The organism is Carboxylicivirga marina (assembly GCF_016612505.1).
Classification (GTDB): domain Bacteria; phylum Bacteroidota; class Bacteroidia; order Bacteroidales; family Marinilabiliaceae; genus Carboxylicivirga; species Carboxylicivirga marina.
Window position 1 is genome coordinate 1 of sequence record NZ_JAENRR010000043.1, and the last position, 43885, is coordinate 43885.

41 protein-coding genes and 1 riboswitch are annotated in these 43885 nt (G+C 37.7%); of the genes, 27 read left to right on the forward strand and 14 right to left on the reverse strand.

The features are described 5' to 3' along the window. Positions 1-127: 127 nt before the first annotated feature. Positions 128-817, reverse strand: a complete 690-nt coding sequence (locus JIV24_RS15835) for a DUF6261 family protein (RefSeq protein ID WP_200466039.1) — start codon at positions 815-817, stop codon at positions 128-130. Between the two features lie 482 nt (positions 818-1299). On the opposite strand from JIV24_RS15835, the gene rocD reads away from it, so the two are divergent. Continuing rightward, a complete protein-coding gene (gene rocD / locus JIV24_RS15840; protein WP_289048452.1) occupies positions 1300-2526 on the forward strand; it encodes an ornithine--oxo-acid transaminase in 1227 nt (408 codons plus the stop codon). A 52-nt stretch (positions 2527-2578) separates the two neighbouring features. Here rocD and JIV24_RS15845 read toward each other — a convergent pair whose 3' ends face one another. After that, positions 2579-2995 carry a DsrE family protein gene (locus tag JIV24_RS15845; RefSeq protein WP_234445851.1) on the reverse strand — a complete coding sequence of 139 codons (417 nt, stop codon included), beginning with the start codon at positions 2993-2995 and terminating at the stop codon, positions 2579-2581. Positions 2996-3052: 57 nt separating this feature from the next. Between JIV24_RS15845 and JIV24_RS15850 the strand changes: the two genes are divergently transcribed. The 3 genes from JIV24_RS15850 to JIV24_RS15860 all read left to right on the forward strand — a co-directional run bounded on the left by JIV24_RS15850 (position 3053) and on the right by JIV24_RS15860 (position 5986). Beyond that, positions 3053-3565 carry a hypothetical protein gene (locus JIV24_RS15850; protein WP_200466040.1) on the forward strand — a complete coding sequence of 171 codons (513 nt, stop codon included), beginning with the start codon at positions 3053-3055 and terminating at the stop codon, positions 3563-3565. Then, positions 3550-3954, forward strand: a complete 405-nt coding sequence (locus tag JIV24_RS15855; protein WP_200466041.1) for a hypothetical protein — start codon at positions 3550-3552, stop codon at positions 3952-3954. The genes JIV24_RS15850 and JIV24_RS15855 overlap by 16 nt, the downstream gene beginning before the upstream one ends. Positions 3955-4042: 88 nt before the next feature. Continuing rightward, the gene (locus JIV24_RS15860; RefSeq protein ID WP_200466042.1) at positions 4043-5986 is read left to right on the forward strand and encodes an LTA synthase family protein; all 1944 of its coding nucleotides are present in this window, start codon (positions 4043-4045) and stop codon (positions 5984-5986) included. A gap of 54 nt (positions 5987-6040) precedes the next feature. On the opposite strand, the gene JIV24_RS15865 is transcribed toward JIV24_RS15860, so the two are convergent. Continuing rightward, positions 6041-6631, reverse strand: a complete 591-nt coding sequence (locus JIV24_RS15865) for a hypothetical protein (RefSeq protein WP_200466043.1) — start codon at positions 6629-6631, stop codon at positions 6041-6043. A 207-nt stretch (positions 6632-6838) separates the two neighbouring features. Beyond that, a complete protein-coding gene (gene argS / locus JIV24_RS15870; protein WP_200466044.1) occupies positions 6839-8632 on the reverse strand; it encodes an arginine--tRNA ligase in 1794 nt (597 codons plus the stop codon). Between the two features lie 222 nt (positions 8633-8854). Here argS and JIV24_RS15875 point away from each other — a divergent pair, with 222 nt between their 5' ends. Continuing rightward, positions 8855-10882, forward strand: coding sequence for a sensor histidine kinase (locus JIV24_RS15875; protein WP_200466045.1), 2028 nt, complete (start codon positions 8855-8857; stop codon positions 10880-10882). On the opposite strand, the gene JIV24_RS22810 is transcribed toward JIV24_RS15875, so the two are convergent. Further along, on the reverse strand, positions 10877-11518 hold the full coding sequence (locus JIV24_RS22810; protein WP_200466046.1) for an energy transducer TonB: 642 nt from the start codon (positions 11516-11518) through the stop codon (positions 10877-10879). The genes JIV24_RS15875 and JIV24_RS22810 overlap by 6 nt on opposite strands. A gap of 184 nt (positions 11519-11702) precedes the next feature. Here JIV24_RS22810 and JIV24_RS15885 point away from each other — a divergent pair, with 184 nt between their 5' ends. The 5 genes from JIV24_RS15885 (at position 11703) to JIV24_RS15905 (ending at position 16594) form a co-directional block, all read left to right on the forward strand. After that, positions 11703-12389, forward strand: coding sequence for a phospholipase D-like domain-containing protein (locus JIV24_RS15885; protein WP_200466047.1), 687 nt, complete (start codon positions 11703-11705; stop codon positions 12387-12389). A 320-nt stretch (positions 12390-12709) separates the two neighbouring features. Then, positions 12710-13267, forward strand: a complete 558-nt coding sequence (locus JIV24_RS15890) for a DUF1599 domain-containing protein (protein WP_289048454.1) — start codon at positions 12710-12712, stop codon at positions 13265-13267. Positions 13268-13279: 12 nt separating this feature from the next. Next, positions 13280-14488 (forward strand): BT_3928 family protein, encoded by a 1209-nt coding sequence (locus tag JIV24_RS15895; protein ID WP_200466048.1) that lies wholly within the window; start codon positions 13280-13282, stop codon positions 14486-14488. Positions 14489-14504: 16 nt separating this feature from the next. Next, positions 14505-15260, forward strand: a complete 756-nt coding sequence (gene tpiA, locus JIV24_RS15900; protein WP_200466049.1) for a triose-phosphate isomerase — start codon at positions 14505-14507, stop codon at positions 15258-15260. 167 nt (positions 15261-15427) lie between these two features. After that, positions 15428-16594, forward strand: coding sequence for a DUF418 domain-containing protein (locus tag JIV24_RS15905; RefSeq protein WP_200466050.1), 1167 nt, complete (start codon positions 15428-15430; stop codon positions 16592-16594). Between the two features lie 225 nt (positions 16595-16819). Here the strand turns inward: JIV24_RS15905 and JIV24_RS15910 are convergent, their stop codons facing one another. From JIV24_RS15910 to JIV24_RS15920, 3 genes are all read right to left on the reverse strand, one after another. Continuing rightward, positions 16820-18706 carry a monovalent cation:proton antiporter-2 (CPA2) family protein gene (locus JIV24_RS15910; protein WP_200466051.1) on the reverse strand — a complete coding sequence of 629 codons (1887 nt, stop codon included), beginning with the start codon at positions 18704-18706 and terminating at the stop codon, positions 16820-16822. Positions 18707-18770: 64 nt separating this feature from the next. Beyond that, on the reverse strand, positions 18771-19301 hold the full coding sequence (locus tag JIV24_RS15915; RefSeq protein WP_200466052.1) for an NAD(P)H-dependent oxidoreductase: 531 nt from the start codon (positions 19299-19301) through the stop codon (positions 18771-18773). Between the two features lie 82 nt (positions 19302-19383). Next, complete coding sequence (locus tag JIV24_RS15920; protein WP_200466053.1) at positions 19384-20127, reverse strand: superoxide dismutase; 744 nt, start codon at positions 20125-20127, stop codon at positions 19384-19386. A gap of 165 nt (positions 20128-20292) precedes the next feature. On the opposite strand from JIV24_RS15920, the gene JIV24_RS15925 reads away from it, so the two are divergent. From JIV24_RS15925 to JIV24_RS15950, 6 genes are all read left to right on the forward strand, one after another. After that, a complete protein-coding gene (locus JIV24_RS15925; RefSeq protein ID WP_200466054.1) occupies positions 20293-21843 on the forward strand; it encodes a tetratricopeptide repeat protein in 1551 nt (516 codons plus the stop codon). Positions 21844-21919: 76 nt separating this feature from the next. Next, entirely contained in the window at positions 21920-22687 is a 768-nt protein-coding gene (locus JIV24_RS15930) for a 3'-5' exonuclease (protein ID WP_200466055.1), read from the forward strand. Between the two features lie 6 nt (positions 22688-22693). Further along, the gene (locus JIV24_RS15935; RefSeq protein WP_200466056.1) at positions 22694-23305 is read left to right on the forward strand and encodes a fumarylacetoacetate hydrolase family protein; all 612 of its coding nucleotides are present in this window, start codon (positions 22694-22696) and stop codon (positions 23303-23305) included. 335 nt (positions 23306-23640) lie between these two features. After that, on the forward strand, positions 23641-24219 hold the full coding sequence (locus JIV24_RS15940) for a LemA family protein (protein WP_200466057.1): 579 nt from the start codon (positions 23641-23643) through the stop codon (positions 24217-24219). Positions 24220-24260: 41 nt separating this feature from the next. Continuing rightward, entirely contained in the window at positions 24261-24698 is a 438-nt protein-coding gene (locus JIV24_RS15945; protein ID WP_200466058.1) for a TPM domain-containing protein, read from the forward strand. 11 nt (positions 24699-24709) lie between these two features. After that, positions 24710-25507: a TPM domain-containing protein gene (locus JIV24_RS15950; RefSeq protein WP_200466059.1), complete on the forward strand. Its 798-nt coding sequence runs from the start codon at positions 24710-24712 to the stop codon at positions 25505-25507. Positions 25508-25643: 136 nt separating this feature from the next. Here JIV24_RS15950 and JIV24_RS15955 read toward each other — a convergent pair whose 3' ends face one another. The 3 genes from JIV24_RS15955 to JIV24_RS15965 all read right to left on the reverse strand — a co-directional run bounded on the left by JIV24_RS15955 (position 25644) and on the right by JIV24_RS15965 (position 28616). Beyond that, the gene (locus JIV24_RS15955) at positions 25644-26453 is read right to left on the reverse strand and encodes an SDR family oxidoreductase (RefSeq protein ID WP_200466060.1); all 810 of its coding nucleotides are present in this window, start codon (positions 26451-26453) and stop codon (positions 25644-25646) included. A 225-nt stretch (positions 26454-26678) separates the two neighbouring features. Further along, positions 26679-27185, reverse strand: a complete 507-nt coding sequence (locus tag JIV24_RS15960) for a TrmH family RNA methyltransferase (protein WP_200466061.1) — start codon at positions 27183-27185, stop codon at positions 26679-26681. Beyond that, a complete protein-coding gene (locus JIV24_RS15965) occupies positions 27186-28616 on the reverse strand; it encodes a CCA tRNA nucleotidyltransferase (protein WP_200466062.1) in 1431 nt (476 codons plus the stop codon). A gap of 153 nt (positions 28617-28769) precedes the next feature. Here JIV24_RS15965 and trxA (JIV24_RS15970) point away from each other — a divergent pair, with 153 nt between their 5' ends. From trxA (JIV24_RS15970) to JIV24_RS16015, 10 genes are all read left to right on the forward strand, one after another. Further along, complete coding sequence (gene trxA, locus JIV24_RS15970) at positions 28770-29129, forward strand: thioredoxin (RefSeq protein ID WP_200466063.1); 360 nt, start codon at positions 28770-28772, stop codon at positions 29127-29129. Positions 29130-29227: 98 nt separating this feature from the next. Next, positions 29228-29695, forward strand: coding sequence for a thioredoxin (gene trxA, locus JIV24_RS15975; protein ID WP_200466064.1), 468 nt, complete (start codon positions 29228-29230; stop codon positions 29693-29695). A gap of 90 nt (positions 29696-29785) precedes the next feature. Next, positions 29786-29881: riboswitch (TPP riboswitch) on the forward strand. A gap of 29 nt (positions 29882-29910) precedes the next feature. Next, complete coding sequence (thiS, locus tag JIV24_RS15980) at positions 29911-30114, forward strand: sulfur carrier protein ThiS (protein WP_200466065.1); 204 nt, start codon at positions 29911-29913, stop codon at positions 30112-30114. Positions 30115-30131: 17 nt separating this feature from the next. Next, the gene (gene thiC / locus JIV24_RS15985) at positions 30132-31949 is read left to right on the forward strand and encodes a phosphomethylpyrimidine synthase ThiC (RefSeq protein WP_200466066.1); all 1818 of its coding nucleotides are present in this window, start codon (positions 30132-30134) and stop codon (positions 31947-31949) included. Between the two features lie 41 nt (positions 31950-31990). Continuing rightward, positions 31991-32599 (forward strand): thiamine phosphate synthase, encoded by a 609-nt coding sequence (locus tag JIV24_RS15990; protein ID WP_200466067.1) that lies wholly within the window; start codon positions 31991-31993, stop codon positions 32597-32599. Between the two features lie 4 nt (positions 32600-32603). Then, positions 32604-33362, forward strand: a complete 759-nt coding sequence (locus JIV24_RS15995) for a hydroxymethylpyrimidine/phosphomethylpyrimidine kinase (protein WP_200466068.1) — start codon at positions 32604-32606, stop codon at positions 33360-33362. A 10-nt stretch (positions 33363-33372) separates the two neighbouring features. Next, complete coding sequence (locus JIV24_RS16000) at positions 33373-34038, forward strand: thiamine phosphate synthase (RefSeq protein WP_200466069.1); 666 nt, start codon at positions 33373-33375, stop codon at positions 34036-34038. A gap of 80 nt (positions 34039-34118) precedes the next feature. Beyond that, positions 34119-34892 carry a thiazole synthase gene (locus tag JIV24_RS16005; protein WP_200466070.1) on the forward strand — a complete coding sequence of 258 codons (774 nt, stop codon included), beginning with the start codon at positions 34119-34121 and terminating at the stop codon, positions 34890-34892. 212 nt (positions 34893-35104) lie between these two features. Beyond that, positions 35105-36217, forward strand: a complete 1113-nt coding sequence (thiH, locus tag JIV24_RS16010; RefSeq protein WP_200466071.1) for a 2-iminoacetate synthase ThiH — start codon at positions 35105-35107, stop codon at positions 36215-36217. Positions 36218-36698: 481 nt separating this feature from the next. Beyond that, positions 36699-39152 (forward strand): TonB-dependent receptor, encoded by a 2454-nt coding sequence (locus JIV24_RS16015; protein WP_234445852.1) that lies wholly within the window; start codon positions 36699-36701, stop codon positions 39150-39152. Positions 39153-39222: 70 nt separating this feature from the next. Here JIV24_RS16015 and JIV24_RS16020 read toward each other — a convergent pair whose 3' ends face one another. Continuing rightward, positions 39223-41058 (reverse strand): B12-binding domain-containing radical SAM protein, encoded by a 1836-nt coding sequence (locus JIV24_RS16020; protein WP_200466072.1) that lies wholly within the window; start codon positions 41056-41058, stop codon positions 39223-39225. A gap of 757 nt (positions 41059-41815) precedes the next feature. Here JIV24_RS16020 and JIV24_RS16025 point away from each other — a divergent pair. Further along, positions 41816-42043: a hypothetical protein gene (locus JIV24_RS16025; protein WP_200466073.1), complete on the forward strand. Its 228-nt coding sequence runs from the start codon at positions 41816-41818 to the stop codon at positions 42041-42043. A 22-nt stretch (positions 42044-42065) separates the two neighbouring features. Here JIV24_RS16025 and JIV24_RS16030 read toward each other — a convergent pair whose 3' ends face one another. Next, positions 42066-42494: a hypothetical protein gene (locus tag JIV24_RS16030; RefSeq protein ID WP_200466074.1), complete on the reverse strand. Its 429-nt coding sequence runs from the start codon at positions 42492-42494 to the stop codon at positions 42066-42068. Between the two features lie 367 nt (positions 42495-42861). After that, entirely contained in the window at positions 42862-43167 is a 306-nt protein-coding gene (locus JIV24_RS16035; protein WP_200466075.1) for a hypothetical protein, read from the reverse strand. Positions 43168-43885: the final 718 nt, after the last annotated feature.

Genomic DNA, 43885 nt, shown 5'->3' on the forward strand with positions numbered 1-43885 from the left:
TAGGTGTAATTTTATTCACACTCTCGTGAAAAAATTATGATTTTGAAAAAGCGCTTTGGAGAACCTGAGTTGTCACTAAAATTTAGCCTTATTGTGGTGTTTGGGCCACATACTTTTTAGTACACCACTATTTACTGGCCCTCGATACGGCTTCTATAACACTATTTAAATTAGTGGCCAGCTCCTGCGCTTCTGGCGTAGGTGCAATCAGCAAATTGGCATTTATAATACTGGTTAAAGCCATGAGCGATTCTATAGCCATGCTAGCTGCATCTGATGTTTGAACACTCTCTTTTTTATCCGCTTCAGCAATGTTTTTCTCAATGTACAATTGTTCAAAATCGTTACGACAGCTAATTAAATAACTTACATACACATCGATGCTAAGTCGAGCTATTGCTGCTTTGTACTTGTCCTTACTCAGTTCACTGTCCAGGGCTTTTAACTTAGCCATCTGCCTTACGTAACCAAGCTCCTGAACATTTTGAATATGTTCATGCATCACATCATAAAGCAGATTGGTAGCTTCGCGCTCTTCAGCAATGTGGCTGTAGCGATAGGCCTTCGTCAGTGCTTTAATCATCTTAAAAGCATCATCACACTTATTATCCAACTCTTTTAGCTTATGGGTATACTCACTTTTTTGAGTGCGCGATAAGCTGGCATCCAATACATTCATATTATCGCTACACTTAGCGGCAACTGTAGTCAGTCCAAGACTTTCGCTCAGCTCAGGTGTTAAAAGGCTCATACAACGACTGACAAGCGTCAATGTTTGTGTTGGATTAAAATACGAACGTTTAATTTCGTTAATCATAATTATTCGGATTAGTTGTCCGGTACGGACGGTTAATAATAAATTTTAGTTTGGTATTGGTATTTACAGCACATCAGAACAAATACATCAGAACACTGACATAGTACTGCATTACCTTATTATTTGTGGGAAGATAGACGCTGATTATCTATCATTGAATAGAATTGGTGTCATGATTATTGGGTTAAGTGGTTTGTTTATAAAAGCGTTAGCTAATATATAATAATCAACCTTTTATAAATATGACTTTTATCACGACAATGAATACTAGTAGCATTAATTGTGTAAATACAACTCAATTTATAATGAATAATCACTCTGGTCTCTTCACACGCACCATGCATCACATATCTTTTGAAATATCGTTTCCACCCTAATGAATGACAAAACTCAGCTTAATAGAGCTTTATTTTCTCATTAATTCTCCTATTTTTGCTAGCATACCAAATAAATGATAATAATAACCAATTAAAATCTGTATTATGACCAATAAGAAGATGACACCTGCAGATTACATTGCACGTGAAGACAAGTACGGAGCACATAATTACCACCCACTACCAGTAGTTCTTGAAAAAGGAGAAGGAATTTACGTTTGGGATGTTGAAGGAAAGAAGTATTTCGATTTCCTTTCAGCTTATTCAGCCGTTAACCAAGGACACTGTCACCCACGTATTATTAATGCACTTACCGAGCAAGCAAAAGAATTAACTTTGACTTCTCGTGCTTTCTACAGCAGTGTATTAGGAGAGTTTGAAGAGTACATGACCAAATATTTTGGTTTTGACAAGGTATTACCGATGAATACAGGTGCCGAAGCAGATGAAACAGCTTTGAAACTTTGTCGTCGTTGGGGATATGATGTAAAAGGAATTCCTGAAAACGAGGCTAAAATAATTGTTTGTGCTGAGAATTTCCACGGACGTACCATTACTATCATCTCAATGTCTACTGATCCTGATTCATATAAAGGATTTGGACCATTTACACCTGGTTTTGTAACGGTACCTTACAATGATTTAGATGCTTTAGCCAAAGAGCTTGAAGATCCGAATGTAGCTGGTTTCCTTGTTGAGCCAATCCAGGGTGAAGCTGGTGTTTATGTACCAGATGCCGGATATTTAAAGAAAGCACATGCCTTGTGTAAAGAAAAGAATGTGCTTTTTATTGCTGACGAAGTACAAACAGGTATTGCACGTACAGGTAAGTTGTTAGCTTGCGACCACGAAGATGTTAAACCAGACATTCTAATTCTTGGAAAAGCCATTTCAGGTGGTGTATTCCCTGTATCGGCGGTATTAGCTAACGACGATGTAATGTTAGTTATCAAACCAGGCGAACACGGTTCAACATATGGCGGTAACCCACTTGGCTGTAAAGTAGCCATGGCAGCTCTTGATGTAATCAAAGATGAGAATCTGGCTGAAAACTCAGAGCGCTTAGGTAAAATCTTCCGTGAAGAAATGCTAAGCATCGATTCAGATATGATTGAACTAGTCCGAGGTAAAGGATTACTAAATGCGGTAGCAATTAAGCCTAAGAATGGTAAAACAGCTTGGGACGTTTGTGTAGCAATGAAAGATAATGGTTTAATTGCCAAGCCAACTCACCAGCACATTATTCGTTTTGCACCGCCGTTGGTTATCAACGAAGAAGAGCTACGTGAAGCGATTGATATTATTAAAAAAACATTGGCGCAGTTTGCTTAAAACTGAACTTAAAGAAAGTTTGAAGCCGGTCATCAACGACCGGCTTTTTTTTTTAGAAATTAAGCTGTTTCCAATCAGCTTTCAAGCGTTCGGTTAAAGGCTTACCCATTCCTTTCACATCAATGCCCATATCGCGTAATTGATCGGCAACACCATACATTTCTGCACAATTAACACATGCCTCAACAACTACACCATTATCCTGCATCATTTTGAGCTTTTCCTGCAACTCTTCGTCCTCGCACAATAACTTGGCCGAAGGTCCCCAAACAATGAGGTTTACTTCATCAAACCATTTTACCTTTTTGGCAGCATTAGTATACATAAAACAGACCTTTAAGGCCACATCTCTATCACCACTACTCCAAATAACCATTAGCTTGTCTTGTTCTCTCATCTCATTTTTTTTAGCCGTCACCCCCAATAATGGCACCGTCATCAAAAACAAAGTAACAATTAAATACTTCATAAGTATATTCTTTAAATTAGATGCTAAATATGGTATCAATATTTCAAAAAGGCAATTATGAACACCCTTGCTTCTTATTTAGTTTTATTACAAAAGCAACTCAGCGAAGTTGACGAACGCAATTTTGACTTTGCATCGTGGAAAAGCGCAACGCTTTTACTTGTTACAAGTTGCTTTGGTACCAATTCGGCTCAAGTGGCCGCCATCGATAAAATTGACTATGCCTACAACAGTTGGGCCTTGCGCGATGAATCAGGCACTACTGACCCTATAAGGCGCGAATGCAAAACAACCCTTTCTGTGATTATAAGCGAATTACAAATTAAAGCCGAATCAAATACAGAAACCACTGGCTCTTCACAATCTAACAGCCTCAACTTTATGTGGTTGCCTTTTGAAGATGAATTAACCGGAGCAAGCCTTAAGAAGCTTAAATCAATCATTTCTCAACCTAATGTGCCGGACGAAGAAATTGAGCTTTTCTTAAAAGATTTACCAAATCAAACGCTGGTTAACATCATTCGCAACACCTTAACCTCTAAAGAATTTAAAGAATGGATAAGTCAATAAATACACTTTATAAACCCCGCCACATGACCTCATATGCTTTTATAAATGATATACTACATGTTTCAATAGAAGGACCTGCAACCATTTATGACTTATATGACTTTTTGGATGAAATTGGCAGTCTGCAAAGTCTTCCTGAAGAGTTGAAGGTTTTTTACGATCTTCGTAAGGCCAGCCTCGACTTACGACTTGATGAAATTAATGTTCTATCGAAAAAAGCTGAAGAAAAAACCCTGAATTGTAAATCTGTAAAAACCGCATTTTGTGTTAAAGACCCTAAAATAACAGCCTATGCCATGCTTTTCTCGTGGCTGCCTGAAAGTTCAAAGATTAAACGTGAGCAATTCTCTACAAAAGAAGCCGCTTTGAACTGGTTAAATACTGATTAATTAAAGCCTTTAACGAATATTAATTGCAAGAATTCAAATTTACTTCACGACAATGTTAACTTTGTGCGAATTTTTCACAAAAGTAAGCATGTCATTTTTTAAGATTTCGAATAAAACACACAACGAATATCTCATCCTTCTTTATCGATTATTATTGATAATGATTTTCTACAGTGCCTTTCGCATCGTGTTTTACCTATTCAATGCATCTCTTTTTCCGAATGTAGATTTCAACTCATTTTTAACAATTATGAAGGGCGGCCTTAAATTTGATTTAAGTGCCATGTTGTATCTCAACGGCCTTTATGCATTATTATATATCCTCCCATTACCATTTAAATTCTCAAAAGCATACCAATACTTTTTGAAATCGTTGTTTTTAATTGTTAATGGTGTAGGACTGGCACTCAACAGCATCGATTTAATTTATTATAGATTTATCCTTAAACGCACTACCTATAATGTGATTAACATCCTCGAGAATGAAACAAACATGATCAAACTTTGGAGTCAATTTATTTTGGACTATTGGTATGTTGCTATTCTATTTATACTTTCAGTTTTCCTGTTAAGCAAAGCCTATTCGGCCCTACAACCAGCCAGAGTAAAGTTCAACAAAAGATGGTTATACCCAATCGCATCCATCTTTGCTTTAGCAATATTCTCAGGCTTCTCAATTATAGGTATGCGAGGTGGTTACCGCCATTCGACACGCCCAATTAACATGGCCAATGCCGGCAAATATGTGAACACGCCTGATGAGATGGCCATTGTACTAAACACACCTTTTTGCGTTATTCGCACCTGGGGAAAAACCAACTTTACAGCCTATAACTTCTTTGAATCAGAAGAAGAACTGAGTAATATATACAACCCGGTTTCATACGCCGATACCTCAAAGCTTAAAACAAAAAAGAATGTAGTCATCTTCATTCTGGAAAGCTTTAACAAGGAGTTTATTGGTGCGTTTAACCCTACGCTCGACAACGGGAATTATAAGGGTTATGCTCCGTTTTTAGATTCTCTGGCTCAACATTCGCTAATATATACCAAAGCTTTTGCCAACGGCCGGAAATCTATTGACGCCATGCCATCGGTACTAGCCAGCATACCGGCATTGGTATTGCCTTATGTCGTTTCAGAATACTCATCAAACCAAATAAACAGCTTACCTTATCTGTTAAAAAAAGAAGGTTATCAATCGACATTTTTTCATGGTGCTCCTAACGGCTCAATGGGGTTTGATGCATTCTCTAACGTAGCCAAATTTGATGACTACAAAGGGATGACTGAATTTGATAACGATGATGAATTTGATGGCATGTGGGGTATTTGGGACGAACCGTTCTTTAAATTCTATGCCAATGAAATGAACAAGATGAAAGAACCATTTATGACATCCTTGTTCTCATTATCATCACATCATCCATTCAAAGTTCCGGAACAGTATACTGATGTATTTCCGAAGGGAACACTTCCTATTCACCAATGTGTTGGATATACCGATAATGCATTGCGTCAATTCTTTAATATGGCCAGGGAAATGCCATGGTATGAGAATACACTATTTATAATTACTGCTGATCATAGCACTCGGGCCCATTACGATGTTTCACGAATCAGCACCAATAAATTTCAAATTCCTCTTTTGTTATTTAGCCCTGGAGATTCAGAATTAAAAGGTATTGATACGCGCATAGCACAGCAAATAGACATCATGCCAACTGTACTTAATTACATCGGCTATAGCAAAGAGCCCTACATAGCATTTGGCAATGACCTACTGGATGATAGCTCAGAACGCTTTTCCATTAATTACATCAACGATAGTTACCAACTATATAATAATGATTACGTACTGCACTTTGATGGAGAGAATATTATTAGCGCATTTGATATTTCAAAAGATTCGATGCTCACTAATAATATTAAGGATAGTAGCGAAGAATATCTGTCGACTATGCCATTGATGAAAAGCATCATTCAGCAATACAATAATCGCATGATTGAAGATCGTTTAACGGTAAAATAAAAAAGCCTGAATAAACATCCAGGCCTTAGAATTATTTTTAAACTTAATCTTCTTCTAAAACTTGTGCTTCAGTTTTTCGTCCATTAGCTCACGTGCTAACTTTTGTTCGCGTTTTAGTGCCGATTTACGATGTGTCTCAAACTCCTCTTCTACTTCATTTAAACGGTGCTTGGTTTCGTTTGTAACTGAATTACTACGTTTATACATTAGAAACAAGACAGTTGTTAAAGCCAATAAACCAAAAACAAGCCCCCACATAATAGAGCTATAAGCCCCTTTTGATATTTCAGAACCTAATATCATCATGCTGTTTTTAGAGGTATTAGTCGCTTCTAAATCGTCCGAGAGTTGCTTAATCCTTTCATCTTTGGATACTACCGTATTTTTTAACTCAACAATCTCATTCTTTCGTGTTTTTAATTCCGTCTTATAAATATCTATACTATCAATCGAATTCTGCTTCAATAGATTTAAGGTAGACATTTTCACAACCTTATAGCGCTCATAAGATTCCGACTTATCGTATACGTATTCAAATTGACCTTTTAAGCTCAAAGAATCGAATCGGGCTTTTAAATCATTTTGAGCGAAACTAATCGATTGACTCACAATCATGGCAGTAAGTAGAAGTGAAAGAAATCTCATTTGTATTTATTTTATGTTTGAGTGTTGTTATTTTCTGCAAACGTAGTAACAATTCTAATTATTGTATCATACTATCGTTTTCACATAATCAAATATATCGATTATTCCGCAAACTTTGATGGCAGCAAAGGTTATTTGGACATTTTTACAAAACAAAAGAGGCTACCAAAATTGATAGCCTCCATATATGATAATTGAAATGGTATTTTACATTCTTTCTGGCACATCAACACCCATCATCCACATTCCATTTTTAATTACAGTACCAACCGATTTGCATAACAATAGACGCATTGAGCGTTTTGTTTCATCTTCTTCTACTGCAATAGGAGATTCATGATAGAATTGGTTAAACTCTTTTGCAAGATCATATACAAAATTGGCAATTAAAGCCGGACTGTACACCTTCCCTGCCTCTGCTACGACAGCTGGAAAATTAGAGACCATACGCATTAACTGAATCTCTTTCTCTGAAAGTTCGGTATTTAAATCAGTCTTATCAGAAATAGCAATTCCATTGGCTTTTGCTTTTCGATAGATTGATTGAATACGCGCATAGGTATATTGGATAAACGGACCTGTATTACCATTAAAATCGATCGATTCTTTAGGATCGAAAGTCATGTTTTTACGAGGATCTACTTTTAGCATAAAGTATTTAAGCGCTCCTAAGGCAATCATTTCATATACCTTTTCTGCTTCCTCTTCAGAATAGCCTTCAAGTTTACCAAGCTCTTTTGACATGTCGCGAGCCGTATTGATCATATCCTGCATTAAATCATCAGCATCCACAACCGTTCCTTCTCTCGATTTCATCTTACCTTCAGGCAACTCAACCATACCATAGCTAAAATGCACCAAGTCTTTACCCCAGTTAAGACCCAGGCGATCAAGCACAATGGCAAGAACTTTAAAATGATAGTTTTGCTCGTTACCTACCACATATACCATTTTATCGATATTGTAATCATCGTAACGGAGTTTTGCCGTACCGATATCTTGGGTCATATATACACTTGTACCATCGGTTCTCAACAGCAGCTTTTCATCTAAACCATCTTTCTCAAGATCAGCCCACACACTATTGTCATCACGGCGGTAGAAAGCTTTTTTATCGAGACCTTCGAGAACCATATCACGACCTACTTTATAAGTATCAGACTCATAATAGATTTTATCGAAGTCAACGCCCATTTTCTTGTAAGTTACATCAAACCCCTGGTACACCCATTGATTCATTTGTTCCCACAGTCCATACACCTCGGTATCGTGCGCTTCCCATTTAACCAGCATTTCACGAGCTTCTTTCATTAAAGCAGAGTTAGCTTCCGCTTCGTCTTTTGTTTGTCCTGCTTCAATTAAAGCCGCTTGCTCTTTCTTATATTCCTGATCAAATTTCACATAGAAATCACCAACTAAGTGGTCTCCTTTCTTTCCTGTAGATTCAGGTGTTTGTCCTTCTCCCCACTTTTTCCAGGCCAACATTGACTTACAAATATGTATACCACGATCGTTAACAATATTGGTTTTTACCACCTGATTACCATTTGCCGAAACAATTCGCGACAATGAATAACCGAGTAAATTATTTCTAATATGTCCAAGGTGAAGAGGTTTATTGGTATTCGGCGATGAGTACTCAATCATCACTAATGGCGATTTATCATCTGCCTCGGTAATTCCATACTGCTCGTTATGAACATTCTCATTCAGAAGGTTCGTCCAATATGAAGTAGATAACTGAAGGTTCAGAAAACCTTTTACAACCTCAAATTCAGATACATCTGCACAGTCCTCCTGAATGCATTCTCCAAGCTCCTTCCCTGTTTCAACCGGATTCTTCTTAGAAATCTTTAACAAAGGGAATACCACAATGGTGTAATCACCCTTCATATCTTTGCGGGTTAATTGAATCTGAACTGACTCTTCGGCAATATCAGTTGCATATAACTTTTTTACTGCACTTACAACTGAAGCTTTTATCTGACTTTCAATTATCATTTTCGTAACTTTAGTATCCTCGTTTTTTTTCAAAGTGCAAAGTTAATAAAGTTCAGGTTTTTGACATGTAAGAATATTCAAATTATCTGCATATTTATAAACTATTTGAAATAAATCGATAATTATTTTTAAATAATAACATTTGACTATTGTATAGCAAAGAGCAATAAAATACTTTTGCCAACGGTTTTTTTTAATAGTGACGGAAGGAGACAATAATTGATGAATATAATTCTTATAAGTTTTTATTATAAGATACTATTGTTAATGCCATGGCCTTTAACAATTAATGGGCAAGATACATCTACGCTTAACTTAGATGAAATACAGGCCTTGTTTTATCAGATTATAGCGCTACTTGGCTTGTCAATGGCTGTTTACTTGTATATTAACTTTCGAAATAACAAGAAAAGAAGCAGCTCAACAAGAGCTATTCATACGCCAACAGACGAAGCCACAAGCATTTCCAAACAACTCCAACAGCTGATCAATCTCATTCCTTATGCCGCTTGTATCGCCAATGAAAATCAAAAGGTAGTATATTATAACGAACAATATAAAAATCTCGTTACACATAAAGCGTTAGATAATCATCAAAGTTGGGACAAGCAATTACTAATTGACAAATCACAAATAAACTTAAGTAATAACGGAGAGTTTATTGCAACAAACAAGGGGCTAAAAACATTCAAATTAAATATTAAACCTATTGACTATAAGAAATTAGGTCTTACCCTCTATTCGGTAATTATCGAAGATATATCGCATTTACAAGACCTGCAGGATGACATTGAAAAACGAAAAGGTTATTTAAAAAACACCATAGCAAACGCCAGCTTTCCTGTTATTATTATTGATGAGGACTTAAATATATTTGAATCAAACAAGCACTTTTACAACATTATAAAATCCAAAAGAAATAAGCTTACTCAAGAACCATTAATCAACTATTTCCCTGAAGATGAGCGTGAAATAATTCGACAACACCTTACCAATGGTTTAAACAATGAAAATAAGCAACAAGTTTTCCATCTTTCTACTAGCGATAAACAATCAATCCCTGTTGAGCTAAATGTGATACCTTTTAACTTTTTCGGCTCAACCTCCACAATATGTTTCTTCAAAGACATTTCGGAGCGACAACACATGGAAAAAGAAATTTTAAAAGCTAAACAACAAGCTGAAGAATCAGACCGATTAAAATCATCGTTTTTAGCAAACATGTCTCATGAGGTACGGACACCATTAAATAGTATTATGGGCTTTACTGAATTAATGAGTGATGAACAGCTAAAAGCGCATGAACGCAAAGAATTTCATAACATAGTTAAAGCCAGTTCCAGCGAATTACTTAATCTATTGAATGACATAATGGAATTCTCTAAAATTGAATCGGGGCTGATTCAATTAGATTATTCAAAAATAATACCACATGACATCGTAAGCGAGCTAAGGGATTACGCCAGTTCACAAACCACCAATAACGAGCACCTTGACATCATCATTAAAGAACCTGTTGGTTTAGGTGACATGCCGGATTTAAAATCGGATAAAAAGCGTATTAAACAAGTTCTTCGTCACCTCATAGATAACGCTATTAAATTTACTTATAACGGAACGATTACTTTGTCTTATCAATACAGACTCGACAATTCGGTTGAGTTTATTGTATCTGATACAGGCATTGGCATCCCTCATAAGAAAATCCCTAATATTTTCCATAAATTCAGGCAAGCCAATGATGATAATTCCCGTGATTTTGGCGGAGCCGGATTGGGCTTAAGCATATGTAAGCATCTTGCAAATGTTTTAGGAGGATTCCTTTGGGTTTCATCAATTGAAAATCATGGATCAGAGTTTCACTTTATCTTACCGTCACAAAACGATTCATCACAAAACTACCGCTATAACAATGCCATTATCTTCTATTCTAATACACCGCAACCCGCCCCTGTATTAATTGAAGAATCAAAAAGCCTGCTACTATTTTCATTTTCGGCATTACTTAACGTCCCAATGGCTCACAATGTATCGGTCATCGTTTTAAAAACGGTCTTATCAAAAGATGAATTGGCAATGTTAATGGCTATTCCTCAAATACAATCGGCAACCATTATTTTGTATGGTAAAAAACAAATTGAAGTCATTCACAGTCCAATAGCAAAAGATTTGAACCTAATACTTAAGAACAAAATTGAGCTCAAAAAGTACATTAGAAAATGCATTGAACGAAAGCTAAGTAGCCTATAAAACTTCCAAATCGAATTCGATTATTATATGATACTCTCCAGAAACGGCACTCCCATAGTTTGTCGCCGGAAAAAACCGCCAACTATATGGCATAGATTTAGCTACTTCTTCAACCGCCTTATCGATTAGCGGATGTAATTTTTTAACCAGGTAAAAACTATACACTTCGCCAGATGAATTCACTTTTAAAGCCAACACAACCTCACCTTCAACATCTTCATTAATTGCCCGCTTAGGATAACTTAGGTTATTAACTAAATATAAATAAGGAACTAATGGACTTCCTTGAAACAAGCAAGGTGTTTTTCTTTTTAGTTCATGCCTGTCAACTCCACTCAACATCAATAACTCTTCGCGGTCGAAATCATATTCATAATCCAAAATTCCATTTAAATTATAAAAACGCCAACGACCAACCATTTCATTGTTACTATACTTTCCTTGTTCAATTATTTTACCTTTATAATATGTGATGCTTTTTCCTTGTTTTGTTTCAACATTACTCTTTAAAACCCAGTTAACATACTTATACACCCCATCATTCTTAGTTACCACCATCGTTTCCTGAGCACCACATTTTAGACCTAATCCTATAAGTATGATGGGTAAAATATATTTTAATGAAACTAAACTCACGCTTGCTTATTGTATATTATTAATTGTTGAATATACAACTAAAGATACAAGTCTATAATTAAAACCAGTAATTTGTAGTCTAGAACTGTTCTTATTCCTACTTTTATAAACGATGATTATATATTCATTCACATTATCGATGAATACTCACTGACATCACAAATTACAAACTTAACTTACATAAATGAACGAAATAATTGAAGAACTGGAGAAGTCAATTGACGATTTTGTTTTATCGAAGCTGGAAAAGAAAATCATTTCAGCGAAGTTAGACACCAAGGATTTTGGTAAAGATGAACTTCTCAAACTGCGAACACATCTTTTTAAAATAGCCAAAGACAAATGCACGGATAGAAAGCACAAAAATCTCATCAACTGGCTTGAGGAAGCAAATATTTTTTTACTTCCCGATTCTATCGAACCTTTTTATTGCCGCAGCTATTTTAGCCCGGGAAGTGATTGCTTAATGACCATTATTAAACAATTAAACAAATGCACTACTTCTGCTGACATTTGTGTATTTACAATTAGTGACGACCGAATTCGGGACGAAATTGTTAGTGCAATCAATCGCGGCATTAAAGTTCGTATTATTTCTGACGATGATAAAACAATGGATAGAGGCTCAGATATGGACTACCTATCGGATAATGGTGCTGAAGTTAAAATTGACCATTCTCCGCATCACATGCATCATAAGTTCGCAATATTTGACAGCAAAGTATTGCTAACAGGAAGTTACAACTGGACACGCAGTGCTTCTGAATTCAATCAGGAAAACATTATTGAAACCAACAATACTGAAGCTTTAGAGAAATATATTAAAGAATTTGAACGTCTTTGGAACCTGATGTATAAACTACATTATTGAGAAATTTCAGTTCCATAATATATTTGCAACATACTTTTTTTAAAAAAAGTAAACGATTATCATCTTTCTGCATAAATATGCAAAAACAATGCATTATATTCGTTTTGGCTTTTGACTGGAACTCCTTCTGGCAAGGACAATTCCATCACAGCAGCCCGTGGGTCGATTTCGGCCAAAAGCCTTTTCTTCTTTTTAATATATATAGCATGGTTTCTTGTTGTGTTATAAATATTGCTTCTTTATTATCAGATTCTAAGTAATTATACTCAAACATTTATCATTTTTTGATAATTTTACGCGTCCAATTTAAAAGTAGTAAAGTGACCAAAACAGATAGTCAATTCGACCACGTCATAAAAATTTGCAAAGACATCTTTGAAAAGAAGATGAAAGATTATGGCACAGCCTGGCGCATTCTTCGCCCATCAAGCATGACCGATCAAATTTTCATTAAAGCCCAGCGCATAAGAAGTATTGAAACAAAAGGCACTTCAAAAGTTGACGAAGGCGTTAGAGATGAATTTATTGGCATAGTTAACTACTGTTCAATGGCATTGGTACAGCTTGATCTTAAACCGGCAGAACAACCAGAGATGAATCAGGAAGAAGCCTTAAAAATGTACATGGATAACATTTATTCATCCAAAGCTTTAATGGAGAATAAGAACCATGATTACGATGAGGCATGGCGTAAAATGCGAATTAGCTCCTTCACAGATCTTATTTTGATGAAACTTCATCGCACAAAACAAATTGAAGACAATCAAGGACAAACAATAATATCCGAAGGCATCGACGCCAACTACATGGACATGATTAATTACGCTATTTTCGCGTTAATTAAACTAGAGTTTCCTGAAGATGAAGACAATGCATAAATAACTTCACGCATGCTGAGATTAATTAGTCGCCTTATTGTAGGCATCGTTTTTCTATTTTCTGGTTTTGTAAAAGCAGTAGACCCCAAAGGTGGCGCTATTAAAATTGCTGAATATCTTGAAATTATAGGGCTACACGATACCGAAGATCTATCAATTACTTTAGCAATAGCCCTTTCAACCATTGAATTTATTTTAGGTTTTCATTTAATACTTGGCTTTAAAATTAAACGAGTAGCTCTTCCTACTCTGGTTTTTATGATTGGTTTTACCATCATCACCTTCTTCATCGCCATTTTTGAACCAGTTTCAGATTGTGGTTGTTTTGGTGATGCGATTAAATTAAGCAATTGGGAAACCTTATTTAAGAACCTCATTATATTACCATTCAGCTTGGTGGTTTATTACCAACGAACAAAATATAATGGTGAGCTTAGCGCTTTAAAACAAAATCTGATAAGTTTTATTGGTTTTTCATTTATAATCGGATTATCAGTTTATAGCCTATATTATTTGCCTGTACTAGACTTTCGCCCATATCAAGTTGGTGCTAACATACCTGATAACATGAGCATACCTGAAGGTGCTGATGAAGGAGAGTATGAAACAACATTTATACTTGAAAAAGATGGTGTGAAAAAAGAATTTGGCGTAAATGATTATCCATATGAAGATAGTACTTGGGTATATCTTGAAACAAAAACAAAAGTGATACGTGAAGGCTATCAGCCGCCTATTAGTGCTCTAAATTTTGAATCAACAGATGGCGACGACTTAACACAGAAAATTATAGACAGCGACTACCCAATATTTTTAGCGGTTGCTCCAAATCTCGAAAAAGCATCTTCAAAACACATTAAAGAGTTGATAGCATTAAAAAACGCGGCCTTTCAATACGGTTACTCTTTCTATTTTGCTACTGCTTCGTTAACTGAGGCCTGCTTTAAATTTGACTTGGCGCATCAGGCAGCTTTTGAATACGCTCTTTGTGATGAAACAACACTTAAAACAATTATCAGAGGTAATCCGGGCTTACTAATAATTCAACAAGGAACAATAATTGCTAAATATAATCACACTCAATTACCTAATGCCAGTTCTTTAAAAAACCCACTTTCACATTCGGTTAAAGAACAGCAAAAGGCAAACAATAAAACATGGCTATGGCTTACTTTTATTTCACTATTTGGGTTGATTGTTATAATATTTAAATTCAAATAAACTAAAATTTTTATCAATGAGACAAAACATTGTTGCAGGGAACTGGAAGATGAACAACACTTTAGAAGAAGGGGTTGCATTAGCCAAAGAAGTGAATGAAATTTTAAAGGCGAACAAGCCTAATTGTCAAGTTGTATTAGGTGCTCCATTTATCCACCTTACTGAAGTTGTTAAAGCTGTTGATACTAGCTTAGTTGGTGTAGCAGCTCAGAACTGTGCAGATAAAGTTAGCGGTGCATACACTGGAGAAATCTCAGCTCCAATGGTAAAATCTACTGGTGCACAGTATGTTATTTTAGGCCACTCTGAAAGACGTGCATACTATGGTGAAACAAATGCCATTCTAAAAGAAAAAACTGATTTGACTCTTGCTAATGACTTAACTCCTATCTTTTGTATCGGAGAAGTATTGGAAGAGCGTGAAGCTGAGAAGCACTTTGACGTTGTTAAAGAGCAAATCGAAGAAGCATTATTCCACCTTAGTGCAGAAGAGTTTGGTAAAGTAGTATTGGCATACGAACCGGTATGGGCTATTGGTACTGGCAAAACTGCTTCTCCTGAGCAAGCGCAGGAAATTCATGCATTCATTCGTCAGACTTTAGCTGATAAATATGGTGCCGAAGTTGCAGACGCGACAAGTATTCTATACGGAGGTAGCTGTAAACCTTCTAATGCCAAAGAATTATTTGCTAATCCAGATGTGGATGGCGGATTAATTGGTGGCGCATCACTTAAAGCAGAGGATTTCCACGGAATTATCGCTGCATTTTAATTAGAGTATAACAACTCAAAATAGTTTTTTCAGGAGAAAAGACCGTCGTTAGGCGGTCTTTTTTTATGCCCTTTTGTTTAAAACAATAATAAATAAGAACACATCATGGCTGTATCATTTCGTTTTGTTACGTTTATACTCTAAATCATTACACAAACACAACAGCTATGAATTCAAATTCTTCGCGTCTGCATGTGATAGACGCCTTAAGAGGTTTTGCCATTGTGGCAATTATGCTCTTGCACAATCTCGAACATTTTGACTTTTATTTTCTTCCTCCGGATTTGCCCGAATGGATGAAATCACTTGATAAGGGCATCTGGGATACTCTCTTCTTTTTATTTGCCAGTAAATCCTATTCCATCTTCGCCTTACTTTTTGGCCTTACATTTTTTATCCAATCGAGCAATCAGGAAAAGAAAGGCAAAGATTTTAGAGGGCGTTTTGTCTGGCGGTTGGTATTACTCTTTGCTTTCGGAATGCTTAACTCGCTTTTCTTTCAGGGCGACATATTAACCATCTATGCTGTTATTGGCTTACTTTTAATTCCCATTGCTAAGCTGAGCAATAAAGTACTAATTGGCATTGCCATTTTGATGTTACTCCAACCTGCCGAATGGTTAGGCCTATTGCATGCCATTCAAAATCCTGAACTAGAAATAGTAAATCCTGTTTCCTGGACTTATTTTGGGAAAATGCAGGAATACATTCCTAACCAATCAGCAATTGACACATGGCTTGGTAATATAACAAATGGGAAAAAGGCTGTTATTTTATGGAATTGGGAAAACGGAAGATTCTTCATCATCTTTGCGATGTTTATTTTTGGCTTAGTTGCAGGTCGAAAACAAATATTTGTAACATCTGAAGCTTCTAACAAATTTTGGAAATTAGTTTTAATCATATCATCCATTGCATTTATTGTCCTCTACCCTATTCGCATGGCGCTTCCTGGATGGATTCAAAGTGCAGCAATAGAACGTTCGGTAACCACCATGTTCAATCCCTGGTCTGACATTGCTTTAATGCTGGTGTGGGTATCCGGTATCTTCATATTATTTCAATCAAAAGCATTTCATAAGATCTTTATGCTATTCGCCCCTCTTGGCAGAATGAGCTTAACTAACTATGTCATGCAATCGGTTTTAGGCTCTAGTTTATACTATGGCTATGGATTGGCATTATACAAATACACAGGTGCTAGCTATAGCTTCTTAATGGCAATACTATTAACACTATTAACAGGTGGATTCTGTCATTGGTGGGCAAAGCGATACAAACATGGCCCCTTAGAAGGCATTTGGCATAAACTTACATGGATAAGAAGTAAATAAATAGAAAAAGGGGCCTTTAAAGCCCCTTTTTATCATCTCTATGTATAAATTTTTAAATCATAAACCCATTCACCATGCTAATGTAAACCAATAATGCTCCTACAAAAGCTATAGATACTGTTAATAACAACTCTATAAATACCTGCTTAAATAATTTTCGTCTCATACGCATTACTTTTACTTCGTTAAGTAATAAGCAATTAACGTACCAAACTCAATACATCATCACTTCTTAGGCTTTACCTCCTCATTTTCACGCGCTTCTTCTATCAACGAATCAGTATCCCACGCACAATCCATCTCCTGATAAGGATGCTTTTGTTGCATTAAGAGAATATTTTCAAGATGTTCTGAAAATTTCCTGGTTTCCATTAAAAAATGTGGATCATCTTTAGAATATCGTTGCTGCAGATTTTTCATAAACCGCTTATCCAAATGCTTAAAAGTTAAAGCCGACCTAAAGCTTTGATATTTGCTATAGCCAAGTGACGAAAGGGCGTTGACTCCCAACTGAATGGCAGAATCGAAAATTGATTGACGATGCGCTTCTACTCCCTTATTCTGAAGAGCTAACTCATGTGCTATATCTTCAGCTCTTACAATTAGCTTTAAATGAGAAAAATGTTTCTGAGCCAGTTCCACCAATTTATCGACCTGATGACGCTCACTCATGGCGACAATCAAGGTCTTGGCTTTAGCTGCACCCGCCGATTCAAGCATATCTTTTCGGGTGATATCTCCATAATAAACTTTGTATCCAAACTTTTTAAGGTAATCCACATTGTGCGGATTATTATCAATAATAGTGACTTTAATACCATTGGCTACTAAAAAACGACCGAGCACCTGTCCAAATCGTCCAAAACCAGCAATTATAACCGGATGGCCATTATCTTCCCATACTTCTACTTTAGTGTATTTTGTTTCGTGGATTCGTGGTTGAATAATGTGCTCGTTTATAATAAACAGTACTGGCGTTATAAGCATCGATAGTGCCACTACAATCAAAAGAATGCCCGCTGTATAATCGTCGTAAATATCATTTTGAGATGCAAACGTAATGAGGACAAACCCAAACTCACCTGCCTGAGCCAAACTAAATGTGAAAAGCATATTATGAGACTTTTCCAGTTTGAAGAGCTTACCCAAAGCAAACAACACCAGAAGTTTTACTCCAACAACTATCAGAAGTACAACAACTATTAATTGCCAGTTTTCAAATAATAAATCAAAATTAATACTGGCACCTACTGAAATGAAGAAAACCCCTAAAAGTAAACCTTTAAAAGGCTCTAAATTATCTTCTAACTCATACCGATATTCACTATTAGCAAGCACAACACCAGCCAGAAACGTTCCAAGCGCTGGTGACAAACCAACAACATCCATAAAAACAGCAATGCCAATAACTAAAAGTAAGGCAGTAGCTGTAAACAGTTCCCTCAGTCCTGTTTCGGCTATTAATTTGAAGATATAATGTGCTAAGTATCGTCCGCCAACTATTATAATGCCAACTGCTCCAACAATAATCAATAACTGTTGCCAGCCATTAACAACTTCATCATCACCAATCGGAGTATCAGTTACTATCTGACTGGCTAAAAGCGCAATAATAGCAAATATTGGCACTACCGAAATATCCTGCATCAATAAAACGGAAAAGCTATGTCGTCCACCGCGTGTTTGCAGCATCCCTTTCTCCGAAAGTGTTTGTAACACAATAGCGGTTGATGAAAGTGCCAAAACCAAACCGGTAGTAATCGCTTGAGCTGTATTAAGCCAAAAGAAAGCTGTAATTAAGGCAAAAATTAAGGCGGTAAAACCAATTTGCATGCCACCTAAGCCAAAAATTAAACGCTTCATTCGCCACAGCATGCTTGGGTGTAATTCCAAACCGACAATAAACAGCATAATCACGACACCAAACTCTGCAATATGCATCACTCCTTCGCCATCGCTACCAACCAATTCCAAAGCAAATGGACCGATAACAATACCCGCAATCAGATAACCCAGCACAGAACCCAGTCCTATTTTTTTGGCTAAAGGAACAGAAATGACTGCAGCCAACAGGTAAATCATTATTTTAAAGAAAATTTCATCTAAATGCATCCGCTATGGTTTACTTCGTTTAATCTCATTCTTTTCGATAACAATCGTCTATATTACATTAACTCTATTTAGCTAGAGAATCAATCAATGTACGATACTTGGTCGTGTATTCCATAATTTCCTTATCACTCAACAAATGAACACCATGAATTACAAAAGGCTCTAAATATTTCATTTTACAAAGGTTAGCGGACTGATCAAATGGCAACAAGAAATCGCTAACACGAAATCTATTTAATCCTCCAGTTTCATATGTCGACTCACTACCTCCCGTTGTAATACAATTAAGTGCAATTTTTCCCTCTAGCGCATTCCCTTCTCTCCCATAAGCAAAGCCATGCTCTAACACCAGATCAAACCACTCTTTAAGCAATGATGGTGCACTATACCAATAAAAGGGATGATGCCAGATAATAACATCGTGTTTCAGAAGCAATCCTTGTTCGTACTTTACATCGATATAAAAATCAGGATATCGTTCGTATAAATTATTAACGGTTACGTTTCTTACATCAGATAACGCGCCAACCAAATGCTTATTAACACGTGACTTGTGTTCTGTTGGGTGCGCATATATTATTAATACCTTCTTCATATATTAAAATTGAACTCTAAAATACACAAAAGCCCTTTTCGAAATCAAAAAGGGCTTAAGCAATTTTATAATAATTCAAAAATTATCCTATCCATTCATCCTTTAAAGCTTTTTCTAATCTTTTATTAACCACATTCCAATTTATGACATTCCAAAAGGCATTAATATAATCACCGCGCTTGTTCTGATAATTCAAGTAGTAAGCATGTTCCCACACATCAATAGTTAACAAGGGTATACCTCTGTCAGCAACAACATCCATTAGAGGATTATCCTGATTCGGAGTTGAAACAACTTTTAGTTTTTTATCATCGGTTAAAATTAACCAAGCCCAACCGCTACCAAACTGTGTTTTTGCAGCTTTAAAAAAGGCTTCCTTAAAAGCGTCAAATGATTTAAACTCTTTAACTAAACGACTCAATAGCTTAGCTGAAGGCTTACCTCCATCTGGCCCAAGGTTCTCCCAAAACAACATGTGGTTATAGTAGCCACCTCCGTTATTCCTAACCCCTTCACCATGCTTCGACACTTCACTAAAAATCACAGGCATGGCGGTCGTTTCCAAAGAAGTACCATCAATAGCTGCGCTAAACTTTTTGAAATAACCTCGGTGATGCTTGTCGTAATGCAACTCCATGGTTGTCGCATCTATGTGGGGTTGTAAAGCTTCGTATCCATAAGGCAAAGCCGGAAAGAAATGACCACTAATTGGAGTGCCTTTTATACCACTTTGTGTTTCTTTTGTTTTGCTGTCACCTTTTGTTGCAGAGGTACATGCTGCTGCAGCCCCTAAACCTACTAAACTTATAAACTGTCTTCTTTTCATCGTGTTAAGTATGCATTTACAAATTCTAAACAAGTTCAATTAATGATTGTTCAGCAATACAAAGCAAGATATGGTACTTACACTCCTTCCGGTAACATTCATCAAAAAATAAATGGGCATTCTTTCAAAAATTGCTTTCTTTATTGTTGGTAACTGAATCTCACTATGAATAAACTTTCTATCACACTTCTATTTTGTATTATAAGCCTAATATGTACTGCCCAAAAATATGAGCAAAGGGCAGATAAGTACTATAAATACTACAACTACGAGAAGGCTCGTAAAGATTACATCAGAGTTTGGCGTAAAGACAAAGATAATGTTGGCCTGCTAAAAAAGATTATTGATTGCTACATGAGCGATAATACTTTGCGCGAGGAGGCTTTACCATACATTGAGCATTTACTCAAGATAAAACCTAATAATCCAGAAGCTCAATTGCAGAAAGCTACGGCATTGTTTCATGCCCACCAATTTGATAACGCCAGTGCCTTATTGACAAAAATGGCCACGACCATCAATAACAATCCTGAGCTCAAAAAACAAGCTGAGGCGTTAGCAATAAACATAACTAACGCCCGGCAGCTAATAAACGATCCGTTAGATGTTTCGTTCATTAATTTGGGAAACACCATCAATACATCACGAAATGAAGTTAGTCCATATGTAACCAATAACGAGCATGCCCTTTTTTATGCATCCGATAAGCGATACAATAGTTATGCAGGAATCTATTATTACAATATTTGTGTAAGTGAAAAGGAAAAGCTTGACTTTGAGAAGGGAAAAACAATAGGATCACAGCTTAATTCAATCTATGATGAAATGGTTGCAGGAATTAGTCCTGATGGTTCAAAAGTGTTTGCCTTTCACAACCGAGAAGGCACTGAAACAATGGGTGAAGCAACCTACAAAGGCAACTATCGTTTTGATCCATTGGAAGATTTTGGAGCGCCTTTGGATGCGAAAGGCTCAGAATACGGTGTGTGGATGACAACACAGAAAGACACAATCCTGTTTTCTTCGGAGAATGAAAGTGGAAATACTGACATTTACTACGCCATTAAGCTGCCAAGTGGCCAGTGGGGTGAAGCTCGATTATTACCAGGAACAATAAATTCAATGAAGTACAATGAGAATTTCCCGGTTCTTTCAAGCGATGGCAAGCGGCTTTATTTTTCGTCTGATAATAAGTACTCAATGGGCGGATACGATATATTTTATTCAAACTGGGATGAAGCTAAAAATGAATGGGGACCAGCAAAAAACATTGGCTACCCCATAAATGACACCTACAACAACTACAGCATCTCATGGGTCGATGATCGCTTTGCCTATGTTTCAGCTATTCGTCCTGGGGGCTTTGGTAAATATGATGTTTACAAAGTAGTATTCAACAATACACTTCCGTATAATGCTTTGGTACGATGTGATATTCGTTTGAAAAAAGACAGACGCTATCGAATTCCGGACTTCAGTCCGTATATTACTGTTACCGACACCATGGACAATTTAATAGGAAACTACAAGGCAAACAGCGATTCTGCCGACTTTGTGATGGCATTAACATCGGGGCATTATCAAATTCAAATTGAACATGATAACATTGAAACGCTCCAATACGAATTGTATATACCAGATAACCGCTTTGAATCGGTGGCCGATAGAATCCGCTTAGTAGTGATGCCCAAAAGGCCAGAAATAGCCACCAAATAACAGTTTAATCATAGAATTAATAAGGCTTTTAACTACTTTTGCAACCCTGTGAAATTTAATAAAACAACATACACATATGAAGCTTCATCTTAAGAATCCAATTGTATTTTTTGATTTAGAAACTACCGGCATCAATATTGCAAAAGATAGAATTGTTGAAATTGCCATTTTAAAGGTTAACATTGACGGTACTGAAGAATCGCATTGTTATAAAGTTAATCCTGAAATGCCAATTCCAAAGGTTACATCTGAAATACACGGCATTTACGATGAAGATGTGAAAGATTCACCAACATTTAAAGAGCTAGGAAAAAAATTGGCCAAAATAATTGAAGGATGCGATCTGGCTGGTTTTAATTCTAATAAGTTTGATGTACCATTATTGGCAGAGGAATTTATTCGTGCTGAAGTGGATTTTGATATGAAGAAGCGCAAGTTTGTAGATGTACAAACCATCTTTCATAAGATGGAGAAAAGAACACTAGGTGCTGCATACAAGTTTTACTGTGGCAAAGAACTTGAAAATGCGCACTCAGCATTGGCTGACACCACAGCAACATATGAGGTTCTTAAATCACAATTGGATCGCTATGACGAACTGGAGAATGATGTGGAATTTCTAAACGACTTCTCTTCCTTCAATAAAAACGCCGATTTTATTGGTCGTATCATTTTTAACGATAAGGGTCAAGAAGTCTTTAACTTTGGAAAGTATAAAGGAAAAAGCGTTGAAGAAGTTTTATCAAAAGATCCTTCGTATTATGGATGGATGATGAATGGAGACTTCCCACTTTTCACTAAGAAAGTATTGACAAACATCAAATTACGAAATTTCAATAAATAATTTATTATGAAAATTTTGTGCATTGGACGTAACTATGTAAAGCACATTGAGGAACTAAATAACCAAGTACCAACTGAGCCGGTTATTTTTGCTAAACCCGATTCAGCTTTATTATTAAAGAACAAACCATTCTTTATCCCCGACTTTGCCAAGGAATTTCATCACGAAGTCGAAATTGTTGTAAGAATTAATCGCATTGGTAAAAACATTGCCCCACAATTTGCGCATCGATACTACGAAGAAATTGGTTTAGGTGTTGATTTTACTGCGCGCGACTTACAATCGGAACTTAAAAGCAAAGGTTTACCATGGGAGAAAGCCAAAGCTTTTGACGGTTCGGCAGTGCTATCTAAATTTATTAATAAAGATAAATTCAGCGACGTTCAAAACATCAATTTCAAAATGGAAAAGAATGATGAAACGGTTCAGGATGGAAACACAGCTCATATGATTTTTCCAATCGATCGGATCATTTCGCATGTTTCGCAATATTTTACTTTAAAAATAGGAGATCTTATATACACGGGAACGCCCGCCGGTGTTGGTCCCGTTGCGATTAACGATCGACTAAAGGGCTATATTGAAAATGAGTTGATGTTTGACTTTTTGGTGAAGTAACTCAAGTATGGAAGGAAACAATGATTTTACTGCACTTGCATTTTTCATTTGCTCCCACATCATATTAAGTATCTGGGCCATTCGAAAGGTTATAATAGATAACTATAATTCGAAAAGAAAAAAATATGCTTTAAGTGCACTAATTGTTTTAATACCCTTTCTAATTAGTCTTTTTATCATCATTTTCTTAAGTCCGGTTAATAAAAAACCCAAGAGCAAACATCGTTACATGGAAGCTGGTTATAAATCTTATACACGATGGTCATAGCAACTTTTAAACGAATAAACCCTTTTACTTCAACAACATTAAATAAATAAACACTCAACTAATACTTATGAAAACTCTAAAACACATATTATTAATTGCATTTGCGATCCCATTTTTCACTAGCTGCGGTTATAACACCATGGTTGACAAAAATGAGAACGTTGATGCCAGCTGGGCACAGGTTGAAAATGTATATCAGCGTCGTGCTGACTTGATACCAAACTTGGTAAATACCGTTAAAGGCTATGCCGAGCACGAAAAAGAAACTTTAACAGGTGTAATTGAAGCACGCTCAAAAGCAACCAGCGTAAATATTAATGCTGATAATCTGAATGAAGCCAACCTGGCTCAATTTCAACAAGCACAAGCTGGTTTAACCTCTGCTTTATCAAAGCTAATGGTGGTAATGGAGCGATATCCCGACTTAAAAGCCAATCAGAACTTTATGGATTTACAGGCTCAACTGGAAGGAACAGAAAACAGAATTGCTGTAGAACGCAAAAAGTTTAACGATGCTACACGCGACTATAACGCATACATTAAAAAGTTTCCGCGAGTGATTTATGCCAGTTGGTTCGACTTTGAAAAGAAACCATATTTCCAGGCCGAAGCAGGCTCAGAAAAAGCACCTAAAGTGGAGTTTTAATAAAGCGGCAATTTGATTACAAACAACTTACTAATGTAATTATGGCAAAAGATTTCTTTAATGAGGATCAACGTAAGCTAATTGTTGATGCAATAAAGCAAGCGGAACTAGATACATCGGGTGAAATTCGCGTTCATTTAGATAAGCATTGTGACGAAGATGTGCTAGACAGAGCTGCTCACTGGTTTGAAAAACTTCAAATGCATAAAACTGAACAACGCAATGGGGTATTGTTTTATCTGGCTTATGAAGATCATAAGTTTGCTGTATTAGGTGATGCTGGCATCAATCAGAAAGTACCTGAAGATTTTTGGAATTCTATCAAAAATCTGATGGTTACAGAATTTAAAGAAGGTCGATTCGCCGAAGGCCTAGCTAACGGTATTATCGAAAGTGGTAAGCAGCTAAAAAAACACTTTCCATACCAAACGGATGATGTTAACGAATTATCAGATGATATTTCATTTGGCGATAAATAAAAAAGCACAGCATGAAAAGATACTTTTTAATATTGACAGTGCTTTTTGCAATAGGCATTCAGGCGCAAGAAATACCAGAGAAACCAAATTCTCCAAAGTTGATGAATGACTTTGCCGGTTTGATATCGTCACAACAAGAACAGCAATTAGAACAAGCCTTGTCACAATTTGCTCGTGAAACAAGCACACAAATCGCCATACTAACAGTTGAAAATTTTGGTGGCACCTCTTCCGAAGACTTTGCTTTTAAAGTAGGTGAGAAATGGGGCATTGGTCAACAAGGTAAAAACAACGGTATTGTAGTTGTTATTAAACCCCGAATTGGCAACTCTCGTGGGCAGGCCTTTATAGCAACAGGTTACGGACTCGAAGGAGCAGTACCTGATGCAGTGGCCAATCGTATTATTGACCACGAAATGATTCCAAGCTTCAAAAAGGGTGATTACTTTTCGGGCATAGCACTGGCTACAAACCGATTGATGGAGCTTACCCGGGGCGAATACACAGCCGACGAATACATGGACCAAACAGGCAATAAAGGTGGCGGCATTAGTATCCTTGGCATTGTCTTCTTCTTTGCTATTGTATCATTTGTGATGCGACTTTTTGGCGGTCAGCGTCGCTCTAACATGGGCGGCTCAAGTCTTCCTTTTTGGTTGATGATGTCGATGATGGGTAGTAGAAGCAGTTGTTCACACAGCGGAAGTTACGGAAACTTCTCAAGTGGCTCCGGCGGTTTCGGCGGAGGTGGATTTGGAGGTTTCGGAGGCGGTAGCTTTGGTGGTGGTGGTGCTGGTGGTAGCTGGTAATTCAAAACAACCTAAAGCGCGAAGTTCGAAGACAAAATAGTAAGCGTATAATAAAAGGATGACATCTTTATTGATATGTTTCAATAAAGATGTCATCCTTTCTTTTTGCACTTCACACTATGCAACGTGCACTATATTATTTTATCGGGCTATCAGGCTCTTTAGCCATGTGATTATAGCTTAACTTATCCAATAACTTTGGCATCCATTTACTTAAGAACACTGTTAGTTTTCCTTCCACAAAAGTCAGAATTAAAGTACGCTTTCGTTTAATGATAGCTTTTGCCATATGCAGAGCCACCTCTTCGGCACTCATCATCTTCTCCTCCTTACGAGGTGTTTCTCCTTGATTGCTACCATCAGCCGTTAAGGCAGCTTTACGCACATTTGAAGCAGTAAAACCAGGAGCCGCAATTAACACATGTAATCCTTTTTTTAAGTTCTCTACACGAATGGTTTCTAAGAAGCCATGCATGGCAAATTTAGAAGCCGAATAACCAGTGCGTCCTGGTAAACCAATGAAACCCGCAATAGACGAAACACCAACAACGGAGCCCTTACTTTCTAACAAAGAAGGCAAAGCGTACTTGGTACAATAAACTGTTCCCCAGAAGTTAACATCCATTAATTGTTTTAAAACGCTTAGATCAACATGTTGAAAAGCCGCCCGCATTGAAATGCCTGCATTATTTACCAAAACATCAATCTGCCCAAAAGCACGTAATGTTTCGCTGATTAAGTGTTTACAGTCTTCTTCAATGCTCACATCTGTTTTTACTGAAATAACTTTGGAGCCATTGGTCTTTAGTTCATGTTCTATCTCCACCAACTTTTCAGCACTGCGAGCTGCAAGAGCAAGTTTAGCACCTCTCTGTGCAAATTCACGGGCACAGGCGAGTCCAATTCCAGAAGAAGCACCTGTTATTATTATGACTTTATCTTTCATTTCAAATTTAATTACAGCGTGAAAATAGCGATTTTATAAGTACTAAGAACAACATAAAAAAAAGGAAGGGGAACAAACGCTCCCCTTTTAACCCTTAAAAAACTAACCCTAAAAACAAGCCGGAAACCAACTCGTTAATCTTAAATATCTTGTATTTCCTATATTCTTATTTACCTAACAAATATAGCAATTGTTTTAAATTAAGATTCGCTATTGCCATATTAATCACCCCTTATTCTGCCTGAACCATTCAAAAATACAAACAGCTGCTGCATGTGACACATTCATCGATTTAATTGCACCCGGCATTGGAATATAAATTGATTTCTTACAGGCATCAAGCATCGGCTGCGATATGCCATATTTTTCATTCCCCAATACAATCGCCATTTTCAATGGTAATTTACAATTATATATATCCTCAGCACCTTCTGCAGTTTCCAACGCCACTAACTCATATTCTTCCGGAATCGTAAAGTCATCTGCTTCTTGCCACACAACTTTCACATGTCCAATAGCTGCGCCTGCTGTTTTCTTCACTTTGCTTTGTCGGCACGCTTCACTACCAATAACAATCACTTTAGATGCATTCACATTAGCTGCCAAACGAATAATACTACCAATATTCTCAGGCGTTGAGAAATTATCAGTTATAATAATAATATCGCTACCATTTTTCAACTGACTCTCGTTGCTATCGATGAAGAAGTATTTTGAGTGCGTTTCTGCCATTTATTTTGCGCGTTTTAAACCCATCTCCTCGCCTTTCTTCAACATTAATTCAAAGGCTTCGTCATAATTATTGCTTATTTCTCCTTCAAGGATGGCTTCCTTAATGATGGCCTTTAAATCACCTATTTCTTTACAGGGCTGCAAAGCAAAAGTATCCATTATCATTTCACCTGTTACCGGTGGTTGAAAATTACGCACATGGTCCTTTTCTTCAATCTCCTTCAGCTTTCGACGCACCACTTTAAAGTTGCGCATGTACTTTTTAACCTTGGCCTCATTCTTCGATGTGATATCAGCTTCACACAAAGTCATCAGGTCATCAATATCGTCACCGGCTTCAAATAGTAATCGACGAACAGCTGAGTCAGACACGACATCTTCACTCAACACAATCGGACGCATATGTAATCCAACCATTTTCTGAACATACTTCATTTTCTCATTCAGAGGTAATTTCATCCTTCCAAAAATCTTAGGAATCATTTTCTGACCAATAAAGTTATGGTTATGAAAAGTCCATCCCAGTTTTTTATCATAACGCTTGGTACGAGGCTTAGCAATATCGTGCAATATGGCCGACCAACGCAACCACAAATTATCGGTATTCGGTACAATTCTATCCAACACCTCTAGAGTATGGTAGAAATTATCTTTGTGCGCACGTCCATCAACCTTATCTACACCTTTCATGGCCTGAAACTCAGGGAAAATTATCTGAAGCAAGCCTGTTAATTCCAGTAATTTAAAGCCAATCGAAGGTCGTTCAGCCATCACAATTTTATTCAACTCATCAGCAATACGTTCGCTTGATACAATGTCAATGCGCTCATTTTGCGACTTAATGCCATCAAATGTTCCTTCCTCAATTCGAAAGTTTAGCTGTGTAGCAAACCGGATGGCACGCATCATTCGTAACGGATCATCTGAAAAAGTAATACCTGGCTCTAAAGGCGTTCGAATAACGCCATTTTCCATATCTGATATTCCATCAAAAGGATCTACCAACTCGCCATAGTTTTCCTCGCACAAACTTAAAGCCAATGCATTTATTGTGAAATCACGGCGATTTTGATCATCTTCTAAAGTTCCATCCTCAACTATTGGTTTGCGCGAATTACGCTGATATGATTCTTTGCGGGCGCCAACAAACTCAACTTCCAAATCACGATAACGTAGCATGGCCGTTCCGAAGTTTTTGAAAACTGTCAGTCTCAGACCTCCCAGCTTCTTTGCTACACGTTCGGCTAATTCAATTCCACTACCTAACACCACCACATCAATATCCTTTGATGGACGATTCAGGTACAAATCCCTAACAAAGCCACCAATAACGAAGGCAGGCTTATTCAACTCTTCACTAATATCACGTATGGTATGAAAAATAGGGTGATTAAGACTTTTAGCCACCCTTTTTTGTGCTTCTTGTATCATATTGCTGACAAAATTACAATATTATTATGGCATTTTGACCATTTATGGCAGATATAGGTTTTGGCACAGTTGTTGAAATATCCACACATATACATTTCTAGATATTTAGAAATAATTATTATCTTTGCAGTATTCACAATTAAAAATAAAATCATGGTACAACATTTAACCAACGAAACATTCAAAGAAAAAGTTTTTAACTACTCTGATAGTAAGGAGTGGAAATTTGAAGGTGATAAACCGGCTGTAATTGATTTTTATGCTGACTGGTGTGGACCTTGTAAAACAGTTGCACCTATTTTGGATGAGTTAGCAGGCGAATTTGAAGGTAAGTTAGATATTTATAAAGTTGACACTGAAGCCGAACGCGAATTGGCTGGAGCTTTTGGTATCCAAAGCATTCCATCTATATTATTTATTCCAAAGGGAGGACAGCCACAAATGGCTCAAGGCGCTCTGCCAAAAGACACCTTTATTCGTGCCTTTAAAGATGTACTTAAAGTAGAGAAATAAAAACTAGATGTATCTGTTAAAGTCTTGTTAAATCAACAGATTTATTAAACTATTGGGTCAATAACAGAGTTAAAGTTAAACATCGTAATTGATAAAATATGAAGAAGATATTATTTGTATTAGGCGGATTAGTATTACTAATTGGTAGTGGTTTTCAATTATACACTTCAAATACCGATGAAGCTAAAAGCTGTGAAGGAGAAAACTCTGTGATTTACCTTGATGCTGATAGTTTTAAAGAAAAGGTATTTAACTACGAGACTAATAAGGAATGGAAATACGAAGGTGAAGTTCCGGCTATTTTGGATTTTTATGCCAATTGGTGTGGACCATGTAAAATGCTCTCGCCTGTATTAGATAAGATACAAAAAGAGTACAATGGTAAGGTTCAGATCTACAAAATCAATACCGATGAGCAAAAAGAATTAGCTGCAACCTTTGGCATTAGAAGTTTGCCTACCATTGTTTTTGTCCCACTAAATGGTGAGCCACAAGCTGCCATGGGATATCGCTCTAAAAATGATTTGGAAACAATGATTACCGAAATATTACAAGTACAGAAGTAAAGGTAAGATTTAGATTAGGATTTGAAAGCCGAAGATTTTTTCTTCGGCTTTTTGTTGTTTAAAACTTTAATTTTCGTTTACCTTTAGACCATTAATTATTCGGGGTGCCTTAATACACAGGCTGAGATTACACCCATTGAACCTGATGCAGGTAATGCTGACGCAGGGATATGAATGACTCTCTATAAGCTTCCCGAATTTATTTAAACCAGATAATGAACATCTTAATTAATGGGCAAGCTACAGACATGCCCGAAAAAACTTCAATCAACAATGTGCTTCAGCATATTGAACAGCATCAAACGGGTGGCATTGCAGTGGCTGTTAATGACATGGTGATTCCCAAAAGTAAGTGGTCAACTTCACAAATTATCGATGGTGACAAAATTCTAATAATAAAAGCAAGCCAGGGCGGCTAATTCATATTCACACTACTATGACAAAAAGTAAAATATCACAGGAAGGCCTGACCACAGGTCCCTTTCCTGGTTCAAAGAAAATTTACGAAAAAGGATCAATCCACAACATTGAGGTACCGCATCGCAGTATTGAATTGAGCGACACCAAAACCAGTGAAGGTGAATTAATAAAAAACCCGCCAATTACGGTTTACGATACAAGTGGTCCATACACCGATCCTAATTACACAGTTGCTTTAGAAAAAGGGTTACCTAAGATTCGTGAACAATGGATTAAGGAACGTGGTGATGTTGAAGAATTAGAACAACTAAGTTCTGAATACGGACAATCACGTTTGGCAGACAACAAGTTGGATCACTTACGATTTGATCACGTCAGTGCAAAGCCATTAAAAGCAAAAGATGGTAAGTGTGTGACGCAATACTTCTATGCCAGCCAAGGCATCATCACACCTGAGATGGAATATGTTGCCATTCGTGAAAACCAGCAATTACAAAAAGTTAAGGAAAACTATCGTCAGCATCGCGGCGAATGTTTTGGCGCACAAATTCCTGAAAAGGAAGTAACAACTGAGTTTGTGCGTGATGAAATTGCTGCTGGTCGTGCCATCATCCCTTGTAACATTAACCACCCCGAAGCAGAACCAATGATTATTGGTCGTAACTTCCTGGTGAAAATTAATGCCAACATTGGCAATTCGCCAACCACTTCATCCATCGAAGAAGAAGTGGAAAAAGCTGTTTGGGCCGTTCGTTGGGGAGCCGACACAATTATGGATCTATCAACTGGTAACAACATTCATGAAACGCGCGAATGGATTGTTCGTAATTCGCCTGTACCAGTAGGCACTGTACCTCTGTATCAGGCATTAGAAAAAGTAGATGGTGATGTTGAGAAATTATCCTGGGAAATTTATCGAGATACTTTAATTGAGCAGGCTGAGCAAGGTGTAAGTTATTTCACCATCCATGCCGGATTATTGTGGAAACACATCCCTTCAACTATCAAACGCGTAACGGGTATTGTTTCCAGAGGTGGCTCAATCATGGCCAAGTGGATGCTTTATCATCATAAAGAGAATTTCCTTTATACGCACTTTGATGAAATTTGCGACATATTGGCAGCTTATGATGTGGGTGTGTCATTAGGCGATGGGCTGCGTCCGGGCTCTATTGCAGATGCTAACGACAGAGCTCAATTTGGCGAATTAGAAGCCTTGGGCGAACTAACTCAGATTGCCCGAGACAAATATGTTCAGGTAATTATTGAAGGGCCTGGACACGTGCCGATGCAAGGCATTAAAGAAAATATGGACTTACAACTGGAACATTGTAAAGAAGCACCCTTCTATACATTAGGGCCTTTAACAACTGATATTGCTCCGGGTTACGATCATATAACATCAGCTATTGGAGGCGCCATGATTGCCTGGCATGGTACAGCTATGTTATGCTATGTTACGCCTAAAGAGCACCTTGGACTACCAGATAAACATGATGTAAAAACAGGTGTAATCACCTATAAACTAGCAGCACATGCCGCTGATGTAGCTAAAGGTTTTCCTGGTGCGCAGTTTCGTGATTTTGCCATGAGTAAGGCTCGTTTTGAGTTCCGTTGGAAAGACCAGTTTTCATTGGCTTTGGATCCTGAAACAGCAATGCAATACCATGATAAAACACTTCCTGACGAGGGATATAAGTCCTCTCACTTTTGCTCAATGTGTGGCGAGAAATTTTGCTCTATGAAAAGCACCATGGAAGTCAGAGACTTAGCGAAGAAATTAGAGGATAAAAAAGAATTATTCAAAGAAACGGGCGGAGAGTTATATATGTAACGAATAACACTTATTTTTGTGCTAGATTAAAACTAAACTTTATGAAGCCGATTGTAATTTGTTACCCAACGAAACTGAACAAAGAAATTGAAGCCATTAATGCCTTATTTGCTGCCGGATTGGAAGTACTACACGTGCGAAAGCCGGCTTACAGTGAGGCAGAGATGACGGATTTTATCGATTCAATAGATGGACAATACCAAAATCGCATTGTGGTACATAGCCACTTGGCCATTGTTGAGCCAAAAGGGCTTAGAGGCGTACATTTCACCTCGTACAACCGCCATTTAATTGACGATTATAGTAATAAAGCATTGCCCAAAAGCATTTCAGTACATTCAATGAGCGAACTGATAAATTTAAGTGAATCGTTTAATTATGCTTTGTTAAGTCCCGTATTTGAAAGCATTTCAAAAGAAGGATATGGTCCGGCAATTGATCAGTCTGTTTTGAAAAATTATTTAGAGAAGAATCATGAAGTGCCAGTGTTAGCCCTTGGTGGCATCGACCATAAAAATGTGGATGTAGCCAAAGAGCTAGGCTTTGACGGTGTGGTATTACATGGCCATTTGTGGGCACAATTTGAAAAAGATGGTGACGTTGATGGCGTTGTAGAACGCTTCAAAGAAGTTACCGAAAAATGGACCTAGAAAAATGAACACAAGACCTTATGTCCTGAGCATTGCCGGGTTTGACCCAAGCAGCGGCGCAGGAGTTACAAGTGACATAAAAACGTTTGAACAACATGAGGTCTACGGCTTAAGCGTCGTTACTGCCATTACCTTTCAAAACGAATCGAGTTTTAAGGGTGTCAAATGGTTGTCGTTTGAAGAAATTGAACAACAACTTATTACCCTGGCAGAAAAATACACGCCTACAGCTATTAAAGTTGGATTAATAGAGTCAGCATCGACTCTAAAGCAAATTCTGGATTGGATAAAAAAATACTGGCCAGAAGCTTTTATCATATGGGATCCCATACTAAAAGCTTCTGCCGGCTTTCCTTTCCACTCCAAACTACATCTGTCTATCTCAAATCTGGTGCAAGGCCATATTCATTTATTAACGCCTAACCTTCCTGAGTATCACCAATTATTTGGTGATGACAAACCACAACAAATAGTTGACGCACTTCAATCGAACATTCTTATTAAAGGTGGTCACCAAACGGGTGATGATGTGTGTGATGAATTATACATGCCCAATAGCGACAAGGCTTTTAGAATAAAGTCACAAAAAGTAAAAGGCGATTGGCAAAAACACGGAACGGGCTGCATTCTATCATCAGCCATTGCAGCCGAAATAGCATTAAATAACCAGCTACCTACGGCCTGTTCAAAAGCTCACTATTACGTTAAAAAAATCATTGGTAGCAATAGCTCTTTATTGGGCTACCACACTATCAACAGCTAATTTTTTTGTTATGAAGAAGAAAACCATCTCACGCTTACATTTTATCACCTCTCCATCCCATCAAAGCTACATGGAGCAGATTCATTCTGTAGTGCTAGGCGGTGGTAACTGGGTACAGCTTCGAATGAAAGATGAAGCAACAGAAACCATTGAAAAGGTAGCGGTAGAGGCCATGAGTTATTGTCTTGACAATGGAGTTACTTTTATCATGAATGATCATGTTGAAATTGCAGCTAAGATTGGAGCGGATGGTGTTCACCTGGGAAAAAATGACATGTCGCCCGATAAAGCACGTGAAATTTTAGGTCCACAAGCTATAATTGGCGGAACAGCTAACACCTATAAAGATGTAAAACAACTTGTTGCAATGGGCGTTGATTACATTGGCCTTGGCCCCTTTCGTTTCACCGAAACAAAAAAGAACCTGAGCCCGACTCTAGGTACTGAAGGCTATCAGTCTATCATTGATAAATGTAAAGCAGAAGGAATAACCATACCAATCATTGCCATAGGTGGCTTAAAAGCAGATGATTTATCTGAACTTTTCGACACAGGTATTCATGGTGTGGCTATTTCATCATACATCACAAGTAATGAACAACCAGGTGTAGTTACGCTGGAGTTATTGCAGAAAATTGGAAAATACAGTTCAGCTAACTGGACAAAATTTCATTGAACGATTTTCTAAAGAAAAAGAATCTAATAAACCACTATAACAGCTAGCTGCTCGAGGCTAATAGCTAAAAGCTTAATAATATGACCCCACTTAAATTAGGTGATAAAACATTTGAATCTCGACTATTCACAGGCACTGGCAAATTTGCTTCCAACCAGCTTATGCAGGAAGCAATTGAAATCAGTGAATCGGAGCTGGTAACAGTAGCTCTGCGTCGTGTGGAGATGAATAACCAATCAGATGATATTTTAAAGCATCTAAAACACGAACGCATCAATTTGCTGCCCAACACATCGGGTGTGCGTACAGCAAAAGAGGCCATTTTTGCGGCGCAACTAGCTCGTGAAGCATTGGAAACCAATTGGCTTAAACTGGAAATTCATCCCGATCCAAAATATTTATTGCCCGACCCAATTGAAACGCTAAAAGCCGCAGAAGAATTAGTAAAACGAGGCTTTATCGTTCTACCATATATACAGGCCGATCCGGTATTGTGCAAACGTTTAGAAGAAGCAGGTACGGCAGCGGTAATGCCATTGGGAGCGCCAATCGGCTCCAACCAAGGGCTGCAAACCAAGGAGATGTTGCGCATTATTATTGAACAAAGTCAGGTACCTGTGGTGGTTGATGCAGGCATAGGAGCACCGTCTCATGCCGCTGATGCGATGGAAATGGGTGCAGATGCCGTTTTAGTAAATACCGCTATTGCCGTATCTCCAAATCCGGTTGAGATGGGCAAAGCCTTTAAGAAGGCCGTTGAAGCCGGACGAATGGCTTTTGAGGCCAGACTTGCTACTAAATCCATGGGTGCAGAGGCATCAAGTCCATTAACGGCATTTTTGGATGAATTGTAATGTTAGCTCCTAGGTGTTAGCAAATAATAACTAACAACTTCCCCCTCTCCCTTCGGGTATCTCACCAAGGGGAGAATAGGAAAAAACTAAAAATCTTCCCCTCGGGGAAGCCTGCCTGCTGCAGGCAGGTGCCGTTAGGCGATGGGGGAAAACATGAAAAATAATAAAATCGACCCCTGACTACGGTCTTCGGTCTTCGGACTAAATAAAGAATGAAAACATTTGAAGAGGTACATGCTTCACACAACTGGGAAGCCACAACAAAATCGATATACGATAAAACAGCTGCTGATGTTGAGCAAGCACTGGCAACAAACAATGCTACTCTTGAAGATTTCAAAGCTTTAATATCACCAGCTGCTGAAGCCTATCTGGAGCCAATGGCCGTAAAGAGCCGTGCCATTACACAACGGCGATTTGGAAAAACCATTCAATTGTACATTCCACTGTACCTGTCAAACGCTTGTGCCAATGCTTGTGCCTACTGTGGTTTTAGTCATGATAATGACATAAATAGAATCACCTTAGATAAAGATCAAGTGCTGCAGGAAATTGCTGTGATTAAAAACATGGGCTTCCAGCATTTGCTCCTTGTAACCGGTGAACATCCGAAAGATTGCGGATACGAGTACCTCAAAGAAATGGTTGAATTAGTGAAGCCTCACTTTCCATCGGTATCTATTGAGGTTCAGCCCATGAAAGCGGATGAGTACAAGGGTTTAATTGACCTTGGGCTACATACGGTGTATGTTTATCAGGAGACCTACAACAAGACCAATTATAAAACTTATCACCTTCGGGGTAAGAAGTCTGACTTTGCGTATCGCATTGCCACCCCTGAACGCTTAGGACAAGCTCATATTCATAAAATAGGTATTGGCTGTCTTCTGGGCTTAGAAGATTGGCGTACCGATTCTTTCTTCACTGCTCTCCATCTCGATTATCTGGAGAAAACATATTGGCGAACAAAATACAGCATCTCCTTCCCTCGACTGCGTCCACATGTTGGCTCATTCGAGCCTAACGTTGATGTTAACGATAAACAGCTGGCACAATTGATAATGGCCTATCGCATCTTTAATCCAGATGTGGATTTATCCTTATCAACTCGCGAGAGCAAGAAGTTTAGAAACAATATGTTGCAATTGGGTGTGACAGCCATGAGTGCCGGCTCAAAAACTGAACCGGGCGGATATGCCGTTTACAATAAAGCGCTTGAGCAATTCTCAGTTAATGATGATCGCAGCCCTGATGCCATTTGCCAAATGATAAAGGACGGTGGCTACGAACCTGTTTGGAAAGACTGGGATGATTGCATGGGGTAAATAGAAGCTAGATATTTACGTGGCGCAAAAAAGCTGCAAGCTTATCATCACTTGTATATATGCTTAAGGAGAGGCTTGAGATTAGAAACCAGCCCCCTCTCCCTTTGGGTTTCTCCCCATGGGGAGAATATGCAAGAATCAAATCTTCCCCTCATGGAAGCCTGCCTGCTGCAGGCGATGGGGGATTAAAATTTGAAACTAAACCCAAACTCTTAAACTTATAAACTCCTCAACTTTTTTCGTCACTTGCCTTTATAGCTGGAATTAAATACCTTACCCTATGATTTAAATCAAATCAGACAAAAAGGTCTGCTTTTTCTTTGATAATAGTAACAGGGTGCATACTTTTGCGCTCGATTCCAATGGGGTGCCTGATACAGGCTGAGATTATACCCTTCGAACCTGGTCGGGTAATGCCGACAAGGGAACAAGCTATCTCCAACGACATCTCATTGCGGTATTATTAACTTAAACTGCAAAAATGAAAATGAAGAAGTTTTATGCTTTCGTAATAGTAACAATGCTAAGCATTAGTGCTATTGCTCAAACAACAATTAACGGACGTGTTACCGATGAGAATGGTGAAGCACTTGTTGGTGTGAATGTCATTATCCAAAATTCGTACAACGGTACCATCACTGATTCTGATGGCGATTATAGCATTTCTACCAAAGAGACCATACCTTCGTTGGTATTCTCTTATGTGGGCTATAAAACACAAACAGTAGAAGTACAAGGCTCAACAGTTAATACAACACTATCAACTGTTGCGGTACTTACCGACGAGGTTATCGTATCGGCCATTAAGGCTGGTAATAAGGCGCCTATTGCCTATACAAACATTACCAAGGCACAGTTAAAAGAGCGCCCGGCAGCCGATGATATCCCTTATATGCTAAGCTTAACGCCATCAGCTGTGGCAACATCAGAAACCGGTATAGGCGTGGGTTATACGGCACTACGAATAAGGGGAACCGATCCTACTCGTATAAATGTGACCATTAACGGTGTGCCACTTAACGACCCTGAAAGCCAGGGTGTATTTTGGGTAAACATGCCCGACTTTACCTCATCGGTAGATGAAGTACAAATACAACGAGGTGTAGGAACCAGTACCAATGGTGCAGCGGCCTTTGGCGCCAGCATCAATTTCCAGACTACATCGATTAACGACCAGGCTTCGGCGCGTATTGAAAGCACTGCTGGTTCGTTCAATACTTTCGTTAATTCTGTTAATGCCAGTACTGGCTTGTTGAATGATAAGTTTGCGTTTGATGTGCGATACTCTAAGCTTCAATCAGATGGTTATATTGATTATGCTTTCTCTGATCACCAGTCCTTATATGTGAGTGGTAGCATGCTAACAAATAATGGTTTATTAAAGATGAACCTCATCTATGGTGACCAAAAAACAGGTATTAGCTGGTGGGGCGTTCCGCAAGAGATGCTTTTTAAACCGGAATGGGAAGGTGACGACTGGGAGCCAAACCGCACTTATAACCCAGCTGGCGAGTACACCGATGAATTTGGTAACACCCAATATTACGAAGGACAAACGGATAACTACAAGCAAACACATTATCAATTGTTTTATTCGCATGCGGTAAATAGCCAGTTTAACATTAATGGCGCTTTACACTATACAAGAGGCGACGGTTACTACGAGCAGTACAAAGAAGATGAAGCCTATGCCGATTATGGCTGGAATCCAATAATGATTGGCGATGCAACCATTGATGAAACGGATTTAATTCGTCAAAAATGGTTAGAGAATGACTTCTACGGATTTACTGCCTCGGCCAATTATCGTGGCGACAACTATTCTGCTTCTTTTGGTGGTGGCTGGAACCGATATGAAGGCGACCACTTTGGTGAAGTTATCTGGGCACGTTATGCCGGAACATCAGAGAAAGGCGATCGTTGGTACGATAACTATGGCGAAAAAACATACTATAACTTTTTTGCAAAAGTAAACTACCGTCCTACTGAAGCATTAAATACGTTTCTTGACTTGCAGTTACGTCAAATCAGCTACCAGATGGATGGTATTGATGATGATTTATTGCCGCTCATTCAGTCGCACAACTTCAACTTTTTTAACCCGAAGGTTGGTCTGTCCTATGATGTCAATAAGCAACAACAAGCTTACTTCTCAGTTGGTGTGTCAAATCGCGAGCCAACACGTACCAATTTTAAAGATGCCAAAGGCGATGCGATGAGCTACCCAAAGGCAGAGCGATTAATTGATTTTGAAACAGGATACAACTATCGTTCGAGCAACTTATCAGCCAGCGTAAATTTCTTTTACATGTTATACGATGATCAATTGGTGCCTACAGGTGAAAAAAACAATGTGGGAGCTGACATCATGACGAATGTAAAAGACAGTTACCGCACAGGTGTCGAATTTGTGTTTGGCGCTAAAATTATTGAAGGTTTAAACTGGGATGGTAACCTATCGTTAAGTGCCAATAAAATAAAAGACTTTGTTGAATACTCTTCTTTATCAGACGAAAACTGGAATCCTATTGGGCAGAAGGTTACAGAACTAGGTACAACAGACATTGCTTATTCACCAGATGTTATTAGTAGTAGTATCCTTAGCTATGCCTTTAACTCTAATGTAAAAATGAGTTGGATAACCAAGTATGTTGGTGAGCAGTTTTTTGATAATACATCAAGCTCTGACCGCATGCTCGATGCCTATTTAATCAACAACCTGAAAATTGATGTGAGTCTGTTCCCTCAATTCGCGAAGCGCATTGGTTTGCAGGTAATGGTAAACAACCTAATGGATGTTGAGTATGAAAACAATGCCTATGGCGGCAATTATTACCAACGCGATGCCAGCGGAGTAGATACTGAATATACCTGGGCCTATTACTACCCACAGGCCGGAAGACATTTTATGACGAAATTAGTATTGGAGTTTTAATCTATTTTGAAACTATTAACGGATGACATCTTTATCCGTAACTTGTAAATAAAGATGTCATCCGTATAAACTAGTCCACATCAATCAACGACACCACATTATCTAATTCTGCAGTGCAATACAGTAGGTAGCTCGACCGCAGATTGGCAATCACCTCCTTCAATCGTTCTTCTGTAATAGCCGTAAACTCTACCCTTGCCAAATCAAAAAGTGCATCGAAGCTCATAACACATTTACCCGTCACTTTCAGTACAAAACCATATTCAGGCTCGCCAAACACAATATTCTCTATCTCGCTGCCATTACAATACTCGGTATAGTAAAGTACATCGTTATGCTGTTGCACAGTGTAACTAAAACGATGCTGTTTATAATAGGCTTCGGCTTCTTCCAGTTTATTCCATTCGCGGAAATTGGCAGCTGCATCTCGTTGGAATCGGAACAGGTGAAAGCGTTCTTTATGATTAGAAAAATGCTCAGGCATCAAATACGATAGGTCATCTGTATGGTAATTCGCTATTTCGGCATCGGGCATCAACTTATAATACTTCGACATGGATGAGAGCACCAGGCATACATAGTTATGTGAGAACTCAATTATCGGATGATTATAAAAGAAGCGCAAATAATGCAGGTTATCCATACTTTCCTGCACATCTTCTTCCGTTTCTCCGGGCACATGTTTAATAACGTTCACAAAAGGATTGATGCCATTTTTCAAACTATATTTGATGAACTGCACATTATCCGAGAAGGTATTACTCTTGTTCATCTTATTCAACAGCCCATCGCTTAAGGCATCGTAACCAATAAACAGATTTTTAAAACCGGCTATGGCCATCTTTTGCATTAACCCAGCCGAATAATGCTGATTGGGAATTATCTCGGCCCAAAAAGAAAAATCTTCTTCAGTTTGGTATTTCAGTTCAATCAGTAAATCCAGCAGGCGCTCAAAATGCTTGAGACTGCCAAACGTATCGCTATCGACAAAGGTAAAGGTGGTAAGGCCATGCTGTTGGTTAATAGCTGTTATCTCCTTAACAACGCATTCGGGTGTGCGGGCACGTAGCTTGTAGCCCTTGTTAAAATCGCAAAAATTGCACCGGTGCCAATGGCACGAACGAATGGAGTTAATGGGTATACTGATTTGCTCACGGTCTTCGCAAGCCGGAAAACTATTGATATAATCGCTGTAATCGGGATAGATGTATTTATCAAAATCAAGATAAGCACTTTGGTTGCTTAATGATTGTTTGAACAGAGCATTATCCCGATACATCAAGCGCGGCACCTGTGAAAAATCCACGGCATCACCAGTTAACTGATTAAGCAGTTCCAATAGTGGATACTCTCCTTCGCCCCAGGTGGTAAAATCGAAATGCTCACATACCTTCATGGCTTCGTGTGCTACTTCATCACTTCCAAATCCGCCAACAATCACTTTCACATGTGGCGCACGCTTCTTTACGGCTTCGGCCAGTATCATGCCAGGAATCCATTGATTAAACTTGGCGGTGATACCAAACAGACCAATTTCTGAGAAATCAATAGCTGCTAATCCGGCATTTATGCCTTCCTCAATCTTTTCTTTGGCCTCATCCAAAAAGTCAGTGTAGTAATTGGGATCGGTACTTTTATAATCGGGGTTGATGGACTGTAACAAAGATAGAATTCGCTGATTACCTTTTTTACAGTCATAACGGTCGTTTAGCATCGACAGAAAGGGAATCAGACGCACCTCGGTATCTTCACTATCGGTGTATTCCGACATTAAAGACAGGTCAAAATTCCAATACTTAATATCTGTTGCATACTCATTTACCTCCATAAACTTTTTTAGGATAGAAAGCGAGATGGATGGGCTGTAAATATCAGCAGGTGGCAAACAGTTTAAAAGTATCTTCATATTATCAATCAATTACAATCATTACCATTCTTGCAATGGTTGGTGCAAAGGTAGAAAATAAGGTGTAATAGTGATTACCAATCCTATTGCGACAGAAATACAGTTCACATTTTAAGTCACATTGATTATGTCTCGGCACAGCTACATTTGTTGATTTAAAACAATGTTGTCCTAATTAACGTGAGTTCGACGTAAGAAATATAATTATCAACAAAAAAAAGCTTGTATTTAGCTCCTTTTCAAACCAGTAATATTCATACATACCCCAACATAAGCCCTGTAAGGGCAACACGTAGTAGCACTGGCCAAAGGCCTGTGGGAAAATCCAAACATCACAATGAGGGCTAAAGGCCCGGCACATTACAAATAACATAAAGCATATTTATCATGTGTCGACCTTTTAGGCCTTTGGTAAACTGTATATTTTAAGATAGGCCTGCAGCCTATCCTGATACGTGATGACCTTTCAGGCCTGATTTATTGGAATTATAAAAAAATCAGCTCGTGCTATTACATCGAACTTAGATTAATTAGTTTTTTTAGCTCATGATGAAACACACATCCCTAAAATTCATTTTCACTTAATCATCACTTTAAATACGAATGCTTACTTGCGAGCATTAAGAAAGACAGAGTAAGCGAACAAAAAACAAAGCCCGCTGTTAACTTTCAAAACAGCAGCTAATACCATAGTGAAATTAAACTCAGGGAAGTATAAGGACTTGTTTGTAGCTAATCGATAACAACCAATAGAACCATGGAAAGCTCATTTTACGAACACCAACAAACCATCATTAAAAACGTTATCAACAACCCTAAACGTTTTGAAAAAGAAATATATAAATCACGTTTATGGTTAAGTGAGGCAGAACAGGATAAATTGTGCGATTGGTTAGAAAAAAACTACCCTGAACAGTACAGGCAATTATTAAAAAGCCTACAGTTTAAGTACCAAACCGAAAAATCATATATGATTTCAGCGTAAGTTTTACTTACGCTTTTTTTTGCTATTCATAAACTAATTTTGGTTCTCCATTTTCACATATCACGCCTGTGGGTTCAGGCGTAATGTCGCAGGTTGAAAACAATCCCCATTTTTGGTTATAGAGGGCTTGCTGAGTCGAATAATGACTGACTCGCTTTAAAAAATCACGCTCATTAAGCCGCGAAGAATAAGCAATATAACCAGCCGGTCCACCACAAGCTTTGGCTCCTATGGGCGTATAATTCCATTGCATGGCATTGACACAATCAAATGCACTTGAAAGCTCAAGAATTTCGAGATACAGCGTATGTAACAACTCGTCATCACTTGCACGTGTGCTCTCATCAGTTATTTCAGGATATACAAAATTACCATCCGAATCGGTTGTGCATGATAGCATTAGCCCAATTAGTAATATTGCTATATGTGAAACTATATGACGTTTTCTCATTGTTATCGTTTACTATTAGATGACAAACCTAAAAAATGGTTGCGTTCAAACAATTTTAATCATTTGTTTGCGCATGCAATATACGGATGTCATCTTTATTTAAAAGCTGTAAGTAAAGATGACATCCGTTAATTTTTTGAAAACAACGCTTCCGTCGCTAAGCGAAGTCTGCGACTTCGTTTGATAGACTCTGTATTTTTAAACTACATTTCATCTTCGACGTCATTGCAAATTACGCCAAGGGGGCACTTATTTGAATTGCTCTTTTTGATTGATAACTAGAACTAGTCATTATTTTTAATAAAATCAATTGGATATACTTTTTGATTCCTTGAATCGCATTTTATTAGTACAATTACATCTCTCTTTACATCATAAAATACAAATCACCTTTCTCTGCTGTTAATGCCATATGGTCATATGGTAGTATTATAGCAGAAACACTTCTAGATATTCCTCTCTTTAGTTTAATAAATGTTAATGCTTTATATTGACTACAGGAGTCTATTATACCATAAAAATCCTCTCCTTTCTTTAAGATTTGATAGCGTTGCAGCTTATTATTTAGCATTAAGGTCTCTTTATTAATATTTATATAAAAAACTATAAAGAAGGGAATTAAAGACAGGAACCATAAGAACTTTTTTAGCTTTAAATTTATAATTACTTTCATAAACGTTACATAATATAGGAAGACCTTACAAACCAAAGTTGTTACTTCGTTTGTTTGATTCGGTAGTTTTTAACTAATTATTAAAACGACGTCATTACGGATCGAATAAGGGGCTGTAGAATGATTTGAAAAACATAACCTCCAAAACCCCGCTTTGCCGAAGCTTTTGTTTTGTTTAAATATTTATTCTTTTCACGAGCCGAAGCAAAAGCTTCTGTAGACTTATTTAAAGAGATAAACTCCCAAATTTATACTGATAGCCTATGCATTTTATTTACTGCTGGCAATAGTAATTTATATCATCTGCAAACATGTTCAATATAAATAATTTTCTCCAATAGCTGATTTAACAATATCACAGCTCAAATTATTTCTCACTTTATTCTTAGTAATATCCCTTACGAGTTCTTCAAACCATCTAGGTGAATTTGGAGATATATAGACGTTCTCAATTAATTGATTTAAATTTACCTTCAATGAGTCACCTGGAGCTAAATTTTTAAGACCATAATTTGCCTTCCAAACCAAATTTCCATTTTCATTAATAATCTGAACTACATTTTTGTTTTCGAGAAGATCTTCTTTATAAATTCTAAGCTCATTTTCATGCTCAAAATGATTTCTTTTTATAGAATATAATGCAATGTCGTTTAGTTAAGAATAATGATTATTTACTAACAAATAGCAATGATAACTCATTGTTATTCTGTATATTTAA

Excerpts from the sequence above, each read along its gene's own strand:
- JIV24_RS16030 (WP_200466074.1), bottom strand. The coding sequence starts at position 42,494 with ATGAGAAAACGTCATATAGTTTCACATATAGCAATATTACTAATTGGG.
- JIV24_RS16005 (WP_200466070.1), top strand. The coding sequence starts at position 34,119 with ATGACCCCACTTAAATTAGGTGATAAAACATTTGAATCTCGACTATTC.
- tpiA (WP_200466049.1), top strand. The coding sequence starts at position 14,505 with ATGAGACAAAACATTGTTGCAGGGAACTGGAAGATGAACAACACTTTA.
- JIV24_RS16035 (WP_200466075.1), bottom strand. The coding sequence starts at position 43,167 with ATGAAAGTAATTATAAATTTAAAGCTAAAAAAGTTCTTATGGTTCCTG.
- thiH (WP_200466071.1), top strand. The coding sequence starts at position 35,105 with ATGAAAACATTTGAAGAGGTACATGCTTCACACAACTGGGAAGCCACA.
- JIV24_RS15965 (WP_200466062.1), bottom strand. The coding sequence starts at position 28,616 with ATGATACAAGAAGCACAAAAAAGGGTGGCTAAAAGTCTTAATCACCCT.
- JIV24_RS15940 (WP_200466057.1), top strand. The coding sequence starts at position 23,641 with ATGAAAACTCTAAAACACATATTATTAATTGCATTTGCGATCCCATTT.
- JIV24_RS16025 (WP_200466073.1), top strand. The coding sequence starts at position 41,816 with ATGGAAAGCTCATTTTACGAACACCAACAAACCATCATTAAAAACGTT.
- JIV24_RS15995 (WP_200466068.1), top strand. The coding sequence starts at position 32,604 with ATGAACACAAGACCTTATGTCCTGAGCATTGCCGGGTTTGACCCAAGC.
- JIV24_RS15860 (WP_200466042.1), top strand. The coding sequence starts at position 4,043 with ATGTCATTTTTTAAGATTTCGAATAAAACACACAACGAATATCTCATC.
- JIV24_RS15855 (WP_200466041.1), top strand. The coding sequence starts at position 3,550 with ATGGATAAGTCAATAAATACACTTTATAAACCCCGCCACATGACCTCA.
- JIV24_RS15875 (WP_200466045.1), top strand. The coding sequence starts at position 8,855 with ATGAATATAATTCTTATAAGTTTTTATTATAAGATACTATTGTTAATG.
- trxA (WP_200466063.1), top strand. The coding sequence starts at position 28,770 with ATGGTACAACATTTAACCAACGAAACATTCAAAGAAAAAGTTTTTAAC.
- JIV24_RS15960 (WP_200466061.1), bottom strand. The coding sequence starts at position 27,185 with ATGGCAGAAACGCACTCAAAATACTTCTTCATCGATAGCAACGAGAGT.
- JIV24_RS16020 (WP_200466072.1), bottom strand. The coding sequence starts at position 41,058 with ATGAAGATACTTTTAAACTGTTTGCCACCTGCTGATATTTACAGCCCA.
- JIV24_RS15945 (WP_200466058.1), top strand. The coding sequence starts at position 24,261 with ATGGCAAAAGATTTCTTTAATGAGGATCAACGTAAGCTAATTGTTGAT.
- JIV24_RS15950 (WP_200466059.1), top strand. The coding sequence starts at position 24,710 with ATGAAAAGATACTTTTTAATATTGACAGTGCTTTTTGCAATAGGCATT.
- JIV24_RS15930 (WP_200466055.1), top strand. The coding sequence starts at position 21,920 with ATGAAGCTTCATCTTAAGAATCCAATTGTATTTTTTGATTTAGAAACT.
- JIV24_RS16000 (WP_200466069.1), top strand. The coding sequence starts at position 33,373 with ATGAAGAAGAAAACCATCTCACGCTTACATTTTATCACCTCTCCATCC.
- trxA (WP_200466064.1), top strand. The coding sequence starts at position 29,228 with ATGAAGAAGATATTATTTGTATTAGGCGGATTAGTATTACTAATTGGT.
- JIV24_RS15905 (WP_200466050.1), top strand. The coding sequence starts at position 15,428 with ATGAATTCAAATTCTTCGCGTCTGCATGTGATAGACGCCTTAAGAGGT.
- JIV24_RS15850 (WP_200466040.1), top strand. The coding sequence starts at position 3,053 with ATGAACACCCTTGCTTCTTATTTAGTTTTATTACAAAAGCAACTCAGC.
- JIV24_RS15990 (WP_200466067.1), top strand. The coding sequence starts at position 31,991 with ATGAAGCCGATTGTAATTTGTTACCCAACGAAACTGAACAAAGAAATT.
- JIV24_RS15955 (WP_200466060.1), bottom strand. The coding sequence starts at position 26,453 with ATGAAAGATAAAGTCATAATAATAACAGGTGCTTCTTCTGGAATTGGA.
- JIV24_RS15865 (WP_200466043.1), bottom strand. The coding sequence starts at position 6,631 with ATGAGATTTCTTTCACTTCTACTTACTGCCATGATTGTGAGTCAATCG.
- JIV24_RS15835 (WP_200466039.1), bottom strand. The coding sequence starts at position 817 with ATGATTAACGAAATTAAACGTTCGTATTTTAATCCAACACAAACATTG.
- JIV24_RS15910 (WP_200466051.1), bottom strand. The coding sequence starts at position 18,706 with ATGCATTTAGATGAAATTTTCTTTAAAATAATGATTTACCTGTTGGCT.
- rocD (WP_289048452.1), top strand. The coding sequence starts at position 1,300 with ATGACCAATAAGAAGATGACACCTGCAGATTACATTGCACGTGAAGAC.
- JIV24_RS15915 (WP_200466052.1), bottom strand. The coding sequence starts at position 19,301 with ATGAAGAAGGTATTAATAATATATGCGCACCCAACAGAACACAAGTCA.
- argS (WP_200466044.1), bottom strand. The coding sequence starts at position 8,632 with ATGATAATTGAAAGTCAGATAAAAGCTTCAGTTGTAAGTGCAGTAAAA.
- JIV24_RS15920 (WP_200466053.1), bottom strand. The coding sequence starts at position 20,127 with ATGAAAAGAAGACAGTTTATAAGTTTAGTAGGTTTAGGGGCTGCAGCA.
- thiS (WP_200466065.1), top strand. The coding sequence starts at position 29,911 with ATGAACATCTTAATTAATGGGCAAGCTACAGACATGCCCGAAAAAACT.
- JIV24_RS15925 (WP_200466054.1), top strand. The coding sequence starts at position 20,293 with ATGAATAAACTTTCTATCACACTTCTATTTTGTATTATAAGCCTAATA.
- JIV24_RS16015 (WP_234445852.1), top strand. The coding sequence starts at position 36,699 with ATGAAAATGAAGAAGTTTTATGCTTTCGTAATAGTAACAATGCTAAGC.
- JIV24_RS15895 (WP_200466048.1), top strand. The coding sequence starts at position 13,280 with ATGCTGAGATTAATTAGTCGCCTTATTGTAGGCATCGTTTTTCTATTT.
- JIV24_RS15845 (WP_234445851.1), bottom strand. The coding sequence starts at position 2,995 with ATGAAGTATTTAATTGTTACTTTGTTTTTGATGACGGTGCCATTATTG.
- JIV24_RS15885 (WP_200466047.1), top strand. The coding sequence starts at position 11,703 with ATGAACGAAATAATTGAAGAACTGGAGAAGTCAATTGACGATTTTGTT.
- JIV24_RS15935 (WP_200466056.1), top strand. The coding sequence starts at position 22,694 with ATGAAAATTTTGTGCATTGGACGTAACTATGTAAAGCACATTGAGGAA.
- thiC (WP_200466066.1), top strand. The coding sequence starts at position 30,132 with ATGACAAAAAGTAAAATATCACAGGAAGGCCTGACCACAGGTCCCTTT.